The following is a 57,671-nucleotide window of genomic DNA, read 5'->3' as shown; positions in this document are numbered from 1 at the left end:
CGGGGCAGATGCACGGCCCCTCTTTTGACACATTCGATCGATAAAACATCCAGGCGGCTACGCCGCGATAACTTCGCCCCACTCGCCATGAAAAAGAATCTGAAAACCAAACTGCTGCTGTCCAGCGGACCCTTCAGCCTGAGCCTGTTGCTGTCGCTCGGAATCGTGCCGCCGGCGCTTGCCCAGGCGAGCAGCGACGCCACGCCTGCCCCTGCGGCCGGACAAAGCGACGCCCAACCGGCGGCCCCGGCCACCGCCGACAGCGCCGCGGCCAAACCGGACGCGACGCCGCCCGCGCCGACCGGCTTTTGGGAGCGCTCAAACCTGCTCGGCGATATGGGCGGTCTGCGCCCCTGGCTCGGCAACTATGGTGTGACCGTGGGTCTGCAGGAAACCAGCGAGTACCTGAACAACCTGTCGGGCGGCACGCGACGCGGTGGCGCGTACGATGGTCTGACGCAGATCGGTATCGGCGTGGATACGCAGAAGGCCTTCGGTCTGCCAGGCGGCATCTTCAACGTATCCGGTCTGCAGATTCACGGCAGCAATCTGAGTTCGCGCGATCTTCAGACGTTGCAGGCCGCGAGCGGCATCGAGGCGAACGATGCCACGCGGCTGTGGGAGCTGTGGTATCAGCAGTCGTTGCTCGGCGGCAAGGTCGACGTCAAGGTCGGCCAGCAGAGTCTCGACCAGGAATTCATGGTGAGCCAGTACGCCGCCACGTTCATGAATGCGACCTTCGGCTGGTCGGTTCTGCCGTCCGTCGATCTGCCGGCGGGCGGTCCGGCCTATCCGCTGTCCTCGCTCGGCGCGCGTCTGCGGGTTACTCCTTCGGACAACTGGACAGTGCTGGCCGGCGTGTTCGACGGCAATCCCGCGGGCGATGGCGTGGGCGATCCGCAAACGCTAAACGCACACGGCACGAACTTCAATCTGCATGACAGCGCGTTGTTCATCGGCGAAGTGCAATACGCGCTCAACCCGGCGCCGTCCGACCCGGCTGCAGCGAAGCCCACCGGCTTGCCCGGCACCTACAAGCTCGGCTTCTGGTACGACACGCAGCAGTTTCCTGATCAGGGCTTCGACACCACCGGGCTGTCGCTCGCAAACCCGGCTAGCAACGGTATTGCGCAAAACCATCGCGGCGACTACAGCTTCTACGCCGTGGCCGATCAGATGGTCTGGCGTCCGGGCGCCGACAGCCCGCAAGCAGTGGGCGTGTTCGCCCGCATCATGGGCGCGCCCGGCGACCGCAATCTGGTGGACCTCGGCATCAATGCAGGGGTGACGCTGAAAGCGCCGTTCAAGGGCCGCGACAATGACGTCGTCGGACTGGCGGTAGGTTACGCGCAGATTGGTTCGCATGCCCAGGATCTTGCGAGCGACACCGCCGCCTACACGCCGGGCTACCCGTCGCGCAGCGCCGAGACCATCCTCGAAGCGACCTATCAGTATCAGGTCACGCCGTGGTGGCAACTGCAGGCGGATTTCCAGTATGCGTTCCGGCCGGCCGGCGGCATTCCCAATCCGGAGAACCCGTCGCAACGCATCGGCAACGAAGCGATCATGGGCCTGCGGACCAATATCACGTTCTGATGCATTGACTCGCCCGGAGACGGGCGAGTCCCTCGCTCTTTTCGCGACCTGGTTCGGCCTCTATACTCGGGACACAGAACGGCAACCCTGCCGTAGCGGAGTCCCGATGCACTCACCGAAACTCGCCTGCTCCACCGGCGGCATGGTCACCAGTCCACACGGGCTGGCAAGCGTTGCCGGTCTCGACGTATTGCGCGCCGGCGGCAATGCCATTGAAGCGGCCATCGCCATCGGCGCGGCGCTCGCCGTCACGTATCCGCATTTCACTGGTCTCGGCGGCGACGCGTTCTGGGTAATCGGCGACCGCGACGGCCTCTTGCGTACCGTATCGGGCATCGGCCAGGCGGCCGCCAGGCCACCGGCATTCGACACTGCCATCCCGCTGCGTGGAGCCGCTGCGACACTCACGAGCGCGGCGACCGTCGACACGTGGGATCAGGTCTACGCGATCAGCAAAACGTCATGGAAAGGGCAGCAGCCCTGGTCCGCGTTGTTCGACCGGGCGCTCGACTATGCGTCCAACGGTTTTCCCATCACGCCTTCGCAGCACTTCTGGCAGACCCTGCGCGCCGGAGAATTGAACGCTCTGCCCGGCTTCGCAAACACCTTTGCTCCGCAGGGCCGCATTCCTGCCGTCGCGGAACGCTTCGTCCAACCCGCGCTTGCACGCAGCCTCGAACGCATCGCCCGCTTCGGCGCCCGCGAGTTTTATGAGGGAGAACTGGCCGAGCGGATCGCACGAGGTCTGCGGGAAGCCGGTTCGCCGCTGACCCAGGCCGATCTCGCCAAAACCCGCGCACGCGACGAGCCGCCTTTACGTGTCGCCTATCGGGGCGGCGAACTGGTGAGCATGCGGCCGCCCACGCAAGGCGTCACCACCTTGCAGATCATGGGCACGCTCGAGCGCTTCGATTTCGGCTCGATCGTCGAAGGCAGCGCCGACTATTACCACCTGCTGGTCGAAGCGGTGAAATGTGCATTCATGGATCGCGACCGCTTCGTCTGCGACCCGGATTTCAAACCCGTGCCGGTCGACGACATGCTCGCGGCGGCCACCCTCGACGCGCACGCCCGCTCGATCAGCATGCACACGGCGCGTCCGTGGCCCCATCTGTTCCGCCCCGGCGACACGGTGTTCATCGGCGCCACGGATCGGCACGGCCGCAGCGTCAGCGTCCTGCAAACGGTGTATTTCGACTGGGGCAGCGGCGTGGTCGCGGGCGATACCGGCATTCTCTGGCACAACCGCGGCGCGTCGTTCAGTATCGACCCGGCGCATCACAACGCGTTACAACCAGGCAAGCGGCCGTTCCACACGCTCAACCCGGGCATGTATCTGAAAGACGGCCGCCCGCATCTGCTGTTCGGCACGCAGGGCGCGGACGGTCAGCCGCAAACGCTCGCAGCGATTCTCACGCGCCTGATCGACTATGGCATGGACCCGCTCAGCGCTCTCGCCCGTCCGCGCTTTCTGCTCGGCAAGACCTTTTCGGATACGCGCGATGCGCTCAAGCTCGAAGAGGACGCCGGCCCCGACGTGTTCGCCGCGCTGGCGGCGCGCGGTCATGACGTGAGCGCGATCCCGGCGCAGAGTCCGCTCGCGGGTCACCCCGGCGCGCTACGGATCGACGCCGACGGCTCCGCATGCGGCGCGCACGATCCGCGTAGCGATGGCCGGGCGATGGGTGTGGACGAACCAGCGCCTTGAACACAAGGTTGCGCGCGCATCCTTCCTACGCCTCGTTGGGTTGGCTCGCCTGCGCAACCTGCGCAACATGGGTAATGCCAAGCAACTGCCCGAGGCTTTTCTCCCCGGGCATGCGCGACGTTTCTATACGCTCTTCCAGTTCGCGCAGATGCGAGGTCATGCGAGCAACGGCCCCCGCGGCATCGCCCGCCTCGATGCAATCGACGATCGCCGCATGTTCGTCGTGCTCGCACGGCGCGTTGCCCGGCGCCTCGTACACCCCGACGATCAGCGAGGTGCGCGAGATCAGTTCGGTCAGATAGTTTTGCAGGATCGAATTGCCCGCCAGCGCGCCGATGCGCAAATGAAAGCAACTCGTTAGCCGCGCCCACGAGGGCTGGTCGAAGCGGTGCATCGCCTTGTGTTCTTCAGCAAGCTGCTCACGCAAGGCGCGGATATCGTGCGCACTCGCGCGCTGCACGGCAAACTGCACGAGTGCGCTCTCCAGGGCGCGACGCGCTTCGAAAATCTCCCGCGTCTCTTCGGGGGTCGGCGCCGCGATCACCGCGCCTTTGTTCGGCCGCAGCACGACGATGCCGTCGTACGCGAGCTTCTCAAGGACCCGGCGCACCACCGCGCGGCCCACGCCGAACAACTGGCAGAGCTCCGGTTCGGGCAGCTTCGTGCCGGGCGTCAGACGATGGTCCAGCACCCCGTCGAAGATCGATTGATAGATGCGGGCATCCACGTCCGCTTCGTCCTTGGCGTTTTTTCTGGCCGCCGCCGCGCCCGATTTCACGGTCATGGTGTGCCCTGGGAAGTGTCCGCGTTGCGCTCGATTTCATCCATGTGTTGCGCGATGGCGCCAGGCGTCGTCATCCAGATGTCGCCCTTGCGGCATGCCGCTTCAATATGCTGCAGCGCGCGGCGCAAATGGCGCAGCCGGTAAGGCTGCCCCACCAGATAAGGATGCAGCGCAATGCCCATTACCAGCGCCTGCGGCGCGGCGCCGCGATTCGCCTGCTCGAGCATTTCGTCGAACTGATCGACGATCATGTCGGCGAACGCATAGGCGTCCATTTGCCGGCCCACCAGCATCGGCAGGTCGTTGAGTTCCTGTGGATAGGGGATGGCCCATAGCGGCCCATTACGGGTCGCCATCCGCACGGGGCGGTCGTCGTGACACCAGTTCAGCGTGTAGCGATAACCGGTCTGCGCGAGCAGATCCGGCGTCAGGTGCGACTCGGAGATCCACGGCGAAAGCCAGCCTGCAGGCAGCACGCCGCTTTCCGCCGCGATCCGTTCCCGGCAATGCAGCAGCAGTTCGCGCTCGCCCTGTTCGTCGAGCTCGCTCTGCCGGTGCGCATTCGTGTGGCCATGGCCGATCAGCTCGTCGCCGCGCGCCACGCAGGCCGCGATCAGCTCGGGGCAATGATCGTAGAGCGCCGTGTTGATCAGCGTGCCCGCCGGCATGGCGAGATCGTCGAACAGTTCGAGGCAACGCCACGCGCCCACCCGGTTGCCGTATTCGCGCCAACTGTAATTGAGCACGTCCGGCTGCGGCGAGACCGGACCGAGCGCCGCGCCGAGCCCTTCGCCAAACGCAAAGTGTTCGATATTGAAGCCGAGGTACACCGCGAGACCGGTATCGCCAGGCCAGCGGAAACCATCCGTATCGGTAATGGGCCGGTAAGCGAAGCGCCCGTGCGTGGCGATCGGCGCGCGGGCACGGTGTAACGCTTCGGGCATGTTCCGTGAGTCTGTCATTGAAGCCAGCCGTGAGTGACGGTTAGCGCTCCGCATGAACCGGTTTGGCGTCGTCATGCCCCGTGACGGACCGAAGACGCACCGCGATTGCGCAAGAACGCGGCTCAAATCGCTAACGATCCGAGCCTGCGATCGTTTGCAATATGTGAGCCAACTTGCAGACGTTAGGTGTAGCAACCTGTCGGCGATTGCCGGCCCCGATTCATCGCGCATGGCATATGTCTTGCATTTGACGGGCTTCGCACACGCTCCGCCTGTGCCGTTCACGAGGACCTCTTCTTCATGATCCAGCCTGCTTCAACCGTGCTCCACACGGAGGCCGCCGATATCGAGCTGGTCCACGTCTCGAAGCAATATGGCGACGCGCTTGCCGTGAATGCGATCGACCTGCGCATTCCGGGCGGCCAGTATTGCTGTCTGCTCGGACCGTCCGGTTGCGGCAAGACGTCGACGCTGCGCATGATCGCGGGCCATGAATCGGTCACCGAAGGCGACGTCCTGATCGGCGGGCGCAACGTTACGCGCGAAGAACCGGCGGCACGCGGCACGGCGATGGTGTTTCAGAGCTACGCGCTGTTTCCCCATCTGAGCGCGCTCGATAACGTGGCCTTCAGCCTGAAGATGCGCGGGGTCGCGAAAGACGCCCGCCGCAAGCGCGCCGGCGAACTGCTTGAACTCGTCGCCATGTCCGCTTATGCCGAACGCAAGCCCGCGCAGTTGTCGGGCGGCCAGCAGCAGCGTGTGGCGCTGGCGCGTGCCCTCCTGAACCAGCCGCGCTGTCTGCTGCTCGACGAACCGCTCTCCGCACTGGACCCGTTCCTGCGCGTGCAGATGCGCGCCGAACTGAAGCGCTGGCAAAAGGAACTCGGCATCACCTTCGTGCATGTTACGCACTCCCAGGAAGAGGCGATGGCGCTGGCCGATCTCGTCGTCGTCATGAGCCACGGCCATATCGAGCAAAGCGGCACGCCTCACGAGGTCTTCAACCGCCCACGCACCGAATTCGTGGCGCGCTTTCTCGGCGGCCACAACGTCTTCAGCACCAACGGACGCCTCTTCACGGTGCGCGCGGATCATCTGCGCGTGGTGCCGCACGGCGTCACGCCCGTGCAAACCCTCGTGGGCGAAGGCGGTCTCACGCGGATCGGCGGCGTGCCGTGCACCGTGCGCGAAGCCGAGTACCAGGGCACCCATTTGCGTATGACGCTCGTGCCGCTCGACGGCTCGCCCGAACTCGTCTCGCTGGTCAGCGACGGCGACTACGACCCCGCGCGGCTCGGTCCCGAAGCGCGCGTCGTCGTGTGGTGGAACGAGCGGGACGCTCATCCGCTCGCGGCCTAGGCCGCGCTTAACCGGTTTTCTTGCGTATCACCCTACCCAAAGAACGTCACCTGAGGAGATTGCGATGAGTGAGCAGAACGAGAGCCCGGCAGCAGCCGAACCCGAGCTGACGGACAAAGGCCTGAAGCGCCGCACGCTCATCAAGGGCGCGGTTGCGGCGGCGGGCATTGCCGGCTTCCCGTACGTGCATGCGCAGGAGAAAATCGTGCTGCGCTATCTGGGGACCGCGGTCAACCAGAGCGACGACATCGCGAAGAAGTTCAAGGAAGACACCGGCATCGAGATTCAGTACATTCCGGTCACGACCGATGACGTCGCCAAGCGCATCATCACGCAGCCCAACTCGTTCGATATCGTCGACACCGAATATTTCTCGCTCAAGAAGCTGATTCCCGCCGGCACGCTGGCCGGTATGGATGCCAAAAAAATCAAGCTGGCCGACAAGATCACGCCGGTGCTGACCAAGGGCGAAGTGAACGGCAAGAAGATCGGCGATCAGGGTACCGCGCCGAAGAAAGTGATGTTCCTGACGGGTCCGCGCTCCACGGAATTTTCCGCCACTCCGACCGAGTGGATGACGCTGATCCCCACCACCTATAACGCCGACACGCTCGGCATTCGTCCGGACCTGATCAAGCGCCCCATCAATAGCTGGGCCGAGTTGCTGAATCCCGAGTTCAAGGGCAAGGCCGCCCTGCTCAACATTCCCGCAATCGGCATCATGGATTCGGCCATGGCCATCGAAGCCATGGGGCACGTCAAGTACGGCGACAAGGGCAACATGACCAAGGCCGAGATCGATCAGACCATCAAGATCCTGATCGAGGCCAAGCGCTCCGGCCAGTTCCGCGCCTTCTGGAAAGACTTCAACGAGAGCGTCAACCTGATGGCTTCGGGAGAAGTGGTGATCCAGTCGATGTGGTCGCCGGCCGTCACGAAGGTGCGCACCATGGGCATCGCCTGCAAGTTTCAGCCGCTCAAGGAGGGGTATCGCTCGTGGGCCTCGGGCTTCGCTTTCCCGCGCTCGCTGCAGGGCCGCAAGCTCGACGCCGGGTATGAGTTCGTCAACTGGTTCCAGGACGGCTGGGCCGGCGCCTACCTGATGCGCCAGGGCTACTATTCGGGCGTGCTCGAGACCGCGAAGACGCACATGCAACCCTATGAATGGGACTACTGGATCGAAGGCAAGCCGGCCGCGCAGGACATCCATGCGCCGGACGGCCAGTTGCTGGAGAAGGCCGGCACCGTGCGCGACGGCGGCTCGTACAACGAACGGATGGGCGCGATTGCCTGCTGGAACGCGGTGATGGACGAGAACATCTACATGGTCCAGAAGTGGAACGAGTTCATCGCGGCATAGTTCGCATACCTGCATGAATCAGGCGGTGCTTGCCGGCGCATGGCGCACCGGTAAGCACCGCTTTCCCGACGACGGATATCCCGCCATGGCATCGATCGAGCTTTCCAATCGCGCGCAAGCTGCACCGGCACGGCAGCGGCGTGCGCCGGCGTGGCTGCAGGCAACCCCGCTTACGCTCACATTCCTGCTGTTTTTCATCGTGCCGCTCGTCATCACGCTGATCGTCAGCTTCTGGGATTACAACGAGTATCAGATCATCCCCGCCTTCACGCTGAAAAACTACAAGGCGATTTTCGACGGCTGCTCGTCGATGACGGACATGTGCGTCACCTTCAAGACCTACCTGTCCACGCTCAAGTTCTGCGCGATCGTCTGGGCGGTCACGCTCGTGCTCGGCTTTTCGATTGCCTATTTCCTCGCCTTCCACGTACGCACGACGGCGATGCAGACCGTCCTGTTCCTGATCTGCACGATCCCCTTCTGGACCTCGAACGTGATCCGCATGATCTCGTGGATCCCGCTGCTCGGCCGCAACGGCCTCGTCAACCAGGCGCTGCTCGGCGCGCATGTGATCGACCAGCCGCTCGAATGGCTGCTGTATTCGAACTTCTCGGTGGTGCTCGCCTTCGTGCACCTCTACACGTTCTTCATGATCGTGCCGATCTTCAACGCGATGATGCGCATCGACCGGTCGCTACTCGAAGCCGCGCGCGATGCCGGCGCAAGCGGCTGGCAGGTGATCCGCGACGTGGTGCTGCCGCTCTCCAAAACCGGTATCGTAATCGGCTCGATTTTCGTGATCACCATCGTGATGGGCGATTTCCTGACGGTCGGCGTGATGGGCGGCCAGCAGATCGCCTCGGTCGGCAAGATCATCCAGGTGCAGACGGGCTACCTGCAGTTCCCGGCCGCCGCGGCCAACGCGATCATCCTGCTCGCCGTGGTGTTGATGATTGTGTGGGGTTTGACGCGGGTAGTCGACATCCGCAAGGAGCTGTGACATGCAGGCCATCCGCCGCAAGCATCGCGAACGCCGGCCCGCCAGTTTCTACTGGCTGGCTCTCCTGTTCGGGCTGTTCGTGCTGTTCCTGTACGGCCCCGTGATCACCATCTTCATCCTGTCGTTTCAGGGACCGGAAGGCGGCCTCACCTTCCCGATGCGCGGCGTCTCCCTGCACTGGTTCGCGGTACTGCGCCAGGGCGTGGGCGATATCGACATCTGGGGGGCGTTCGCGCGTTCCGTGCGCCTCGCGCTGGCCGTGACGGTGCTGACCGTGCTGTTCTCGGTGGCGGCGGGCCTTGCGTTTCGCAAGCGCTTTCGCGGCGACACCGCCGTATTTTACGTGTCGGTGGCGAGTCTGATCATGCCTTCGATCATCGTGTCGCTCGGCATCGGCCTCACCTTCCGTCTGCTCGATAGCGGCGTCAAATATCTGGCCACTGCGTGGGGCAATCAGTCGTTCGCGGACAACTATTCCACTTCGATGGGGCTGTTCACCTCGGCGCTCGGCGCGCACCTGACGTGGACCCTGCCGTTCGGACTGCTGGTGATGTTCGCGGTGTTCAACCGCTTCAATCCCGCCTACGAAGAAGCGGGACGCGATCTGGGCGCGACGCCGTGGCAAAACTTCCGGCATATCGTGTTGCCGATCATCGGGCCTTCCGTGATCGGCGTGGCGATGTTCGGCTTCACGCTCTCGTGGGACGAGATCGCCCGCACATCACAGGCTATCGGCGATCAGAACACCTTGCCGCTCGAACTGCAGGGGCTCACCACTTCCGTTACGACGCCGGTGATTTACGCGCTCGGCACGATGACTACCGTGTTGTCGCTGACCGTGATGGTGAGCTGTCTGCTCGCCGTGCGCTGGTTGACCCGCAGGCGGCTTGCCGCGGCCATGCGCTAGTGCCAGCGTCTGCCTCCCTAGCCCAGCTTGGCCTGCAACTCAGCCGCCCCACCCCGGCGATACAGCACCAGCGTGGCGAAGAAGCCGCATAAGGCCGCGAAGATCAGCCAGTAAGCCGGCGCCGCTTTATCGCCGGTCATCTCGATCAGGAAGGTCGAGACAGCGGGCGTAAAACCGCCGAACAAGGCCGTGGCGAGACTATAGGCGAGCGAGAAACCGGCGACCCGCACCTCCACCGGCATCACCTCCGTGAGGGCCGCAACCATCGCACCGTTATAGACGCCGAAGAAGAACGAAAAATACAGCAGCACGGTCAGCATGCGCAGGAAGCTAGGCGCATGCGCGAGCCATTCCAGCGCAGGATAGGTGGTGACGATGGCGAGTGCCGAAATGAACAACAGCAAGGGCCGGCGGCCGATGCGATCCGAAATCGCGCCGCCGACCGGCAGCCAGATAAAGTTCGACACCCCCACCAGCAGCGTGACGACCAGCGCATCCGCGGTGCTTAGATGCAGCACCGCGCGGCCGAAGGTCGGTGTATAGACGGTGATCAGGTAGAAAGTGGTGGTTGTCATCGCAACCATCATCATGCCGGCGACCACCGTCTGCCAGTTGGTCAGCATCGAGCGGAACACTTCGGAGGTGGCCGGATGATGGCGGCGCGTCTGGAACTCCGCGGTTTCCTGCAGCGAGCGGCGCAGCACATAGAGAAACGGTACGATCATGCAACCGATCAGGAACGGCAAACGCCAGCCCCAGGCGCCGATTTGCGGCGGCGTGAGCAACAGGTTCAGCGCGTAGCCGAGCGCGGCCGCCACCACGATAGCCACCTGCTGGCTAGCCGACTGCCAGGCGGTGTAAAAGCCCTTCTTGCCCGGCGTGGCCATTTCCGCCAGATACACCGACACGCCGCCGAGTTCGGCCCCCGCCGAAAACCCCTGCAAGAGACGCCCGATCAACACCAGCGCCGGCGCCAGCAAGCCGATCGACGCATAGCCCGGCACGCAGGCAATCAGGATCGTGCCGCTCGCCATGATGGCCAGCGTGACGATCAGGCCGCGGCGCCGCCCCACCTTGTCGATATACGCGCCGAGGATGATGGCGCCCAACGGCCGCATCAGAAAACCGGCGCCGAACACGGCAAAGGTCTGCATCAGCGAGGCGAACTCGCTGGCGGCCGGGAAAAACGTCTTGGCGATGTACGTGGCGTAGAAGCCGAACAGGAAGAAGTCGAACTGTTCGAGGAAGTTGCCGCTCGTCACGCGCAGGACGGCGCCGAACTTCGAGAGATGCGGTGCGGCACCGCCAGGCGGCTGGGTCGGTTGATCGGATTGCATGTCGTCTCCTGGATCGTTTAAATACCGCTTTTTTTCATTATGGCTGATGCGTCGCCCTTAGTCTCACATATTAGTCCTCGACGAGCAGACCGCCAGCGCGCCGCTTTTCGACTGACCATTTGAGCGAGGCCTTTGGCGGCCAGCACACGCAGGATGCGGCGCTACAACGCGAGCTTGTAGCCGACATGGCTCGCGACGAAGCCAAGCTTCTCGTAGAAACGATGCGCGTCGGCGCGGCTCCTGTCGGTGGTGAGCTGGACGAGATTGCAGCCGCGCGAGCGGCACGTCGCGATGGCCCATTCGAACATCTTCTGGCCCAGCCCGGAGTCGCGGCGGTGGGCGGCGATCCGCACCGCTTCGATCTGGCCGCGCCACGCGCCCATCCGGGCAATCCCTGGGATGAACGACAGTTGCAGCGTGCCGATGACCTCGGCGCCGTCCACGACCACCACCAGTTGCTGATTGGCGTCGGCCTCGATGGCGCGAAACGCCGCGACGTAGCGCTCGTCGAGCGGCAAACCGGTGATTTCGCGCTGGCTGCCGAGTTCGTCGTCGGCCAGCATCGCGACGATGGCAGGGATGTCGGCAAGCAGCGCCGAACGGAAGACGATCTGTTCCATGTGAAAACCCAGGATGATTTGGAGTGGAAGAGCCTTGATGCGCCGCAACGCAGCGCAGGCGTCCTGCAGCGAATTATCCATCCTGGAGAGGAAAAGCGTATTGCGGGCCGACACCGGGCGGTGTCGGCGCCAACCTGCTTAGCCGGAGTTACGCTGAACCTTCCATTCAGCGACCGAGCCGCTGCCGGCCAAAGACGGAATGCGCACCAGGCACTCCTGATAGACCGCCTCGGTCCGCTCCACGAATGTCTGCAGCGAAAACTGCGCCACGCTCCGCGCGCGCGCCGCCATGCCTGCCAACGTAATCTCGAGCCGGTTGCCGAGCAGGCGCGCCAGCAGTTGCGCGAGGTGTTCGTGTTCGTGCGGCGCGACAATCCAGCCGTTCACGCCGGCCTCGACGTTCTCCGGCAGGCCACCCGAATCCGACACGATCACCGGCTTGCCCATCGCCATCATCTCGCGGCAGGCAAACGACAGCGTTTCGCGCTGCGACAGCACAAAGCCCACATCCAGCGCCGCCACCAGCGGCCGCACGTCGCTGAGCACGCCGGTAAAGATCACATGATCCGTCATCCCCAATGCGTCGACCCGCGCGCATTGCAGGGCGTCGGGCAAGCGCCCCGCCACCACAATGCGGATCCGCTCGCGTTGTGCAGCGGGCAGCAAGGCCACGGCCGCCACCATGTTCAGCCAGCCCTTGTTGCAGTCCGTGCCGGCGATGCTGCCCAGCACCAGCGCGTCGCGCGGCACCGCCTCGCGCCAGCGGCTGCGCAGCCTTGCGACTACTTCAGACCTGACCGGCGCAAACCGGCCCAGGTCGACACCATGATGCACGACCCACACCACCTTGGTGTCATACACGGTTTTAGCGAGGCGGCGCCGCGTGTAGTCGGATACGCAGATCACCGAATCGGTGCCGAGCTTGCCCTTCAACCAGGTGCTCAGGCCGCTGACCGGCAAATCGTTGTGCTTCGTGAAGACGATGCGCGGCCGGGTTCGCTTCAGGCCTAGCGTCGCCAGCATGACAATGCGGTGATCCGCCGAGCCGTTCACATGAACGATGTCGAAACGCTCGCGGGCGATCAGTTGCCGCAAGCGCCAGCCCGATCCGGTCATCGCGCCCAGCCGGTTGCGAAACTCGAGCGCGATCACCTCGACGCCCGCCAGCAACTGCGCGCTCGCATAAAGGCGGCTCGACTTCGGCGCCGCTACCGTCACGCGATGACGGCCCGCGAGCGCCGCGGCGAGGCTCAGAATATAGGTGGTATGGCCGCCCCCATCGCCCGCGTGGAAGTTCGTGTAGAGGATTTTCATGACCACGCTTCGTCCCGGAAGTGTCTCGCCCGTTTGAACCAGTAGTACGCCCGCCCCCACAGCGGATCCTGATAGCGGTGCAGCTTTTGCGCGAGCCATTCGGCGTCCTTGCCGTTGTCGACGAGGCGATGGATACGGTGAGGGTCGCTGCCCGGCACGTTGCGCCGCAGGTTGCGGGTCGTGTAGAGGTACTCGAATCCGGCGGCTTTGGCGGCGTCGAGATAGTCGGCGTCGAAATAGCCCTCGGGCCAGCACAGATGGCGCGAGCCCGCACCCAGACGGGCCGCCAGGATCGCCTTTGACTTCTCGATGTCCACACCGATGTTCTGGCGCTTGTGAACCGGGTCGGCGCACAACTGGTCCCAGCGGAGGTGGCTGTGCGTATGGCTATGGAATTCGAACGTGCCCGCCGCGCGCATCAAGTCGACCTCGCTCCAGCGCACCGTGACCTCGTCCGCACGACCGTCGTGAACGAGACGCTCGCATGCCTGATGCGAACGCGGCGCTTCGAGGCGCTGCGCCCCGATGGCGCGATACGGACCGTCATGCACGCGGCCGGTCACGAGAAACATGATCGCATTGAGTCCGTAACGTAAAAGAATGGGATGCGCGTGGACGTAATTGTCCAGATAGCCGTCGTCGAAGGTCAGCAAAACCGATTTGCGCGGCATAGGCGCGCCATGCAAAAAGCGCGCAAATTCATCGGCGGTGAGCGTGACATAACCGTTCTTCGCCAGCCAGCCGATCTGCGACTCGAAGTTCTCCGGCGAGATAGTCAGCGAGCCGCCCGACGATGACACGTGGTGATACGTCAGCACCGGTATCGAATTCGCAAACGATTCAGTCGTCTGTAGCATTTACTATGCAGGCCAAAAGGTGTTTTAGCGCCGGCTCATTTAAAGCGCCGATTACTTTTAAACGGAGGGATGATGTCTCTCGGCGACAGAAGGCTTGAGGCGCACTACTCGCCTGGCCGATGCCCGGGTGATGAAATGTGAATTAATATTAGAGTGAACAAACTCTGCAATCTATCGTTCGTTTGTGGAGAATTGTGTCGCATTGTCGGAGGCGCCCATCAATCTCGACAAAGGACTCATGCGTATAGCAGTGGTTTGTTCGCGCGGAGCGCAAGGGCTCGCGTTGAAAACGACGCGCGGTCCGCTGGACCGCGGTACTTGAATGGATAGCGGGCATGCAACCGCAACGATGCGCGGCGATGCGTGATGATGCGATCTGGTGCGGCTCGCCTTAAAACCGGATGGCGAGCCGCTTCAACTGGGCGACCACTTCGGCCACACTGCCGATGACGACCTTGTTGCGAAAGGCGCGCGTCACGACGATGCTCGTCATGGCGTCGTAATACCAGACGCCGACTTTGCGCCCCCCGAGTTCGACGATCCCACCGACGCTGTCAACCGGCCCATCTTCTACTGACACGACCAATCTGATCGAGGGTCCATGGCGCATACGCTGCCATTCACTTCGCGGCCGGAGTCGTGACCGGGCCGGCTGCGGCTGCCACGAGGGGATCGCTCTTCATCTGCCGCACGGCGTCTGCCGCGGACGGAGCCAGCTTCTGCTCCACCAGCGCCGCTTCGAAAGCATCGCGCTGGGCCTGTTTGGCCTGCTCATAGTCGGCATCCAGTTCGGCGATGCGCCGGTCATACCAGCTCTGTACACAAGCCTTGTCGGTACAGTTGTGCTGGCGCCAGAGCCATTGCTCGATGCGCGCGGACTCCACCGAGCGCGGATCGAGACTGGCATCCCGGGCGCGCTGGTAAGCGGTATTGAGGCGATCGTCGAGGCTGGACAGTTGCGGATCCTGGCAGACGATCGTCTCCGATGCCGACGACTTGCTCGTGCAATGGAAGCTCGCCGCCGACGCGTTACCGGCAAGCGTCGCGCACGCCGCCAGAACGCAGAACGAAAAGCTCGCCGATGGTTTGGCAAGCAACCGGGCGACGAAAGGAACAGCAGTTTTCGATTTGGACATGACTAACCCTGTACGAAGAAGTAAGCGGATAGCGGCGCGTGATGAGCGTTCTCATCGAAGATCCGCACACACAACGGGATGAGGTTCGCACGTGGGCAGAATAGTCCGCTTGAGCGGGTTCTAGCCGCGAAAGAAAGGCCGTAGCGACAGAGTGCTTACCAAAGATTTCCGCGCCCGCGCAATTGGGCCGGCTCGCTTACGCAGCATTACCCCAGCACCCAACCGCGAATTGGCGGCATAGGATGTCCTCACACTGCTTCTTACTCGTCGCAGTGGGTTTAACATCTGTTTGAGTCCGCCTTATGACCGTGGGGCGGACTTTTTTTGCATTGTGCGGCGCGAATACGCGCCAGCTTCGCATCGCGAGACAGGATTTCCGCTCTCACTGCCGCGAGGCGCTGCGACTCGGGTCTACTGAAAGGTCAGGCGCCTGGTGGCACGCCCTGGTGGCGAGCCTGCATGGCGACCGGGCCATTCAGGAGAACACAGCATGTCGACGCCCATCGGCGGGTCAAACACGCCTTCCCACCCGCAGGTGCCGGATCCGAACGAGAACGGCAGTTCAACCAGCGGCGCGCCGAGCGTCCCGGCCCAACCGGGCGTGCCAGCCACGACCGCGAGCAGTCACTCGCTGCTGGGAGCGCTGGCGCAACGCGCGACGCGCACCGGCGCGAAGGCTGCGCAGATCGCCAAAGGCGGCCTCGGAAAAGCCGAACCGGTGATGTCGCCCGCCGCGTCGGGCGGCTATGAGCTCTGGGCCGGCAACAACGCGACCTCCGCCGTCAACGGGCTCGTCAGCAATTTCCACGGCACAAGCGAAGTCACGAGCAACGTGTCTCAGGCGACCAACGGCGTGGGCATGCTGCCTGCCGGGCTCGACGTCGCGACGACCGCTGTCAGCTTCGGCAATAAGCTGTTCAAGGTGGCCGAGACCAGCAAGCAGTTGAAAAGCGAAGTGCCGGGCACGCTTGCGGGCAACGACGCGCTGAGCGCACACAAGCAAGCCAGAGGCAATCTCGCGCGCGCCACGCCGGGCGCGATTCGCGACGTCGGCATTGGCGCGCTGGGGGTCGGCGGGCGTATCTATGCGGCGGGACATCAGGGTCATTCGATGTACGGCGGCAAGTCCAGCGCGGTGACGGCCGACGGCGTGCTGGCAATCGCCTCGGGCGCCGCATATACGATTGCCGGGGTGCAGCAAAGCAGGAAAGTGGACCGTGCGGTGGACCGCGTGCAGGCGGTGCGCTCGGCGGTCCGTCAGCCGGCCAGCGGGCGAACCGAATCGCATAGCGAGGCCATGCGGCAGCTCGATGATGCATTCGCGGACGACAAAATCAGTTCGCATACCTATTGGATCCTGCGCCAGCACGACGACGCCGATGTCGAACGGTTTCACAGCCAATTCGCCGCGCTCGGCATCATCGGGCGGCAGCGCTTCAACGAAGTGCTGCAGTTTCCCGGCGAGAAAAACCTCTTCCAGGTCTTCAACCTGGGGCGCAATCGCAATCTGAACACGGCGAGCATGCGCCGTGCGGCCCGCGAAGAAGTAATCGATGCGTTCCTTCGCTCGGACATCCAGCCAGGCCAGCATGCCGAGTTGTTCGACGAACTGAAGTCCGTCCGAAACGAGGCGCTGGGTGCCAAAACGGCCCCGAAGGTCGCGGCGCTTAAGGACTCGCTGCGCGACGCGGAAATCGACCCGGGCCAGTTCAATTCGAACACGCTAAAGGCCATTGCCGCATCCGGCGAAGAGCAGGCGTTCGTCGCGCGTTACAAGACGCTGCCGCAGGACGAGCGCGCGTGTTTGCAATCGACGCTGCACTTCGGCACCTGGCGCTTCTGGAAAAAAGACGCGACGTTGCCGACCACGAAGCTTCAGCGTTCGGACATTCGGGCGGCGCTCGTCAAGCAGTTCGCCAACGGCGCGAGCCTCGATCGACTCGAAGCGATGAAGGTCCGCTACAACCAGAAAGTGCTGCCGCTCCAGAGCGGACGCACCCATCCTCAGAACCCACCGGCCGATCTGCTGCGCACGCACATCCTCGCGTATCAGGACACTACCCTCGATTCTCTCAAGGAGGAAAAGCGCCACGCGAACATTCAGGTGGCCTACGGTGCGGTCAACACGGCGGCAGGCATCGCCGAACTCGCGGTGAATCCGCTTGCAGGCGCGGGCATCAGCGCGACGCGTGCGGTACTCAGCCCCGCCTATCTCGCGTACGCGGGGCGGCTTGGGCTCGTCAGCGAGATCAACCGCAGAAATGCCCGGCCCATCAATGCGGCCATGCAGGAAGAGGCCTTGCTGTATGCGTTGCCGTCGCTGCACCAGCGGATCGCTACGGGTGGCGCCGACCTCGGCCGGCTACGCGATCGCCAGCAATTCCTCCACGATGAACTGAAGCTAAGCATCGCGGATATCAACAAGGTCGAGACGCTCAAACTTTCCGGTAAGGGCGACGAGGTGCGCGCCTTCCTTGCGCGGAAAAATCCCGAGGCCAATGCGCTGGTTGCACTTCGTGTGGTGGCCGAGGAAGCCGCGGGCTACGGGTACCATCAGCAAATAGAGGATGCCAAAAGGTTCATCGGCGAGGCGGCAAGCACAAGCGGCATCATCGCGCTCAACGCGGTCCGGCAGGACAGCCGGGATCCGGACAAGACCTTCGAGACGCTCAAGACTCACTTCATCGACAATGCGTCGTTCCAGCCGGCAAGCGGCATCGATGCGCTGGCGCATGCACTTTCGACCGCGCCAACCGCAGTCAACTACGGCTTCGATACCGCGCGCTACGTCGGACAACCGGCGCAGGACGTGGCGAGCGATCTGCGGCAGCGCTTCGCGCAGGACAACCCTTCGTTTGCGACGCGGCTCTTCGTCGGGGATCTGTTCAGTAGCGGCCGCGAGGCCACCGCCGCGCGCAACATGCTGCGCGATTTCCGTTTCAGCGAAACGGAAATCGGACAGTTACAGGCGATGGGGAAAAAGGACGCGGGCACATGGCTCGAAGGCCATCTGTTCGGCGAAAATCTGCGGCGGCGTTTTTCGACGCAACTGCTCAACCAGCAGGGGCACGAGCAGGCGGCGGCAGTCGCCGAACGGATGCCTGAGCATCAGGCGAGCGCCGAAGAGCCGCTGACCTGGCGGCGCAATCTCGAGGCTGCGCACGTCAACGTGATCGACAACCCCAGCACACCGGGTCTCGACTCGATGCTGCACGCGCTCGGCCAGCAGTTCTCGGGCAAGACCGATTCTGCTTCAAGCGCGATGAACCGCAAGGTGGTGGAAGCAAGGCGCCGCGTGACCGCGGCGGTGACGGATGCGGATCCCGGCAGCCACGTCGACGTGACGCAGCATCGCGACACCATTGTGCAGATCGCGGCGCAGGTGTTCGGTAAGCCCGGGGCCACCGTCACGTTCGTCCAGGCGTCGGGAGAGGAACGGGCGGAGCGCATCGGCGCAGGATATGACGATCCTGATGCGCCGGTCGCCGGCGTGCTGTGCTACGACGCGCAGACGCGGCGCTCGTTCACCTTGCACGGCGGCGACGTGGGCAAACTGCCCACACCGGCGCCGAATCTCACGCTGCCGGGAATCCAGCGCAGTCCGCTCATCGAGCAAAGCGTGCTCAATGCCTTGGGAATGGCGCCGCAAACACCTACCGCGCCACCCTCTCCCTCAACGCCAAGCGCTAACGAATAAATGCCCCGCTTACCGGGCCGGAATCACCAGATGCTGGCCCACGAGGATCAGGTTCGGATTCGGCAGGTTGTTACGTTGCTGGATGTCGCGGTAGCGCGAACCGCTGCCGAGTTGCGATGAGGCAATCAGGTTCAGCGTGTCGCCCTGGCGCACGACGTAGCTGCGCTCGCCCGATGCCGCCGCCGTCGTCTCCACCTGGTCGCTGATGAAATACTTGCGCAGCAGGTCGAGGTAGGCCGGGCTTTGCTTCACACGGCCAATCGCGCTGTTCAGATAGATCAACAGATTCTGGTCCGCTGCGCGGACGCCGATCTTGTACGAGATATCGGAGCCATCGAGTTTCGTGACGGCAAACTTGAGGTCGGTGCCCTTGATCGATTCCACCGCGAACGGATAATCGTAGATGAAGCAATCGACTACGTGATCGTCGACACTCTTGTTGATGAACTGCGGGTCCGAATCGTTGACTTCCACGAGCTTGCTGTTCGGAAACTGGCGGGTCACAAACGCGCGCACGTCCGGATCGCCCTGCAGGATGCCGATGGTTTTGCCGTTCAGATCCGCCGCCGAGCGGATGGAAGAACCATGCTGAACGATCAGCGCGTAGCCGAAGTCGTCCAGATACGGATTCGTGTAGACCACGCCGTTGGGCGTGTTGTCCGGGAAGGTCAGGCCGTCCATCGCGATGTCGGTGACCGGCGCGCCATTGGACGACACCAGCAACTGACGCGGCACGTCCTGATAGGCGTCCACCTCATGATGCGTGTCGATCCTGATCACGCCACCCTTGTTGAATTCGGGCTGGGCAAACAGCAACTTGGCGAACTCGTAATTGAAACCGTGCGGAATGCCGTTGGTCTCGCCGTAGATCGGCTCGGACGGGTTCTCCACGGAAATGCGCACCGTGCGATTCTGCAGGATCGATTGCAGCGTATCGCGGCTCGGTGTCGCCGCGTTGGAGGTGTCCGTCTGCGGCGCCGCCGTGGGCGGTGCCTGCATCGCCTGCATGGGCTGCGAGCTATTGCCGGTGTCGACGGCCGCCACTTGCGACGTGTTGTGCTGACCGAAATAGCCCTGCTTATAAGCGAAGATTGCGCCCGCGACAACGGCCACGGTGGCTACCAAACCCACGAGTTTTTTGAATCCTGAGGTAAATGCCATTTGCTGGCTCCTTATTTTTTCTTGAGGTAATTCGCATAGCTGACCGTCGAGGCATCGTCGGTCGTCAACTTCGGTTGATCGGCTTCGACGATGCCGAGATTGCGGCGGCTCAGCTCTTCGAGCAGCTTCATGCCGTTCTCCGTGTTCACGGCCTTGCGCAGATCCGCGCTGTCGATGAACTTCTTGGAATCCAGCATGAACGATTCGATCTCGCCGACCTTCTGCCCATAGTCTTCCGCCATGTAGGTGAAGGTATCGTTTTGCAATCCTTCGATATCCTCAGAACCGGAAAACGCCGACTTGAACATGCGCCACGCGTTGTGGGTCGAGTTCGCCACGTTGTACTTGGTGGTTTCGAGGTTGATCTTGAAGTCGGTATTGCTGATGATGGTTTCCAGCGTTTCGCTGGCATGGGTCATCTTTTCGTACCAGCTTTGCGTGACCGTATAGAGCGGCTGCAACTCCTTGTAGGCCGTGTTCAGTTCCTGGAGCTTCATGGCGCGGCTTTCGATTTCGGTTTGCGAGCCGTGATGCGACTGCAGGTATTGCGCCTCCTGCAGATAGGTGTCGGCCTCGCGCTTGTAGCCGTCCATGGTGTTCTTGATCAGTTCCACCTGGCCGCGCGCCTTGGTGCGGTACTCGTCCGCTTCGCGCAGGCGCGTGCGAGCGAGTTTCTGCGTCTCGCGCAACACGCCGGCGGGGTCGTACTTGATGACCGAGTAGGTCAATGCGCGCATCAGCAGCTTGTACCGCAGCCACAGCAGCCGGCGCAAAGAGCCGTCGATGACGAGGGCATACACGAGGCCCACGGCAATGGCGCCGAACACGATTGCCAGCACCGTGTTCTCCATCAGGTTGGCCACGTACGGCATGATCTTGTACGCGCCCCAGCCGAGGCCGCCGAGAATGCCGGCGCCCACCACCATACCGGTGGTGCCTTCCTTGGTGTCCCAGAAGGACTTCAGCCGCCGGGTGGTCTCGGTCTTGATGAGATCATTGGCCATGTGCAGCGCCTCCGAGATGTTGCTGCAGCTTGGCGGCGAGGTCGGTGTAGCGCTTGTTGAGCGTCGACGAAACCGAGCCGAAGTCGATCTTCGCCTTGGCCAGATCGCCCGCCTTCGCAATCGACTGCGCGCCGATCTCTTCCTTGCGGGCGCTCAGATTGGACAGCTTGGCCTGCAGGTCGCTGATCTGCTGGCTCAACTGCTTCTCCTGATCGCCGAGCGCGCGAATCTCGCCCTCGGCCTGGGCGACGAAGGTCTGTTCGAACGCCGTGGTTTCATGTTCCAGCACCGACGCATACGACTTGACCGCGCCCAGCAAGGCGTCGGTCGGCGTGTTGGTCGCCGCCTGAGCGGCCTGGAAGCGCTGCTTCTCGTCGCCGATGACGCTCTTCATGCTCTCGGCCATCTTGAGGAAAGCGGCGACGGGCGCGAAGGCCTGGTTGCTCTGGATCTGCTGATCGATGTGGTCCTCGACCGCCGGCACGTCGAGCCCCGTACCCGACTGTTCGATGACCGCAGCGGCCTGCGGCGCCTCGGAGACCGAGGCGTGCGGCGGCGGATCCGACGCCGGGACCTCGCCCGCTGCATCGACTGGCTCTTTGGTTTTGCCGGACTCGTCCTCAAAAACAAATGCTTTGATCCTGTCTTTTATACTCATGAATGGTCTCACTAAGTAATGGCCGCTCAACATGGCGCGGGCTTGGCAGGCTGTGGCCTGTTATCGTCCGGCGCTGACTTACGCTCTTCACTTGCCTCGCATCATGTCCGTGCAGGTGACGCCACGATCCCTCGGCTTTGAGTGGATAAGCCGATACGCCGGACGTGCCCGGACACGAGCTCAGGAATCCTTGGCAAGATTGTTCAACTCTGTTTCGAGTGCTTCGACGGCCCAGTCGTGACAGGTCCTGGCGCGCGTCGTATCGGGATCGCAGGTCCACGACTTCACCGCTTCCACGCTGCAGGGTCGTCGGGTATGGCGGGTGATGAGCCTCGCGGCTTCGCTCTGAGATCCAGCCAATGCGCATAGTTCGCGCATACGCGTTCGGTTATCGATCGATTCGATTGATCTCGGCGTGTTCATGTACATCAATATAACACCGGGCACTGCTTGAAACGTAGTGCTAACTGCTCAGCAATGGTTAAATCCAACGCACGGATTCCATTAGCGGCGTACGCTCCTCAACCGCTAAAACGCATAATTTTTCATTTTAATTTCGCGTTTCTTTTGTTCAGCTTACCGAATATCCGCTTCGCATAATCAGTCATTCTGAATATTGGTTTTACCGGCTTTCGGTCAGGCGAAACACCTGCTCCAAAGGCTGCCATGCGGTTTTCTCCGCATGCGGCAACGGCTGCTGGAAATACGCCATCAGCGTCTCCCACTCTTTGACGCGTGGATGCGTCTGCGGACCGATAACGAGTTGCTCCGGCGTGAAGCCCTCGTCCGCGTCGATCAGCATGACTAGCCGGTTCTCACGCCGCCAGATCGTCATGTCATGGATGCCCGAGGCCCGCAGATGGGCGAGCACTTCGGGCCAGACCTCGCGGTGGTAGCGGTCGTACTCCTCCATCACGGCGGGATCGTCGCGAAGATCGAGGGCGAGGCAATAACGCATGGAACACTCCATAACAAATAAAGTGGCAATTGAGCAGGCGATCGACGCGGGCGTTCACGCGCTCACCGGCGTGTCGATCTCGATCTGCAGACGCTGCTGCGCACGAATCGCGTCCCAGTCCCAATCGATGCCGATGCCCGGCGACGCCGGCGGTGTCGCGTAACCCTGCTCCACCACAATCGACGCACCGGTCAGCGAGTCCAGTTGCGGAATGTACTCGAGCCAGCTCGAGTTGGGTACCGCCGCGCACAGACTCACATGCAACTCCATCAGGAAGTGCGGACAGATTTCGATGTTCATCGCCTCCGCGGAATGCGCAATCTTCAGCCATGGCGTAATGCCGCCCACGCGGGCGACGTCCGCCTGAACGATCGAGCAGGCATCCGCTTTCACATATTCGGCGAACTGCGCCGGATGGTACAGCGATTCGCCCACTGCAACCGGCACCGTCGTCGCCGCACACAGACGCCGGTGCGCGTCGATGCTCTCGGCCGGCATCGGTTCCTCCAGCCATGCGAGGCGTAGCGGCTCGAAGGCATGCGCGCGTCGCAGCGCCTCGGCCAGCGTGAATCCCTGGTTGGCATCGACCATCAGTTCGAAGCCGTCGCCCACGGCAGCGCGCACGGCCGCGAGACGCGCGGCGTCCTCCGAGACATGCGGGCGCCCTACTTTCAGTTTCGCCCCGCGAAAGCCTTCGGCTTGCGCTTGCAGCGTCTGCTCGACGAGTTCGCTCTGCGACAGATGCAGCCAGCCGCCCTCCGTCGTGTAAGTGCGTACGCGTGGTTTTGCGCCGCCGGCCGCGACCCACAGCGGCAGCCCGGCCACGCGCGTGTTGCGGTCCCATAGCGCTGTATCGACGGCGGCCAGCGCGAGACTGGTGATGGCGCCGACGGCTGTCGCATGCGTATGGAAGAACAGATCGCGCCAGATCGCTTCGTACTCGGCCGGGTTGCGGCCAATCAGCCGCGGCGCCAGATGATCGTGCAGCAACGCGACGATCGACGAACCGCCCGTGCCGATCGTGTAGGTGTAGCCTGTGCCGCTGCTGCCGTCGCTACAACGGATCGTCAGCAAAATGGTTTCCTGCACAACGAACGACTGAATGGCGTCCGTGCGCCGCACTTTCGGCTGAAGGTCGACTTGCCGGATTTCGACGTTTTCGATCGTGGTCATGTGAGTTCTATCCTTTGACGCCGCCAAGCGTGAGGCCTGCAATCAGGTGCTTCTGAACAATGAAGGTCAGCACGATGGCGGGAATGATGATGATGACCGCCATCGCGCACATGCCGGCCCAGTCCACTGTGAACTGAGCGGTAAAGTCCATCAGGCCGACCGGCAAAGTTTTAGTGTCGGGACTGCGGCACAACTGGGACGCCAGCGCGAATTCGTTCCAGCTCGTCAGGAAGGCGAAGATCGCCGCCGACGCCACGCCCGAGCGGGCCAGCGGCAGCTCGATATGCCAGAACGCCTGCCAGCGGGTGCAGCCGTCAATCTGTGCGGCCTCGGCGAGTTCCGCAGGCACCTCGCGGAAGAAGCCGTCGATCAGCCATACCGTGAACGGCACGTTCATCGCAAGGTAGACGACGATCACACCGATGCGCGTGTCGAGCAGACCGGTCCACGCCCACAGCATGAAGATCGGCAAAGACAGTGCGATGCCGGGAATCGCGCGGGTCAGCATCAGCACGACGAACAGCGTCTTCTTGTGGCGGAATTCGAAACGGGCAAACGCATAACCGCCCAGCACGCCCACCACGATGGCGGCGAAGGTGCTCGCCAGCGAGATCACCACCGAATTCACGAAGTACTGGCGAATCGGTAACGACTGCATCGCCCCGAAGCCGAACATGTTGCGGAAGTTGTCGAGCGTATAGCTGCCGGCATCGGACAGCGGCTGGTTCGACAGGATCGCCACGTTCGAGCGGAACGCATTCAGCACGACCCACAGGCCAGGCAGACAGATCACCGCCATGACGATAAAGACTCCGAACCATAGCGCAGCTCGCCGCAGCGGTGCCTTGAAGGACGAAAAACCGGGAGTGTGTTCGAGCGTCGTACTCATGATGTCAGGCCGGCCCCATATGTTTGCGCGCCGCATTGAGCTTGCGGAAGAAGTACAGCGTGAACAGCACGGAAACCAGCACCGACACATAGCCGATCGCGTTCGCGTAGCCCATATGCGAATCGTCGTAAGCGATGCGGCCCACCATCGTCCACAGCAATTCGGTGCGCCCGCCGGGACCGCCGTTCGTCATGATGCGCACAATGTCGTAGGCGCGGCCGACGTCCAGCGAGCGGATCGTCATGGCGATGTAGATGAACGGCATCAGGTACGGCAGCGTCACGTAGCGGAAGGTTTGCAGCGGCGTGCAGCCGTCCACCTTGGAGGCTTCGATCGGATCCTTCGGCAACGCCATCAATCCCGCCAGCAGAATCACCGCGAACACCGGCGTCGAGTTCCAGACCTCGGCCACGATCAGCGAAGCGAGCGCCGAGTTCGCATTGACCAGAAACGGAATCGTGCTCTGCAAGCCGAAGAGCGTCTGCAGCAGATGGTTGACCACACCCGTGCTGTCGTTGAGCATGAACTTGAACTGGAAGCCCACCAGCACCGGCGAGAACATCATCGGGAACATCATGATGGTGCGCAGGATTCGCTGGCCTTTAGTGACCTCATTCAGCAGCAATGCGATGCCGAGACCCAGCACCAGTTCCAGATTCAAGGCAATCGTCAGGAACAGCACGGTGCGGCCGAAGGCGGCCCAGAAGTCCTCGTTGGCGAACGCGCGCATGTAGTTGCGCAGGCCGATGAAATGCCAGATCGTGTCGGGCTCGATCAGCCGGTACGACGTAAAGCTCGTGTAGAGCGAGAACAGCAGCGGCAGCACGACGACGATCGCCACCGAGAAGAACGCAGGCAGCAACAGCTTGAACGGCAAACCGACGCCCTCGTGCGAGACCGGCACGAGAGCAGGTACGGCGGACGAATCCTGGAGGTTGGATCGCATGGTGTCGTAGAGCGGAAATAGGATCGGCCCGCGCGGCGTGCGTCGCGTGGGCCGGAGCATGTCGCTAGTCGGAGGCGTCCTGCATGATGTCGGAGACCTTTTTCGCCGCATCGTCGAGCGCCTGCTGGGACGACTTGTCGCCGATCAGCGCCTTCTGCAACTCGGGCCACAGCGCGTTGGAGATCTCGTCCCATTGCTGGATGCGCGGCGGCGTGAAGGCGTCCTGGCGCGCCGCCGTGCTGAACACGTTGATGGCATTCGCCATATAGGCATCGTGCTTTTCCTGGAACTCCTTCACAACCGCCTGCTGCGCATCGATCCGCGAGGGAATCGTGCCGAGGCGCGCCTCCACCATCTGCGAATCGAGACTGGTCAGGAATTCGATGAAGCTCGCGGCGACCTCCGGCCGATCGCAGGTCTTCGTAATCGAGAAGCTATGCGAGCCCGACCAGCCCGGCCGCTTGTTGCCGGCACCGAGCGGCGCCGGCACTACGCCGACATTGCCGGCCAGTTTGGAAGTCTTGGGATCGTTGTAGAACGAAGCGAAGCCAGGCCAGTCGAGATCCAGCGCCACCTTGCCGGCTGCGAAGTTATTGCCCAGATCGTCCCAGACGTAACTCGGCACGCCCTTGGGCACCGCGCCCGCCTTGTAGAGGTCCACGAACCAGTTAAGCGTCTTGACGCCGATCGGCGAGTTGAACGCCGGGCGGTTTTTCGCATCCAGCAACTGGCCGCCATTGGCGATCAGCAGCGAATAGAAGGTCCCCGTGATGGCTTCGTCCTTGCCGGGAAACTGCGTGCCGTAGAAGTTCGGCGCCTTGGTGAAGAACTTGGCCTGCTGGGTGAACTCCGCATAGTTCGTGGGTGGCGCGAGTGTCTTGCCGAACTGCTTGCTATAGGCGGCCTGGTTGGCCGGATCGTCGTAGGCGGTCTTGTCGTAGTAGAGCGCTTCGATATCCACTGAACGCGGAATCTGCACCAGATGCCCGTTGATCTCCGACGCCTTCAGCAGGCTCGGCGAGAACGCGGCCAGATAGCTCGCTGGAAACAGTCCCTTCAGATCGCGAAAAATCGGGTATTGGGCCGAAAAATTCGTGTGATTGGACGACACGCAATAGTCGATGTGACCCGAGGCGATGTCCTGCTTCAACTCGCGATCCAGTTCGAAGTGACTCTTGCGCGACACGATCTCGACTTTCGCGCCGGTCTGCTTTTCCCACAGCGGAATGCGCGTATAGAGCGCTTCGTACTGCACACCGCCGATCAGCTTGACCCGCAGCGTATAGCCTTTGTATTCGTCGTCGGCGTGGGCGAGACCCGACGCGACGAGGCCCGCGAGCGCGAGCATCGAGGCGGCGAGCCGCAACATGGTTGGCAGGGCTTGCATGGTTGGATAGCGCATTACTGTCTCCTCTTGTATGGGTTCCGCCGTGCAGCCGCGCGGCATACCGGCGGTTCATGCGTCATGCGAGCCCCGCGGCGGGACGGCTCGCAGGCCTGTTCAGCGCAGGCGTCGCCCGCTTGCGCGATCGAACACCAGCACCTTGTTGAGATCGGCACGCAATGCGACGGGGTTGCCGGCGCGCAGATCGGTGCGGCCGTTCAGCATCACGCAACAGGGTTGGCCGGCGAGCGTGCCGAACAGTTCGGTTGCCGCACCGGTCGGCTCGACCACATCGAGCGCGAACGGCACGCCGTCCTCGCCGGCAAGCGCCAGATGTTCGGGACGCACGCCGTACACCACCTCTTGCCCGTGCACGGCATTGACGGTCGGCACCGGCAGCGCCAGTTCGCCGACGCGCACCCGCGCGCCACCACCGTGCTGCTCGTACACGCCATTGAAGACATTCATGGCCGGCGAGCCGATGAAACCCGCCACGAAGAGATTGTCCGGATCGTCGTAGAGTGCGAGCGGCGTGCCGATCTGCTCGATCACGCCGCCGTTGAGCACGACGATGCGGTCGGCCATCGTCATCGCCTCGATCTGGTCGTGCGTCACGTAAACCGTGGTGGCGCGCAGACGCTGATGCAGCGCCTTGATCTCCGCGCGCATCTGCACGCGCAGCCGCGCGTCGAGATTCGACAGCGGCTCGTCGAACAGGAACACCTTTGGGTCGCGCACGATAGCGCGGCCCATCGCCACACGCTGCCGCTGACCGCCCGACAGATGCCGGGGATGCCGGCCGAGCAGGTCCTGCAGACCGAGCAATGTGGCCGCCTTTTGCGCACGCGACGCAATCTCCGCGGCGTCGTGATTACGCAGCTTGAGCGCGAAGGTGAGGTTCTCGAGCACGGTCATATGCGGATAGAGCGCGTAGTTCTGGAACACCATTGCGACGTCGCGCTCGCGCGGCGGCAGCGCATTGACGATCTGCCCGTCGATCAGGATGCGCCCGTGCGTGACGCCCTCGAGCCCGGCCAACGCACGCAGCAAGGTGGACTTGCCGCAGCCGCTCGGGCCGACCAGCACCAGAAACTCGCCGTCCGGCACCGCCAGGTCGATCTGCTTGAGGACCTGAACGGCGCCGAACGACTTGCGCACCTGCTCGAATGCAACGGCTGCCATCCACCCTCTCCTCCGCGTTATTCCGCCGCCGGCGGCCTGCTGTTCAGCGTGCCCTGGCGCCTTCGTCCAGCGCTGCTTAAAATTTTAGGTATGAAAACACATTTCATTGATAAAATTTACTAGGTGTTTTCCCCGCCTATGGAATGGGGCATTGGAATGCGCTTTCGGCCTTGGGGGCCCTACAATCGGATTGGGTATCATGTGCGCCGGGTCGATCGGGCGCCCGTCGGCTTTACGGGAGGAGATTTGAACGACAACGCGACGCGCTACTCGGCGCCGGCACTGGAAAAGGGCCTCGACATCATCGAACGGCTGGCGGATCACCCGGAGGGCTTATCGCTCGCGGAGCTTGCCAAGGAGTTGGGGCGCACTACGGCGGAGATCTTCCGCATGGTGGTCACGTTGGAAACGCGCGGCTATCTGTTGGCCGCGGGCGACCGCTATGTGCTTTCGCTGCTGCTGTTTCAGTTGGCGCATCGGCATCAGCCGGTGCGTTCATTGGTGTCGACAGCGCTGCCGTTGATGACGCAACTTGCCAAGCAGGCTGGGCAGTCGTTTCATCTTTGCGTGTATCAGAAGGGGCGCGTGTTGATCGTGGCGGGTGTGGAGAGTCCTGAGCGGTGGGGATTTGCGTTGAAGGTGGGGACGTTGATTGGGATGACCGATACGGCTTCGGGGCAGGTATTGCTTGCGTTTCAGGAGGAACCGCAGCGGGCCGAGATGCTTGAGCTTCATGTGCCTGTGGAGGGTGAGCAGGTGGTGGATAGCGAGCAACTGGCGAAGGATCTGGCGCAGATCCGCAGGCATGGTAATGCGCGTATGTCGAGCCGGCAGGTTAAGGGAGTCAAGAATCTGGCGTATCCAGTGTTTGGGCGGGATGGGCATGCTATTGCGGCGCTGACTACGCCTTATATCGAGCGGATCGATAATGCGCCGGTGCCTTCCATGAGCGAAGTGGGCGAGATGATGAAGCGCGCGGCGCAGACGTTGACTTCGTTGATGGGGTTTAATGTTTATTGGGAGGGGGCTAGTTAATGTGGGTGTTTGTTTGCCTACGGCGTTGGTCTTGGCTGTGCTCTTGCGGTGTTGGCCTTTCCTTGTATTCTTAGTGGTCTATTTGCGATGCCCCTGTGCGGGGCGGCACTTACTTTCTTTGCCGCCGCAAAGAAAGTAAGCAAAGAAAGCGGGCTCACACCGCTAGCGTTTAGTGAGCCATCTCGGTCCGCCACCGGAAACGGCCCAAGACGAGACCTGCCATCGCATTTCCACCGCTCGTGACACAGCACTCATCCACCCCACTCCGCACTCCGTGCGTCGCGGACGGGTCCACCTAGGAATGCCACCTCGATTTCACCGCCAACGGGGAAAAACATTGCCAAACTGCGGCACTCATCATAGATGATATGGTTTCCTAACGAAGTAAAGTAGTGACATTAATTAGCGTTTGCAGAACGTGTTACGCCCAACGGCGGGGCGCGTAGCGCAACGCTGGGGCGGATGACTGCTTTGTCACTAACGTGGGTGGCGCGAGGGCGGGTCTCGTCTTGGGCCGTTTCGGGTGGCAGACCGAGATGGCTCACTAAACGCTAGCGGTTGCAGCCCGCTTTCTTTGCTTACTTTCTTTGCGGCGGCAAAGAAAGTAAGTGCCGCCCCGCACAGGGGCATCGCTAATAGACCACTAAGAATGCAAGGAAAGGCCAACACCATAAAAAAAAACAACCAAAAGTGAAAACCACAGAAAACCTACTTATCAAACCCATTCCCCCGCGCCAGCAACAACCGCATCCCACTATCAAGATGCGCCCGAGCACTCTCCTTATCCCCAACCCGCATCTGCTCATAAGTCCGTTGCGCCACATCATGTGGCACCGCCTTAAGCGCCCGCCCGCTACTCATCGCCTTAACCTGAACCTCCGCAGCGCGCTCCAGATAATAGAGATCATCCCACGCCTCAGCGATGCTAGCCCCCGCCACCATCACCCCATGGTTCTTCAAGAACAGAACATCGGCATCCCCCAGCGCCGCCGCAATACGATCCCCTTCCGACTCATCGAGAGCCAACCCACCGTAATCCTCATCAACCGCAGTACGCCCATAAAACTTCAACGCCGTCTGCCCAAGCCACAACAACGGCGGCCCCTCCAGCAAACAAAGCGCCGTAGCATTCGGCATATGCGTGTGAAACGCCGCCTGCACCCGCGGCATCGCGCGATGCAAGCGCGCATGGATATAAAACGCCGTCGCCTCCGGCTTGCCTTCGCCGTCCACCACGTGCCCCTCAAAATCGCAAACCAGCAGCCGCGACGCCGTGATCTCGGCGAATGCATAACCATAAGGATTCACGAAGAACAAGTCGTCATGCCCCGGAACCACCGCCGAGAAATGATTGCAGACCCCCTCCTCGAAACCGTACTGCGCCGCCAACTGGAAACAGGCCGCCAGTTCGATGCGGGCCTGCATGACCGCGTCGGAATCGAGCCGCAGGCTGCGCGACGGTGCCGTTGATCCGACCGATAACAACGTATGCGCCATGATGTCTTCCCCTGAGAATTACCAGCCGAGCTCGGCGAACAGCGCCGGCACCCGATCGAGTGTCGCTAGCGTAGCATCGGGCGTGTAGTCCGGCAGCACGCCACGCCCCGTCCCGCGATCGATCCACACGCAACGAAATCCCATATCGCGCGCAGCCGCGTGGTCGAGATGCGGGCTCGCACAAATGTGGACCACGTCGTCCTTCGTCACGCCCAGTTGCTCGTGCGCGTAGTCGAACAGGCGCCGCGCCGGCTTGTATGCCCCCGCCTGCTGCGCGGTGATCACCCGGTCGATCTGGCCTCCCAGTTGCGCGACGTTGCCGGCAATGATGTCGTCGTCGGTATTCGACACGATGCACAGCCGATAGCCCCGCGCCTTGAGTTGCCGCAGCGTCCCGACGACTTCGGGAAACGGCGGCATCGCCGAGATGCGGCTGGTCAGCACCCCGGCGTCGCCCTCGTCGCTGCGCAAACCCAGCTCTTCGAGCGCAAGCCGCAGTCCGTCGCCGGCAACCCCGCGGAACGAGCGGTGCGGCGCCGTCTGCTCCAACGCATGTTCGTGCCGGTCGTAAATCTCGAGCAGTTTCGCCGGCTCGACCTCGTTGCCTGGCTTCGTGCGCAGGATGTCACCGACCGCCGCCAGCAGTCCCTCGTCCCATTGGATCAGCGTGCCGTAGCAGTCGAAAGTGAGCCAGACCGGCCGGCGGGTGTTCTCAAGTGACATGGATCGCTCCGGGAAATCGCGGATTGAAGGTTTCGAATGCGGACAGGTTAAGTGCCTCACCCTATATTTGAAAATTAAATTAAAATCTATGTATCAGTTGAATTTCAAATAACGAAGCGAGCCGGTCATGCTTGATCTGGAACTATTGAATACGCTGATTTGCGTCGTCGACGAGGGCAGCTTCACGCGCGCCGGCGAACGCGTGCACCGCACCCAGTCGACGGTCAGCCAGCAGGTGCGCAAACTGGAAGCGCTGGTCGGCCGGCCCCTCTTGCTGCGCGACCGCACCGGCAATCAGGTGAGCGCGACCGAGCACGGCGAGTTGCTCGCGCAATACGCCCGTCGGCTGCTGGCACTCGCGCAGGAAGCCCAGGACGCGCTGGCGAGCAACGTCGAACTGACGCCGGTTCGCATCGGCGTGCCCGAGGATTTCGACGCCCGGCGCATGTCGGCCATGCTGTCGGGCTTTGTGAAGGCCAAACCCGGCGTGCGCCTCGAGACCATCGCCGGCATGAGCACCGACCTGCAGCGCAAGCTGGCTGCGGGCGAGATCGAGCTTGCGCTGGTCAAGCGCGAACCGGGCAGCGGCGAGTGTCTCGCGTCCTGGCCGGAATCGTTGGTGTGGGTCCAGGGCGCGGATGTCGAAGCGTCTGAGGAGCCCGTGGACCAACCCATCCCGCTCGCGCTGTTTCCCCAAGGCTGCGTCTACCGGCAGCGCGCCATCCGCAGCCTCGACAAGGCCCAGCGGCGCTGGCGCATCGCGTTCGGCAGCCACAGTCTCACGGGCATTCAGGCGGCCGTTTCGTCGGGACTGGGGATTTCGGTCCTGCCCACAACCGCGGTGCTTCCCGAGCATCGCCTGTGCCCCGGTTTGCCCGACTTGCCGCCCACGGAACTGGCGCTCGTCACCTCCGGCGGGGTGCTCAATGCGCTGCAGCAAGCGTTGGTGGAATTCTTGCGGGCCGAAGTCAAGGCGTAATCGCCGTGGACCGTCCCGGATTCACCGCGGACTCGCCCCAGCTACGCCGCTACGCCAAACCCCGCGCCCACCGCCGCCGGACCGCCCCGCCCGGCCCGAACACGCGCGGCTCCGACCGGAAAGTCCGGTTTGTGCGATCATTGCGGTATTTTTGAGAATTCGGGGCCCCACAACCCGTCCAGTGCCAGATCGGTTTGCGCCAATCGGGCGGACGTGATCGGCCCTTGTTAGCACACGATCGCGTCCGAAGCGGGCGCGAAACGATCTATTGAACACAGTCGCAGACCCTGTCCGCGGCGCAACACAGTTATTGAGGAGCATTGCCAGCATGGGAGTGCCAATTTCGCAGGCCTGGACGGTCGCCACCTATGTCCTGAAGCAGAAGCTGATGCGGCGTAGCCGCTATCCGCTCGTTCTCATGCTCGAGCCGCTCATGCGCTGCAATCTGGCGTGCGCGGGCTGCGGCAAGATCCAGTACCCGGCTCACGTCCTGAAGTCGCAACTCACGCCCGAGCAATGCTTCAAGGCGGTCGAGGAGTGCGGAACGCCAATGGTCGCGATTCCGGGCGGCGAGCCGCTGCTGCATCCGCAGATGCCTGAGATCGTCGCCGGTCTGGTGGCGCGCAAGAAGTACGTGTACATGTGCACGAATGCGTTGCTGCTCGCCAAGAACCTGCACCTCTTCAAACCGAGCAAGTATCTGTCGTTCTCGGTGCACGTCGACGGCCAGCGCGAGCATCACGATTTCGCGGTGTGCCGTGAAGGCGGCTACGACATCGCCATGGAAGGTGTGCGCGCCGCTGTTGCGGCCGGTTTCCGCGTCACCACCAACACCACCTTGTTCGACGGCGCCGACCCGAACAGCGTGCGCCTGCACTTCGACGAGATGATGGAAGCGGGCGTCGAAAGCATGATGGTCTCGCCCGGCTACACGTACGACAAGGCGCCGGACCAGAAGCACTTTCTCGGCCGTGCACGTTCGAAGAAGCTGTTCCGCGCGATCCTGTCGAACCGGAAGAAGAGCTGGCGCTTCAACGCGTCGCCCATCTTCATGGAATTCCTGATGGGCAAGAAGCAACTCACCTGCACGCCGTGGGGCATGCCCACCTACAGCATCTTCGGTTGGCAAAAGCCGTGCTACCTGCTGCAGGACGGCTATGCAGACAGCTTCGACGAACTGATGGAAAGCGTGAAGTGGTCCGAGTACGGCACCGAAAGCGGCAATCCGAAGTGCGCCAACTGTATGGTGCACTCGGGCTACGAAGCGAGCGGCGTGAACTACACCTTTGGTTCGTTCAAGGGTATGTTCCAGACCGTCAAGGCCATGCTGTTCGACAGCTATAAGGACCAGGGCGCCACCGACCTGCTCGCCGGCTGGAAGAAGACCTCGCACGAAGTGCCGATGGTGTTCGTCCCCACGCCGCCGCGTGCGGATGCGGCCAAGGGCCAGCAAGCGGCCGAGGCCGTAGCAGCCGCGCCGGTCGCACCGGCGGCTGACGTGGTCAACCCGGATCAGATGGAAACCGCCGCGGGCACGGTGCACGAGCAGCTCGAAGGCTGGACGCCGCAACTGACCACCGAAGCCGAAGTGCGCGAAGCGATGGAAAAGGCCTTCGATTATCGTGGCGACGTCACGATCACCCGCAAGGACGGCTCGAGCGTGGCAGGCTATCTGTACGACCGTCAATACGGCGCGGCCTTCAAGGACTGCTTCGTGCGGATCATCCCCACCGGCAAGCAGACGAAGGACGTGATTCCGTACGCGGACATCGGCGCCATCGCCTTCACCGGCAAGGATACGGCCGCGGGCAAGACCTTCGAAAACTGGGTCAAGCGATACTGGGAAAAGAAGGCTGCCGGCGAGCAGAACATCCAGATCGAACCGGAATATCTCGGCGATTAATCCCGGCGCCTGGTCTTGACGGCCAGGCGTCGCGCAATGCCGGCTGGGGCTCGCAAGGAGCCCCGGAACCCCTCCCGGGGTCGACCGTGCGAATTCGAAATAAACGCCATTGCTCCCGCGTCAGACTGCAAGTGCTGATTGATCAGCACTTACTCACAAGTCGATATACGGAGCAAAGAGATGGCCAAAGTTCTATGTGTTCTTTATCCCGATCCCGTCACCGGCTATCCGCCGAAATACGCGCGCAATGAGATTCCCGTCATCACGGCCTATCCGAATGGACAGACCGTGCCCTCGCCGAAGGGACCGCTCGGCTTCAAGCCGGGCGAACTGGTCGGCTGCGTCTCGGGAGAACTGGGTCTGCGCCGCTACCTGGAAAGCCATGGTCACGAACTGGTCGTGACGAGCGACAAGGACGGCGCCGATTCGACCTTCGACCGCCACCTCCCCGACGCCGACGTGGTGATTTCCCAGCCGTTCTGGCCGGCCTATCTCACCGCCGAACGCATTGCTAAAGCGAAGAAACTCAAGCTCGCTCTCACGGCCGGCATCGGCTCGGACCACGTCGACCTCAAGGCGGCCGCCGCACACGGTATCACCGTCGCCGAGGAAACCTTTTCTAACAGCATCAGCGTGGCCGAGCATGTCGTGATGATGGTGCTCTCGTTGGTGCGCAACTACCTGCCCTCGCATCAATATGCCGTGAACGGCGGCTGGAACATCGCCGATTGCGTCAGCCGCAGCTACGATCTCGAAGGCATGCACTTCGGCACCATCGCCGCCGGCCGGATCGGTCTCGCGGTGCTGCGCCGGCTCAAGCCGTTCGACGTTCATCTGCACTACTACGATCCGCATCGTCTCTCGGCGGAAATCGAACGCGAACTGAACCTGACCTATCATCCGACGCCGGAATCGCTGGTGAAGGTGTGCGACGTCATCAACCTGCAAAGCCCGCTCTATCCGGCGACTGAGCACATGTTCGACGACAGGATGTTCGAACTCGTCAAGCACGGCACGTACCTCATCAATACCGCGCGCGGCAAGCTGTGCGACCGGGATGCCGTGGTGCGCGCGCTCGAGTCGGGAAAACTCGCGGGCTATGCGGGCGACGTCTGGTATCCGCAACCCGCACCGGTCGATCATCCGTGGCGGCGCATGCCGAACCAGGGGATGACGCCGCATATTTCGGGCAGCTCGTTGGCGGGGCAAGCGCGCTACGCGGCCGGCACGCTAGAAATCCTCGAATGCTTCTTTGAGGGCAGGCCGATCCGTCCAGAGTACCTGATCGTCGACGGCGGCAACCTCGCCGGCACCGGCGCAGGTTCGTACAAGCTGGGCTGATCCCTGTAGAGGCGCGGCGACACGATCGCCGCGTTTCTGCCGTAGTTGGACTAGCGCTGCGCCTGCCGCTGTTGGGAACGCCAGCGCGCGGGCGTCGTGCCGCTCACGCTGCGAAACGCCGTGGTGAAATGCGCCTGAGCCTGAAAGCCGACGGCAAGCGCGACCTGCACGATCGGCATGTCCCTCTCCAGCAGAGTCTTGGCTCGCTCGATGCGCCGGTTCAACAGGAATGCATGTGGTGTCGTGCCGGTGGCGAGCCGGAACTGCGCGGCGAAATGCATGCGGCTCAGGCCGGCCTGTTGGGCGATGTCCTGCAAAGTAATCGGTTCTGCCAGGTAAGCTTCCATGTAGTCGAGCGTGCGGCGCAAACGCGCTGACGATAGCCCCCCGCCAACCGGCATGTCCGTCTTGCTTTCGCGTCCGTACCGCGAGAGCACGTGCCCCAGGATCGCGTAGACCTGCCCTTCGACGTAAGCCACGTCGATGCGTCCCTCTTCGCCGTGCGCGGCGGCCAGTGGCTGCGCCAACGGACCCAGCACCGGATCGACGCGAAACGCGGGATCGTCGAAGAGCGGCGCGGCGACGCTGTGGCGCTCTTCGCCACATTCCAGCTCGATCAGATCGCTCGGAAAGAAGATGTGGATCGACTCGTTGGCACCACGAAAACCGCACTGGATCCGCTCGCCGGGCGCGGTGAGTTGCAGACCGCCTACCCCACCCGTGCCTCGGCCGGACAGCTTGCCGTTCTTGTAGCAATCGACCGTCGCTTTGCCGAGCAAAATGCTGACGGTGAAGTAGCGGTCGAACACGGGCGCAACGAGTTCCCGGTGTTCGACACGGCTGTCGGTCCAGTGACCGATCACCACCTGAGAGCCGCCTGTGCCGCTTTCGCGCCGCGGAATCTCCCGCCAGATACGCTCGTTCGCAGGCAGTCCTTGCAACTGGACCGGTGTGCTCCAGGATACGGCACCTGTTGAAACGCTCTGTGACATGTCTCTCTCACCGATCGATTGCGGTGGTCTCGATACAGAATCGCAAACATCATACACCGCTAGTTATCTACGGATATAACGCTAACGCGTGCGAACCCTGGCGCTTTAACTGTACTCCTCTCGAAACCCGACGACTGTACAGTTCCCCGTGCCCATCGTGCCGCTAAGATTGCGCCTCGACAGAAAGCGCGTTGCGATCCGCCATACCTTGTTTTTCGCTTCGTTATATCTGACGGTATATCCCGATCTGCGCAGACAGAGCGGCTGTCACTTTCCCCACACGCATGCAAGACCACTACGACGTCATCACCATGAGAAAAACCCTACTGGCTGCAGCCGTTTCGCTTTGCTGGGCCGCAAGCAGTCACGCACAAAGCAGCGTCACGCTGTACGGCATCGTCGATACCGCGGTGATCTACGCGAACAACCAGACCACGGGCAAAGCAGGCGCGCCTGGGCACAGCGGCGTCGAAATGGACAGCGGCGGCATCAGCGGCACCCGCTGGGGGGTGCGAGGCTCGGAAGAGCTGGGCGGCGGCCTTTCAGCCGTGTTCATGCTGGAGGACGGCTTTTCGAGTGCCACCGGCAAACTCAGCAACTCGGGCGATCTGTTCGGACGCCAGGCATTCGTCGGCCTGAGCTCAAAGATGTATGGCACGATCACGGCGGGTCGACAGTACAGCTTCATGTCGCAGTATCTGTCCGCGCTGAGCGCCGAAGGTCTGGGCTGGGCCGGCAACCTGGCAGACCATCCGTTCGACAACGACGACATGATCCGGCATCAGAGTATCCAGAACTCTGTGCGATACGAAAGCCCAACCTATCGCGGCCTGACGGTGGGGACGATGTACGGCTTCTCGAACGAGGCGGGCGAATTCTCGAACGACCGTGCCTATAGCATGGGGGCGAAGTACGAGAACGGGCCGGTCTCGCTGGTCGCCAGTTATCTGCAGATCAACCGCTCGGTCGGCACCGCCAACGTCAACCCGAACGGCGCGGTCACCAACGGCGATAGCGACGCGGTCATCACCGGCGGCAGCCAGCAGATCTGGGGCCTGGGCGGCAAATACGCGTTTGGCCCTGCGTCGATCGGGCTAGTCTGGACGCATTCGTCGACCAACGACGTCACCAGCGTCTATCAGGGCGGCAATCTCGCCCCGCTCGTGGGCAGCCTGCTGCGCTTTAACAACTTCGAGATCAACGGTCAGTATTTCGTGACCCGCGCCCTCAGTCTCGCTGCGTCGTATACGTACACCGACGGGCGTTTCGACTCGTCGTCCGGCAGTCTCTCGCCCAAGTGGCACGAGGCCATCGTGCAGGCGGACTACCAGTTCAGCCACCGCACGGACGTTTATCTGGAGAGCCTGTATCAGACGGTCAGCGGCGGTGGGAACAATCCGGCGTTCAACGCGTCTATGTTCAACGTCACGCCTTCGGCCAATAATCGGCAGTTGCTGTTCGTCGCCGGATTCCGTCATCGCTTCTGAAGCAACGCACACGTTCTAGCGATGTAACCGGCCAACGTGCTCACGCGTTGGCCGCGCGTGACCCGCAGCGGAAATTAAAAGAAAATTAATCCGCCGTTTTCAGAGTTTCACCCTCCGCAGCTTGCAAAATCCCCCCAGCTTTAAACACCGGAACGTTAACGTTCGGCTTATCGTTTCGTTCCAAAACTTTGACTGTCATAAGCTCACGTACCTCACTAATATCGTCTCCAAGGATGCTGTTCGACGCGCTTTTTCCTCCAGTCAGCAGCACCCGGATAACACCCGGTTAATCCGTTTCCGACACGATCGAACCAGACCGATGTCAATTCCTGTTTATATAGGAATACGAATTTTATAACGGTTTATTTTCAGACTTGAAACTTGGAAGGTAATGAACATGACTGACCTGTCGCGACGCAAAGTGTTGGTGGGTGCAGCCGCTTCGGCTGCGGCGCTCGGGGTGGCCGCCACGGCCAAGGCCGCTTCGTTCGGCAATCCGGACCGGCCGCCCGAAGGCATAATCAACGCCCTGAGCCCGACGAGCCGGAATGACCCGGGCCCTCAGAACCCCGCCATTGCCAATCAGTTCCCGTCGTTCCAGAACCCGCCGGCAACCGACATCAACGGCATGCCGCTGTTCTGGGCGTCGTTCAACAACGCGCACAAGCGCTATCAGAACGGCGGCTGGGCTCGCGAAGTAACGCAGGACGACTTCGCAATCTCGGAAGATATCTCGGGCGTCAACATGCGCCTGGGTACCAACGGCACCCGCGAAATGCACTGGCACCAGCAGGCCGAGTGGGCCATCATGCTGGACGGCAAGTGCCGCATTACCATCCTCGACGAGCAAGGCCGCCCGCAGGTCGCCGACGTCAAAACCGGCGACCTCTGGTATTTCCCTCCGGGCCTGCCGCACTCGCTGCAAGGTCTCGGACCGACAGGCGCCGAATTCCTGCTCGCCTTCGACAACGGCCATGCATCGGAATTCAACACGCTTCTGCTGACGGACTGGATCGCCCACACGCCGCCGGATGTCCTGGCCGCCAACTTCAACGTGCCGGCCGACGCCTTCAAGAACATTCCGGTCGACAACCTGTGGATTTTCCAGGGTACCGATCCCGGTCCGCTGGAAGCCGCGCAACGTTCCGTGGCGTCACCGCTCGGCCTGCCTGAACATCCGTTCATTTTCTCGCTGGGCGATATGGCGCCGACGAAGGAGACCAAGGGTGGGTCGGTGCGGATCGCCGACAGTCGCAACTTCAAGGCATCGGCAAACGTCGCGGCCGCCCTGGTGACGGTCAAGCCGGGTGGCATGCGCGAGCTGCACTGGCACCCGAACGCGGACGAATGGCAGTACTACATCAAGGGCGAGGCCCGGATGACCGTGTTCGATACAGGTCCGAAGGCGGCAACCGCAGACTTCCGCGCGGGCGATATCGGCTACGTCAAGAAGAGTCTCGGTCACTACGTGCAGAACACGGGCGACACCGACCTCGTATTCCTGGAAATCTTCAAGGCGGACCACTTCGCCGAGGTATCGCTGTCCGACTGGCTGACGCACACGCCGAAGCAGATGATCATGGATCACCTGCACGTGACTGAGGAGATGATTGCCCGGTTCCCGAACAACCGTCCCGACGTCATGCCGATCTAAATGCTGATCTAAATCGCACTGCGGTTCTTCTGCTCAGCCGCCGCCCGGGCATCAAGGTATAGATCCCGGGCGCACCAAGGTTCGTCTGCACAAGGGCGAACCTTGGTGTCCAATCAGGCAGTAAGTAGAACGATTCAAAGAGAAAACATCATGGGCTCAATAAGTATCTGGCACTGGTTGATTGTCGCGCTGATCGTGTCGCTGGTCTTCGGCACCAAAAAATTGCGCACGGTGGGTGGCGATCTCGGCTCGGCGATTCGCGGCTTCAAGGACGCGGTGAATACGGAAACGGCCGGCGGGAACCCCGAGCCGGCCGTCACGCCTCAACCGAAGGCTGCAACGCAGGAAATCAGTGGCTGACCGTGCGCACTCCACTAGCGTGCGTCTTGCCCTCTTCGAGCAAGAACGTTTTGAAGGCTTGAGCGGCAGGCACCAGTTGCTTGTCCGCCCGATGCACGACATGCCATTTCTGAATCACCGGAAAGCCCGTGACATCGAGCACCGCAAGCATCCCGGCCTGCAATTCCAGCGTGACCGTATGTGCGGACAGAAAACTGATACCCATGCCGGACATCACCGCTTGCTTGATGGCCTCGGTATTGCGGATTTCCAGCGGATCGTCCAAAGCCAGCCGGCCGTCGAAGCACTGCTGCATGGCATTCCATGTGTCCGAACCCTTCTCCCGCACGATGAACCGTTCACTTCCGAGTTCGGCAACGTCAATACTCGTCCTGCCAACCAGTGGATGCAGCGGCGAGGCGACGAGAACAAACGCGTGCGGCGCGAACGCTGTACTGGTAAATCTCGGCTCCACCGGCGCGCCCACCATGATGGCGAGATCAAGCCGGTTTTCTTCCAGACGAACCAGCAGCTCGTCGTGATTTTCTACCGTCAGATCCAGGTCGACCGCCGCATTCCGGTTCGAAAACCCAGCCAGCAACCGAGGCAGGAAGTAGCCCCCGGCATTGATGACACCGACACTCAGGCTGCCTCCCGCAAGGCTTTTCATCTTCGCCAAGGTTTCCTCGGCTTCGCGGAAGCAGTGGATGATGGCGCGACTATGGTGGAGCATCTCCTGCCCGGCGGGCGTGAGGTAGATCTTCTTCCCAAGCTGCTCGAACAGCGCAATGCCCGCGTGCTCTTCGAGATGCTTGATCTGCGTCGAGACCGCAGGTGGCGACAGGTTCAACTCGTTCGCCGCCCGGGAAAAACTCAGGCGACGCGCGACGGTTTCAAAGGTCTTGAGTTGACGCAAAGTGGCATTCTTCACAGTGATCTGCAAAAGGTTGAGGGTTTTACCGGACATCCGGCGAGGCGGACCAACGCCTGCCAACAGCGCAAACGAAGGCGCGCAAGTCGAATCGAGCGCACCGCCGCTGCTGGCCGCGCGTCCACGAGCCACGGTCGCGTTGAAGCGGTTTCAGAATAAACCGCACCCGGCGTCCGGCGATATGACTTGAACATTGCAAAATTTTCATCTTGCGTGCGACGGCTCCGTAGCGCCCCGCGGGTTACATCTGTAACGGAGCCGGCCGTTCGTGCAATAGACCCGCAACCGTCGGAGACCACACTCCTCATCTACTCCACCTGCCGGTCTCGCCCATGCGCGCCTGAGTCAAACACGCTCATGGCTGGCGACTCAAACTATGCGCATTCTTTTCGTGTCTCCACGACACCCTGAGGCCAGTTGGCTGTACAAAGCGCTGCACGAAAGCACTCACAGCCTGTGCCGTTCGCACGATCTGGCCCACGGTGTGTGGCAAGCCACGCGAGAGCCGTTCGACGCGGCGATCCTGATGGCGCACGACCCGGACCTGTACCCTGAGCTCACCGCCACGCTGCCGCAGTTCTCCGCGATTGCGGGGGGCGCCATCCTGATCGCGATTCTGGCGACCGCTACGGCTCAGGAGCGCACCGCAGCGCTACGTGCGGGCGCCGACGCCTGCTTTGCCCGGCCGCTTTCGTTTATTGAAATGCATGAACGCCTGCAGGCGCTGCGTCGAGCCACGCTGGCACGCCGCGTTACCGGACAACCGGCCGCCGCGCGGCTCCAGCTTGATTCGCTGACACGGGAACTGGTGAGCGGGGAGCAGCGTTTGTCCCTGACCAAGACCGAGTATCTGCTTGTCGAGTGCCTGATGCGCGATCCGAACGTGCCCGTCGCCCATGAGCAACTCATTCGCTATGCGTGGCCAGGGCGAGACGTCATCAATTGCACAAGCGTGACTCCGCTGATCTGGCGGCTGAGATCAAAACTGAAGACGCACCTGCCGACGGTTCACATCAATACGGTAAATTGCTATGGCTACCAGCTGAGTCTTTTGCCGCCCTGAACGCCGGGTCGTTTGCCCGCGTTTTCTCAACAGGCTACGGAGTTGGGCAGCTTAAACAACATTTCATTCTAATGCTAAGCATACCGTACTGATTGTCCAGTAACCTCGATGACTGGAGCCACGCGCTGAACGTCTGGCGCTCCGATCATCTCATCTGGACTCAATCATGAACCTGTTATCGAAAACCGCGGTGGTTACCCTCTTCGCCCTTGGCAGTGCTTCCGCTTTTGCCGCCAAAGGCCTCACGCCACAACAGTGCAACGACTATCCCTTCACGCCATTGAAGGCCGAGGTCACGCATGCGCAACTGATGCAGGAGCTGGCTGAACTGGAAGCGGTAGGCTACGACCCGTCCGAAAACGACGAAGACTATCCATCCGATCTCGAACTCGCTGAAAAGAAGCTGCAAGCCGAGTACCACGCCGACTGCGTGCCCGCCGGCGCGCAGAATTCGCTCGGAGCGGGCGCGGACACGACACAAGGCACGCCGGCCAGCTAAGGCTGAGGCCGCGCCAGGATTCGATGCAACGCGAGCGCCAGTTCTCCCGAGCGCAACGGCTTGCGCAGCAACGTGGCAGCCCCGGCGTTGCGCGCGTCCCTTTCGAGAGCCGGATTGCCATAGCCGCTACAGAGGATCACCGGCAACGAGCCGCGAATCGCGCGGATATGACTTGCGAGTTCCAGGCCCGTCAGCTCCGGCATCGTCTGGTCGGTGATGACGGCGTCGAAGCGGTCGGGATCGTCTCTGAAGGCCCGCAACGCTGCGGCGCTCGATCGAAAGCCCACCGGCTCGTAACCGAGTTCGGCCAGCACCTCTTCGGCGAGCGTCACCAGCGCATCTTCGTCGTCGACGACCAGCACAACCTGACCGTCCCCGCGAGGCAATGCTTCGGAGACGGCTTCGTCGGCCGGCAGCGGCGCTTCAGTGACCGGAAGGTAGATATCGAAGCGGGTACCCTGCCCGACCCCGCTGCGGACGTCGATGCCACCGCCATACTCTCGCACGATCCCGTCGACGAGCGACAGACCGAGGCCGGTCCCCTCGCCCGTGCTCCGGGTCGTAAAGAACGGGTTGAAGATGCGCTCCAGCACCTCGGGAGCGATTCCGGTTCCCGTATCCGCGACGCTCAGCCTGACGAAGTCGCCTGGTCCGATCCGGCCTTCCGATAACGTCGTCGCGGCCGGAACATGCTCGTTTTCGAGCGCCACAGTCAGCGTGCCACCCGAGGGCATCGCCAGAACCGCGTTGCTGCAGAGATTCATGACGACCTGGTGCAGGTGTGTCGCATCGCCGGCCACATAGGTGTCGTTCGCATCGAGCTTGACGTCGAGTTCAATGCTGGCCGGCAACCGCCCCTTCAGCAACTCGACGGTCTCCGACACGACCGGCGACACGCGCACCGGCACACGCGCCCCCATACCGCTGCGGCTGAAAGTCAGGATGCGCTCGACCAGCGTGCGTGCCCGGTTACCGGCGTGGAGAACCTGCTCCACATAGCGACGCTCATCGCTCGTTGCAGCTAGTGAATGGAAGGCACGTTCGCCATAGCCTAGAATGGCCCCGAGAATATTGTTGAAGTCGTGGGCGATCCCGCCGGCGAAGGTACCGAGCGCTTCGAGCTTTTGCGATTGCCTCAGTTGTCCTTCAAGCTGACGGCGTGCCTCTTCGGCCTCGCGACGCGACGTGATGTCTTCCACCGTCGCAACCAGCATCTCCCCGGCGTGCCGCGCGTAATTCGACGCGTGTTGATGATGCGCCGAGACTCTCGCCATGCTCATGTCCGCCCAGACGACATGGCCGTCGCGGTGCGTGTAGCGCATCTGGAAACGGATCGTGTCGGGTGTGCCGGAGAGCAGTCTGAGCACATGTTCGCGCGTCGCAGGCACGTCTTCGCGATACGTAACGTCGAAGGCGCCAAGCTGTTCCAGCTCGTGCGACGAGTAGCCGATCATCCGCTGAAAAGCCGGGTTGGTCGCCGCGTAGTCGCCATCCGTCGTGAGGACGGCGATACCGAGCGGCGCATTCTCGAACACCGCCCGCCAGCGCCGCTCGCTCGAGCGAAGCCGCTCGTTGACTTCGCCGAGCCGGCGCATCTGCCGGATCAACGCAAACGCAAGCAAGGCGACGAACGCGGAGATCGAACCGGTCCGTACGAGCGCGTTGATCGAACTGGTGCGCCAGTCTGCGAGCGCAACCGATTCGTCGCGCGAAACCATCACTAACAGCGGGAAGCCGGGCACCTGGCGTAGCGCCGAGCGCACCCGCGCGACCTTGTTGCCCTGCGGCGCGGCCGCAAACTCGACGATCGGCGTGCCGCCCTCGCGCAGAAGACGAATGGCCGCGCCGGGCCCCAGGTCAATGCGCCTGAAGAAATCGCGGAAGTAGTCTTCTTCGACCAGCGCCCGCGCCACCCCTGCAAATCTTCCTTCGGAGTCCTGCAGGCGAATCGCCACCGCGAAGGTCGGCTTGCCGTCCGTGAGACTCTGCAACGGTTCGCTCACCACCACCGCCTCGCCGGCGGCCCGCTTCAAATCCTGGAAGTACTGGCGATTGCCGATACTCGGACTCGAGCTGCCCGCGGGGGTCGACGTGGCGATGCGGGCGCCGTTCTCGTCGGCAATGGTCACCTCGCGAATCTGCGGCAGTCCGTCTATCTGATGCCGCAGGAAGGCCTCTTTCTCGGCGGGCGTCGCCAGCCGGTTGCGCGGATCTCGCTCCCAGACCGACGTACGCCGCAGAATCAGTTCCACCCCCTGCAACGAGCGCGCCGTCTGTTCGGCGATGGCACTGGCCAGGCTGGACATTTCCCGGTCGTTGTCCGCAAGCGTCAAGCGACGGGCGCGCCAGCTATCCCAGCCCGATGCCACGCAAACCAGCACCACAATCACGCTAGCGCCGATGGCAATGACCCAGGGCAGATAGGGTGCGCCTGCAGCGCCTTGTTCGTTACGCATCGACCAGGGTTCTCGCGATAAAGTGCGCCGTCGCCGCGCGGCATCGAATTGCACCGGGCGAGGCTACACGGGTCGTCAGCACCAGCTTATAGCGCGACGGAACTCAATTTTTCCACGGCCGCAGCAAAGGTGTAGCCCGCGCCTCGCTCGGTTTTGATAAATTGCGGCGTCGACGGATTTTCCTCGATCTTTCGACGCAGGCGCAGGATCTGCACATCAATGGAGCGGTCGAACACGTCGTCGTATAAACGGCTCGCCTCCAGTAACTGCTCGCGCGACAGAATGCGCCCCGGTGCGGCCAGAAAAGCGCTCAACAGCGAGAACTCGCTGTTCGTGAGATCGATCCGTACGCCGGTGGGCGAGATCAGCTTTCGCGTGCCGATATTCAACTCCCAACCGGCAAAGCGATAGGCGCGGACGTCGAGCTGACGTCCGGTCAACACCTGGGTCGCGGCCGAGCGGCGCAACACGGTGCGGATGCGCGCCAGCAACTCGCGCGGGCTGAAGGGCTTGGTGACGTAGTCGTCGGCGCCCAGTTCGAGCGCCATGACGCGGTCGGCCTCGTCGAGCCTGCCTGATACCACGATGATGGGAAGCGACGAATGGTCGCGTATGCGCCGGGCAATCTGCATGCCGTCCTCGCCGGGCATCCGCAGGTCGAGGATGATCAGATCGATCGCATGCTCCGTCAGCGCCGCGGTCATCTCCTTGCCGTTCGACGCAGCCGTGACTCGCAGATCGTTGTCGCGAAGATACTCTTCGATGAGAGTCCGGATGGCGGGGTCGTCATCCACCACGAGAACATGCGGAGGATTGTCGTTGCTCATGCCTGGTGCTCCTGTGGCGTCCGGAACACGCGGTCTGACGCCACCTGCCTGAGGGGATAGGGGTTCATGCGCGCGGCTGATTTCCGGCGTGCGCGAAGCATCGCCAGAAGCGCCGTCGCAAGGTTTGGGGGCTTTGCGTGTGTGCGCAACCAATGGGGTCGATTATAGCGTCCACGCCTTGAGCGGACGCTGCAAGAGACTGTTTCAGCCAGGCAGTGGACTATGCGGCGGCGACAGCCATAAAAAAGCCGGTCTTGCGCGTTCCCTGTTGACTGGGTGCGCAAGACCGGCTCGGTTTGAGGCTTAAGCCGTGAGGTTCAAGCCTCGCGTTCAAGCCTCGTGTTCAAGGCGCAGCCTGCGCCCCGGCATAACCGGGGCGTCAGACGAAGCGCTTAGAACTTGTGCGTCATACCGACAATGGCTGCCAACTGGTGGTTGTTCGACGAGTAGGACGAGGTGCTGAAGTCAGCCACTGCCTTCTTGCCCGTCGAATCGACACCCGAAGCGGTTTCGAAGAAACCAATGGCGTAGAGCGACGTACGCTTGGACAGCTGATAGATCGTGCCCAGGTTGAACTGGTTGTAGCTCGCGCTGCCGACGTCATCCGCGCCGCTGTTATGCGTGTAGATGTAAGCGCCGGCCAGCGTCAGTGCCGGCGTCAGTGCGTACTTGACGTTCAGTTCGCCTGAATTGAACGTAGCGGTGCCGCCGTTGTACTTGGTGCCGTAGCTGCCCACAGCGTTGACCGTGCCGAGGTTCTGGAACTGCGTGTTCGAGTACAGCACGGCGAGCGTTGCCGCACCCAGCGCGTACGAACCGCCGGCCGTGATGATCTGTTGCGAACCGGCCGAAGCGTAGCCGCCGTAAATACGGCTTGCCATGTTGTTGGTGCCGCCCGTAGCCGACGTCGGCGACGACGAATTGCCCTGGTCGCCGAACGTTGCGTAGTACGGATCCTTGGTGAACATGTAGCTCGCGCCGAGCTTGACCGGGCCGTTCACGTACGACACGGCTGCGTCGGTGACTTCGTTCCTCGAGAAGTCGCCGGCCTGGCCGCCGAGGCTGTACAGCACGCCGACCGTCAGACCACGGTAGCTCGGGCTCGTGTACTTGATCGCGTTCTGAACGCGGTTCGACGTATCGACGTTGTCGACGTCGCCGGCACGCGTGCCGTAACCGAGACCGGAGGCGGCCCAGTCCGCTCCCGATGCAAAGTTCGACGTCGCATCATTGCTGGCCGAATATTGACGACCGAGGGTCACCGTACCGTACGTGGCGCTCTGCAGGCCGACATACGCGCGACGACCGAACTCCAGGCCGCCCTGACTCAACGCGCCCGTGCCGAGCGTAAAGCCGTTTTCCAGGTCGAAAATGGCTTTCAGGCCACCGCCGAGATCTTCGCTGCCCAGCAGGCCCCAACGCGACGACGTGGCGCTCGACAGGCCATAGAGCTTTTCGCCCTTGACGTTGTTGTTGAACAGGAAGCCGCCGTCGGCAATGCCGTACAGCGTGACGCTTTGAGCGTGAGCAGCACCCGCAAAGGCGCCCAGCACCAGGATGGCCGCCGTAGTCTTTTGGATTTTCATCTTTACCTGATTGAATATTTGATTTATTTAATACTACTTAATATATATGTGAAATCAGCCTCGTTATTTATCCATTCAATGACGGACAGATAAAACTCAAACCTTGAAATCACATACCCCAAACCTTCAGTAGCGCAACATCGGTTGAGACGGCGGGCGCCGTGGATGATGAAATGACCAGATTCCCCAAACCGCTATTCGCCCGCTCAATCGACGGGTCACAGTGTATCGACCCACCAATACTTTTCTAAATTACCCGTTGGAATATGCAAATTGCAAACCCCTGACGCGCACCAAATCAGGGCGCATAAGCACAGAAATCGGGCAAAAAGCACGAAAAGCCATGCAAACGCGTCACGATCGTTAGCTTAAATGGTATTTATGACCGGATTGCGTCGAAAACTATGTGGATAATTTGCAACAATTCCCGGAAGACGGCGTGGCCGCTCCGGGAATGGGCGTTCGGTTAACGCGGGGATGGGTGCAGCGGACGCGCGTACCGTCAGACCGGCACGTCGCCTTCGATGGTGGTGCGGTACAGCTTGCGGCGCAGGTGGTCGGGCGTGCCGGCGGCGAGGTGCATCAGCGAACGGTTGTCCCAGAACACCATGTCGTGTTCTGCCCACACATGCCGGTACAGATGCTCAGGGCGCACGCTGTGCGCGAAAATTTCTTCGAGCAACTGCTTGCTCTCGTCTTCGGGCAGCCCGATCACGCGGGTCGTGAAATGCTCGCTGACGAAAAGTGCCTTACGGCCCGTTTCCGGATGCGTGCGCACGATGGGCTGCACAACCGGCTTCACCTGGGCAATCTGCTCGGCGGACAGATTCGGCCGCCAGGGGCTGCGTTTTTGCAGTTCGGCGTACTTCGCGAGATACGTGTGCTCCGCGAAGCGCCCTTCTACGGCCTCGCGCAAATGGGCCGGCAACGTGTCCCACGCGAGGTGCATGTTGGCGAACAGCGTATCGCCGCCTTCGGCCGGCAACTCCTGCGCATGCAGCAGCGAGCCGAGGCTCGGCTTCTCCTTGTACGAGAGGTCCGAATGCCAGAAGTGACCGGCGTCGCCCAGACCGATCGGCTTGCCGTTCTCGACGATGTTCGATACGACCAGCACTTCCGGATATCCCGGCAACTGGAACTGGTGCAGCACGTGGATCTGCAGCGGCCCGAAGCGGCGGCTAAAGGCGATCTGTTGATCGGGCGTGATGCGCTGGTCGCGAAACACCAGTACGTGGTGATCGAGGTGAGCGCGGTGAATGCGCGCGAAGTCCTCGGCGGCGAGCGGTTGATTCAGGTCGAGACCCAGCACTTCGGCGCCCACCGGGCCGTCGAAAGCACGAATTTCAACGCGTTGCGGGGCAGCCGGGCCGGCATGCGCGGCCGGGGTGGAAACAGCGGAGTCGGAAGTAATGGTCACTCAAAGCTCTTCGTCTGGTCGGAGCGAAAACGCCGATGATGGCGCGACACGGCCAATCTACCGGCCCGCACGCGCGAGGGCAACGAAGCAAATTCGATACACTTATCCGCTGCAATGATAAACCCGATGCTGGACCGGATGCGGCGCAAGCCGTGCCGCGGCAGACCGCCGAACACTTTCAGGTATATTACAGACCGCGCCTGAAACGCCCATATGTGCGCGGTTTTACGCCCCAATCGGGCCGCGCGGGCGCCCGGAGTGCGCGCCAGACTTGCCTTGTCGGCAGGCACAGCCGATACTTGCTAGTTGCGCGAAATCCCTTCACCCCTCGATTTAACGGCTTTTCTCATGAGCACAATCCTTGAAAGTCTTCCGTCCGGCCAGAAAGTTGGCATCGCCTTCTCCGGCGGACTCGACACGAGTGCCGCTCTGCACTGGATGCGGATCAAAGGCGCCGTCCCGTACGCCTACACGGCTAACCTCGGCCAGCCCGACGAAGACGACTACGATTCGATTCCGCGTCGTGCGATCCAGTACGGCGCAGAAGGCGCGCGACTCATAGACTGCCGGGCTCAACTGGTCGCCGAGGGCATCGCCGCCCTGCAAGCGGGCGCGTTCCACATCTCCACCGCCGGCGTCACCTACTTCAATACGACGCCGATCGGCCGCGCCGTCACCGGCACGATGCTGGTCGCCGCCATGAAGGAAGACGGCGTCAACATCTGGGGCGACGGCAGCACGTACAAGGGCAATGACATCGAGCGTTTCTATCGCTACGGCCTGCTCGTCAATCCGGATCTGAAGATCTACAAGCCGTGGCTCGACCAGGCGTTCATCGACGAGCTGGGCGGCCGCGCGGAAATGTCGGAGTTCATGCGCCAGTCGGGCTTCGAGTACAAGATGTCGGCGGAGAAAGCGTATTCCACCGACTCGAACCTGCTCGGCGCCACGCACGAAGCGAAAGATCTCGAGAGCCTCGAAAGCGGCATCAAGATCGTGAACCCCATCATGGGCGTCGCATTCTGGCGCGACGACGTGCAGATCGCGAAGGAAGAAGTCACGATCCGCTTCGAGGAAGGCCAGCCGGTCGCGTTGAATGGCGTCCAGTTCACGGATGCCGTGGAACTGCTGCTGGAAGCGAACCGCATTGGCGGCCGTCATGGTCTCGGCATGAGCGACCAGATCGAGAACCGCATCATCGAAGCGAAGAGCCGCGGGATCTACGAAGCGCCTGGACTCGCGCTGCTGTACATCGCGTACGAGCGCCTCGTGACGGGCATCCACAACGAAGACACCATCGAGCAGTACCGCGAAAACGGCAAGCGCCTCGGCCGCCTGCTGTATCAGGGCCGCTGGTTCGATCCGCAGGCCATCATGCTGCGTGAAACGGCACAGCGCTGGGTGGCGCGCGCCATCACCGGCGAAGTCACCATCGAACTGCGCCGCGGCAACGACTACTCGATCCTGAGCACGAAGTCGCCGAACCTCACGTACCAGCCGGAGCGGCTTTCAATGGAAAAGGTCGAGTCGACCTTCTCGCCGCGCGACCGGATCGGCCAGTTGACGATGCGCAATCTGGACATCACCGATACGCGCGCCAAACTGCTGATCTATTCGGAAGTCGGTTTGCTCGCGCCAGGCGAAGCGCTGGCGCTGCCGCAGTTGAAGGACGATAGCAAGTAAGCAAGCCGCAGTCCCTCGCGACCGGATGAAGGCGGTTCTTCATCCGGTCGGTGGCCGAGCGCCACGTCCATCACCGCCGTCCTCCCCTCCTGCTTCACCTCCGCTTCAATCCCGCGTCTGCGTCGCTCACGCGGCACGCTCCGCACATCTGCTGCAATCCATATCACGATTGATCGTTTTGGCGGCGCAATGCCCGTTGCTACCATGGTCAGTTGGCTCGTGACATGCACAGACACTGATGACGAACGCTCGCAACACCTCGCAAGACCGGCCCACCTCACGCGCTCGCCGCCGCTTGCTGGGCGGCTTCGCCGCGGGCAGTCTGGTGGCGTCCCAGCGTGCCGGCGCTGCCAACGCTCTGCTCAAGCCGCTCGAGATCGCGCCGTGGAGCCGCACGCCAGGCGCGCCGATACTCGAGCATCCTTATGGGTTGCCGTCGCCGCATGAGGCCGATGTGATTCGGCGCAGCGCCCGCGCGTGGCCACTGCCGGGTACCGCCTCGTCGATGACGCCGCTTGCCGATCTGTTCGGCACGATCACGCCGAACGGGCTCGTCTACGAACGTCATCACGGCGGGGTGCCGGACATCGATCCCGATCAGCACCGTCTGGTGCTTAACGGTCTGGTCCGGCAGCCGAAGCTGTTCACCATGGACGACCTGCTGCGTCTGCCCTCCGAATCGCGCATTCACTTCATCGAATGCTCCGGGAATACTGGTGGCGAATGGAATGGGCCGAGCGGGCAACCGGTTCAGTTGACGCACGGCTTGCTGTCGTGTTGCGAATGGACCGGCGTGCGGCTGTCCACGCTGCTCGAAGAGGTCGGCGGCTTGTCGGCCTCCTCCGACGGACGAACCGGCGGATGGATGCTAGCGGAAGGCGCCGATGCCGCGGCCATGACGCGCAGCCTGCCGCTCGAGCGCATCCTCGAGCGGGCGCTGGTGGTCTACGCGCAAAACGGCGAACGTCTGCGCCCGGAGAACGGCTATCCGCTGCGCCTGATCGTGCCGGGCTTCGAAGGCAACACTCACGTTAAATGGCTGCGCCGCCTGAAGTTCGTCGACGCGCCCTTGCAGACTCGTGAGGAGACCTCAAAATACACCAGCCTGCTGGCGAACGGCACGGCCAGACAGTTTGCATTCGAGATGGACGCCAAGTCGGTGATCACGCAACCTTCGCCCGGCCATCGTCTGACCACCCAGGGCTATTACCCGATCAGCGGCTTCGCGTGGTCCGGCCGGGGCTCGATTCGCAAGGTCGAGGTATCGAGCGACGGCGGGGCAAGCTGGCAACTGGCGCGTCTGGATGGACCGGTGCGCGATCGCGCGTTGACGCGTTTTCAGGCGGACTGGCACTGGCAAGGCGCGCCCGCGGCGATCCTGTCGCGCGCCACGGATTCGACCGGTTATGTGCAGCCGACACGCGAGGCGCTGGTCGCCGCACGTGGGCTGAATTCGCAGTATCACTACAACGCCATTCAGCAATGGCGCGTCGAAGCGAGCGGCGAGGTGCGCAATGCCTAGTTTATTCGGGCGCAGAGGTGCGGCGGGTGTCGCGGGCGTTGCCGTTGCCGCTGTTGCTGTCGTCACAGCCTTGCTTGCGCCGAATGCACAGGCGGCGTACGGCATCGGTACGCCCTTGTCCGAGCAGGACGTCGCCGCGTGGAATATCGACGTAGCGCCGGACGGCCGCGGCCTGCCCGCAGGTAGCGGCGACGTGCTCACCGGCGCGCATATCTTCGCGGCCCAGTGTGCCGCTTGCCATGGCGCGCAAGGACAAGGCCTGATCGGCGATGCGCTGGTCGGTGGACAAGGCACGCTCGCTACGGCGAAACCGAAGCGCACAATCGGCAGTTACTGGCCGTACGCGACGACGTTGTTCGACTACATCCACCGCGCCATGCCGTATAACGCGCCCGAGTCGCTCTCGGCGGACGAGGTGTACGCCGTGTGCGCTTTCCTGCTGAATCAGAACGGTATCGTGCCGCCGGATACGCGCCTCGATGCGGTGTCGCTGCCGCGCGTGAAAATGCCCAATCGCGATGGCTTCGTGGTCGATCCACGGCCCGGCAAGCTCTGATATCAGCGGTTGAAGATGACCTTCGCTGTCTCAACGTCGAGCGGCGACGAGGTGTGTTCGTGGACGACCTTCCACCCGCCCCCGCGCTGCCTGAGCGTCATGGTCAGCCGGTTATCCAGCGAGCGCAGCGCCACGCCGTCCGCTGTCACCGCCTGGTATGTCACGAAGGCGTGAACGACGGCAAGGTCCTGCGCGACAATCGTTTGCGGATTGCTGAAATCCACGACCACGCGCTCGGTGCCCAACGAGCCGAACCAGCGGGCCACCATGTCCCGCCATGACGCAATGCCGTTGTACGACCACGCCCCCCACATGTCGAAGACCCGCACGTCCTCGTCGTACAGCGCGATGAAAGCGTCGAGGTCTATTGCGAGTACCGCCGCCTTGTAGTCGTCCAGGACCTGCAGGATCGGGTTGTCGGGTTGGTCCACTGTGTTCCTCCTGAAGCGGATGGCGATGGCGGCCGGAACCCCTCTAGAACGGCACATCCGAGGCGCCTGACCGGTTGTGTTTCAACACTATGACGTTCGACGAGTCGCAGGATCGACATCCGATACGGGGAAATTCGCAGGTATCCACGCGGATGGCGCCCTTGAATGCCCTTGAATAAAGGCCGGCAACTGTACGTTGTCGTACCGCATTCTTGCGCGCGTGCGCGTAGCGTGCAAAGAAGACTATGCGGCCGCACGCGCGTTCGCCCCAAAAGCAAGTGTGGTTTTCGTCCGATAAGACAGGTGGCGCCATGGCAGACAGAATCATCTCGAGCAGTACGCATGACGCTCATATGACCGTCGAGAATCACATTGCCGACGGTTGGGTGGCAAGCGTGTGCATTGTTCCGAAAGGCGCGGCAAAGAGCAACGAACTCATCAAGCTCGATACGCTATTCGAACGCGAAGAGGTTGCATGGGAAACAGTCGAGACGTTTGCACGTGCCGAGCTCAGCAATCTGACATAGCAGACGCCCGTGTAGCCTGCCGCCAGGAGCGTGCCCTTCATGAATACGCTTACCGACGATCCGGTCAAGCAACCGCCCCGGCCAAAACTGCTGCAAGTGATGGGCCCCGGCCTCATCACCGGCGCATCGGACGACGATCCCAGCGGGATCGCCACGTATTCGCAGGTCGGCGCGCAATTTGGCTATGGCCTCGCCTGGACACTCCTGTTCAGCTATCCGTTGATGGCCGCGATCCAGGAGATCAGCGCACGCATTGGGCGCGTCACCGGCAGTGGTATTGCGGGCAATCTGCGTGAGCACTATCCGCGCTGGTTGTCGACCAGCATAGTCGGGTTACTGCTGCTCGCGAACATCATCAATCTGGGGGCGGACCTGGGCGCCATGGGTGCGGCGCTCAAGCTGCTGATCTCAGGTCCCGCCCTACTCTATGTGTGCGGTTTCGGGTTGCTCTCAGTGGTCCTGGAGGTGTTCATCCGCTATGCACGCTATGTGTCGGTTCTGAAATGGCTGTGCCTGTCGCTGTTCAGCTACGTGATCTGCGCATTCGTCGTGCAAGTGCCGTGGGCTCAGGTCGGCTGGGCCGTGCTGTTACCGGCGCTGTCCATCAAGGCGGATTACCTCGTCGCCATCGTCGCGGTCATGGGCACGACAATCAGCCCTTACCTGTTCTTCTGGCAGGCCGAGCAGGAAGTCGAGGACGAAATGGAACGGCCAGGTGCGCATCCGTTGACCCACGCACCGTGGGAAGCGCCCGCGGAGTTCACGCGGATCCGCATCGATACTTACCTCGGCATGGCGCTCTCGAATGTGATCGCGTTCTTCATCGTCGTGACGACCGCAACCACGCTGCACGCGCACGGGCTGACCGATATTCAGACTTCGGCTCAGGCCGCGGAAGCGCTGCGCGACATCGCGGGCCCGTTCACGTTCCTTGTGTTCGCGGCCGGCATCATAGGCACCGGCTTGTTGACCGTGCCCGTGCTAGCCGGATCGGGGGCGTACGCGCTGGGCGAACTATTCGCATGGCGGGTGGGCCTCGCACGTCTGCCGTCGCAGGCGAAGCCGTTCTACGCCGTGATCGCCGCGGCAACGCTGATCGGCGTGGGCCTGAACTTCACGTCGATCGATCCGGTCAAGGCGTTGTATTGGAGCGCGGTTCTCAACGGTGTCGTCGCGGTCCCGGTGATGATCGTCATGATGCATCTCTCGATGCGCACCCGCATCATGACCGGTTTCACGCTGCCGCCGACACTGCGCGTCCTCGGCTGGGTTGCCACCGGTGTGATGGCGGCAACGGTCGTGGCGATGGCTGTCAGCTGGTTCACGTAAAACGGCCGTTCTCATGACGGATGGCGAATGGCGAATGGCCGTTCACCGACGCCACCCATGTGCCTACTTCACCGGTATCGCTGCGGGCCGCACAACCGGCGCATCCTGCGCCGTCGCCCAGTCGCCGCGGCGGACGTGGTGGATGATCAGCGGAATGCCTGCGAACACCACAATGCCGAAGACAACCAGTCCCGTGTAAAGCAAAGGTGAGCCGACCGGCAACTGGTCCGGCGGGAAGAACGACACGACGAAGCTGAACAGCACGCCGACAAAGCCGATTCCGGCAGTCAGCCACATGCCGGCCAGACCGCCCGGCACCGTGAAGGGGCGCGGCAAAGCCGCTGCGGAGTAGCGCAAGCGGATCGCCGCCGCATACATGAACATGTAGGCGATCAGGTAAAGCGCGATCGTCATGGCGGAGATCAGAAAGAACGCCACCGATACATCCTGGATCACAAAGTAGAAGCACGAAATGACGGTCACGATCAAACCTTGCACCAGCAGGATATGCGTGGGCATACCCTTGCGATTCTTCGCCTGAAGCAGCGGCGGCAACTCACCCTCATGCGCGGTTTCGAGCAGGCCGCGCGACGGACTGCCGAGCCAGGCCAGCACGCCACTGATTGCCCCGACGCCAACCAGGAGCGACAGCGCCGACACCGCCCAGCCCATATGCCAGATATCCACCAGCACCGCACCGAACGCGTCGAATACGCCGGATTGCAGCGAAATCTTTTCGTAGGGCAAGATCGCAGCGATCGGCAGTGCGCCGAGTGCGAAGATCAGCACCGAAATCAGCGCGCCCAGTCCGATGGCCGCCGGAAACCCCCGGCTCGGGCTGCGCATGTCGATCACATGAACCGCTTGCACTTCGACACCGGCAAACAGCAGCACGATCCCGGCCAGAAACGAGATCGTGCCGAAACCATGAATCGCCGGCCAGAAGCGGGCATGGCCATCCTGGGACAGCGCGGCATCGTTCAGGTGTTGCCAGCCGAGCGGATGGCCGCTGCTGATCCAGTAGCCAAGCAGCACGAGCAGCACCATGCCCGGCACGATAGTGCCGATCACGAAGGTCCAGTTGGCGATCTTCGCGAAGACTTCGACGCCTTGCAGCACGACCCACGTCGCAAGCCAGTACGCGACGATGCAGAAGATCCCCACATAGACACCGTTCTTCGCCAGTTCCGGACGGCCGATCGTGTAGGCGAGCGCCGCCGCGCCGAAGGTCAAGGCAACCGGAAACCAGACGACGTTCTGAATCCACTGCAACCAGATCGCGAGAAAACCCCAGCGTGTGCCGAACGCTTCCGCGACCCACGTGTAGATACCGCCGCGCCGGTCGGCAAAAGCCCCGCCCAGTTCAGCTGAAATCAGCGATGCGGGGATCAGATAGAAAACGACGGTAAACGCGAGATAGACGAACATCGTCATCTCTTCCTTCGCGAGCAATGGAAGGCCGCGCAGGCTTGTGACGACGGCGGCGGCGGTCATCAGACCGATTGAGGTGACGCTCAGATACTTGCCGCGCGTTGCGACATTCGCGGTGTTGGCGGGCGGCAAACCCGCCGCGGTAGTAACACGGTCATTCATTTCGTGCGCTCCTGTAGAGAGGCGTCATCAATCGTGGTGGAAGGTCGGGCCGGCGGTCGAATGCGGCACCGGATTCTTCGTCAGATGTGCGATGGCATGCCTGATGTCCTCGAGCAGCATCGCCGCCATGTCGCGCGTCACACCGCGCCGGATCAACACGCGCTGCACGATGGTGTCCTCGCGGCCCGCCGGCAGTTCGTACGAGGCAATCTGCCAACCGCGCATCCGCACCCGGTCGGACAGGTCGAATAACGTGAAGCCCGCTGCCTGCGGATGCCTCAGCTTGTAGCAGACAGCGGGCAACGCGCCACGCCCGTCGTAGATCATCTCCAGCGCATCGATCTTTGCCAGACCGTCGGCCAGCGCCTGCGCGGTATCTGCGCACTCCTGCTGGATGTGTCGATAGCCTTCACGGCCCAAACGCAGCAGCATGTAGTACTGCGCAATGATCTGCCCGGCCGGTCGCGAGAAATTCAGCGCAAAGGTCGGCATGTCGCCGCCCAGATAATCGACGCGGAAAATCAGTTCGTCCGGCAAGTCCTGCGTGCTGCGCCACACTACCCAACCCACGCCAAGCGGTGCGAGCCCGTATTTGTGGCCCGACGCATTGATCGATTTGACGCGCGGCACGCTGAAGTCCCATTCGAGCTCCGGCTGGATAAACGGTGCGACGAAGCCGCCGCTGGCCGCATCGACGTGAATCGGAATATCGAGTCCAACATCGGCCTGCAAGGCGTCCAGCGCACCCGCCAGCGCCTTCACCGGTTCGTAGACGCAGGTGAACGTGATGCCGAGTGTCGCCACGACGCCGATCGTGTTCTCGTCGCAATACTGCGCCAGATCTTCCGGTCGCAATCCGGTGGCGTCGCCGCTGAGCGGCACCTGACGCATCTCGACATCGAAGTAGCGCGCGAACTTCGCCCAGCACACCTGCACCGGACCGCAGACGAAGTTCGGCTTATCGGTCGGCTTGCCTTGCGCCTCCCTGCGCTTTTTCCACTGCCACTTGAGGGCAAGACCGCCGAGCATGCAGGCCTCGCTCGAGCCTGTCGTCGAGCATCCAGTGGTCTTCCATGACTTCGGGGCATGCCATAGATCCGCGAGCATGTGCACGCAACGCATTTCGATCTCCGCGGTTTGCGGATACTCGTCCTTGTCGATCATGTTCTTGTCGATCGACAGATCCATCAGGCTGCGCACTTCGTCGTCGGCATAGGTGGTGCAGAACGTCGCAACGTTCTGCCGCGAGTTGCCGTCCATCAGCAGTTCGTCGCGCACCAGATCGAATACGGCACGGCGATCCGACGAGGCCTCCGGAATCCGGTAC

49 protein-coding genes (1 of these 49 only partly in view) are annotated in these 57,671 nt (G+C 62.4%); 21 read left to right on the top strand and 28 right to left on the bottom strand.

What is annotated here, in order from left to right:
- Window positions 1–87 precede the first annotated feature (87 nt).
- A complete protein-coding gene (locus P3T42_RS28175) occupies window positions 88–1,596 on the top strand; it encodes a carbohydrate porin (protein ID WP_429307891.1) in 1,509 nt (502 codons plus the stop codon).
- Window positions 1,597–1,702: 106 nt separating this feature from the next.
- The gene (locus tag P3T42_RS28170) at window positions 1,703–3,304 is read left to right on the top strand and encodes a gamma-glutamyltransferase family protein (protein WP_429307890.1); all 1,602 of its coding nucleotides are present in this window, start codon (window positions 1,703–1,705) and stop codon (window positions 3,302–3,304) included.
- A 25-nt stretch (window positions 3,305–3,329) separates the two neighbouring features.
- Here the strand turns inward: P3T42_RS28170 and P3T42_RS28165 are convergent, their stop codons facing one another.
- On the bottom strand, window positions 3,330–4,088 hold the full coding sequence (locus tag P3T42_RS28165; RefSeq protein WP_429307889.1) for a GntR family transcriptional regulator: 759 nt from the start codon (window positions 4,086–4,088) through the stop codon (window positions 3,330–3,332).
- A complete protein-coding gene (locus P3T42_RS28160) occupies window positions 4,085–5,050 on the bottom strand; it encodes a polysaccharide deacetylase family protein (RefSeq protein WP_074295949.1) in 966 nt (321 codons plus the stop codon). The genes P3T42_RS28165 and P3T42_RS28160 overlap by 4 nt, the downstream gene beginning before the upstream one ends.
- 282 nt (window positions 5,051–5,332) lie before the next feature.
- Here P3T42_RS28160 and P3T42_RS28155 point away from each other — a divergent pair, with 282 nt between their 5' ends.
- From P3T42_RS28155 to P3T42_RS28140, 4 genes are all read left to right on the top strand, one after another.
- A complete protein-coding gene (locus tag P3T42_RS28155) occupies window positions 5,333–6,391 on the top strand; it encodes an ABC transporter ATP-binding protein (RefSeq protein ID WP_429307888.1) in 1,059 nt (352 codons plus the stop codon).
- Window positions 6,392–6,455: 64 nt separating this feature from the next.
- Window positions 6,456–7,751 (top strand): ABC transporter substrate-binding protein, encoded by a 1,296-nt coding sequence (locus tag P3T42_RS28150; protein WP_074295951.1) that lies wholly within the window; start codon window positions 6,456–6,458, stop codon window positions 7,749–7,751.
- Window positions 7,752–7,836: 85 nt separating this feature from the next.
- Window positions 7,837–8,751 carry an ABC transporter permease gene (locus P3T42_RS28145; protein ID WP_429307979.1) on the top strand — a complete coding sequence of 305 codons (915 nt, stop codon included), beginning with the start codon at window positions 7,837–7,839 and terminating at the stop codon, window positions 8,749–8,751.
- 1 nt (window position 8,752) lies between these two features.
- A complete protein-coding gene (locus P3T42_RS28140; RefSeq protein WP_074295952.1) occupies window positions 8,753–9,658 on the top strand; it encodes an ABC transporter permease in 906 nt (301 codons plus the stop codon).
- A 17-nt stretch (window positions 9,659–9,675) separates the two neighbouring features.
- Here the strand turns inward: P3T42_RS28140 and P3T42_RS28135 are convergent, their stop codons facing one another.
- From P3T42_RS28135 to P3T42_RS28110, 6 genes are all read right to left on the bottom strand, one after another.
- Window positions 9,676–10,995 (bottom strand): MFS transporter, encoded by a 1,320-nt coding sequence (locus tag P3T42_RS28135; protein ID WP_429307887.1) that lies wholly within the window; start codon window positions 10,993–10,995, stop codon window positions 9,676–9,678.
- A 161-nt stretch (window positions 10,996–11,156) separates the two neighbouring features.
- The gene (locus tag P3T42_RS28130; RefSeq protein ID WP_074297418.1) at window positions 11,157–11,615 is read right to left on the bottom strand and encodes a GNAT family N-acetyltransferase; all 459 of its coding nucleotides are present in this window, start codon (window positions 11,613–11,615) and stop codon (window positions 11,157–11,159) included.
- A gap of 138 nt (window positions 11,616–11,753) precedes the next feature.
- Window positions 11,754–12,929: a glycosyltransferase gene (locus tag P3T42_RS28125; protein ID WP_074295954.1), complete on the bottom strand. Its 1,176-nt coding sequence runs from the start codon at window positions 12,927–12,929 to the stop codon at window positions 11,754–11,756.
- Window positions 12,926–13,786, bottom strand: a complete 861-nt coding sequence (locus P3T42_RS28120) for a polysaccharide deacetylase family protein (protein WP_429307886.1) — start codon at window positions 13,784–13,786, stop codon at window positions 12,926–12,928. Before P3T42_RS28120 ends, P3T42_RS28125 begins: the two co-directional genes overlap by 4 nt.
- Window positions 13,787–14,177: 391 nt before the next feature.
- Window positions 14,178–14,366 carry a hypothetical protein gene (locus tag P3T42_RS28115; RefSeq protein WP_143788309.1) on the bottom strand — a complete coding sequence of 63 codons (189 nt, stop codon included), beginning with the start codon at window positions 14,364–14,366 and terminating at the stop codon, window positions 14,178–14,180.
- Between the two features lie 40 nt (window positions 14,367–14,406).
- Window positions 14,407–14,922, bottom strand: a complete 516-nt coding sequence (locus tag P3T42_RS28110) for a lysozyme inhibitor LprI family protein (RefSeq protein ID WP_429307885.1) — start codon at window positions 14,920–14,922, stop codon at window positions 14,407–14,409.
- Window positions 14,923–15,412: 490 nt separating this feature from the next.
- On the opposite strand from P3T42_RS28110, the gene P3T42_RS28105 reads away from it, so the two are divergent.
- Window positions 15,413–18,619, top strand: coding sequence for a hypothetical protein (locus tag P3T42_RS28105; protein ID WP_429307884.1), 3,207 nt, complete (start codon window positions 15,413–15,415; stop codon window positions 18,617–18,619).
- Between the two features lie 9 nt (window positions 18,620–18,628).
- On the opposite strand, the gene P3T42_RS28100 is transcribed toward P3T42_RS28105, so the two are convergent.
- The 9 genes from P3T42_RS28100 to P3T42_RS28060 all read right to left on the bottom strand — a co-directional run bounded on the left by P3T42_RS28100 (window position 18,629) and on the right by P3T42_RS28060 (window position 27,974).
- Complete coding sequence (locus P3T42_RS28100) at window positions 18,629–19,780, bottom strand: transporter substrate-binding and LysM peptidoglycan-binding domain-containing protein (RefSeq protein ID WP_074295959.1); 1,152 nt, start codon at window positions 19,778–19,780, stop codon at window positions 18,629–18,631.
- Window positions 19,781–19,791: 11 nt separating this feature from the next.
- The gene (locus tag P3T42_RS28095) at window positions 19,792–20,784 is read right to left on the bottom strand and encodes a hypothetical protein (RefSeq protein ID WP_074295960.1); all 993 of its coding nucleotides are present in this window, start codon (window positions 20,782–20,784) and stop codon (window positions 19,792–19,794) included.
- Window positions 20,774–21,442 carry a hypothetical protein gene (locus P3T42_RS28090; RefSeq protein WP_074295961.1) on the bottom strand — a complete coding sequence of 223 codons (669 nt, stop codon included), beginning with the start codon at window positions 21,440–21,442 and terminating at the stop codon, window positions 20,774–20,776. The genes P3T42_RS28095 and P3T42_RS28090 overlap by 11 nt, the downstream gene beginning before the upstream one ends.
- A gap of 622 nt (window positions 21,443–22,064) precedes the next feature.
- On the bottom strand, window positions 22,065–22,400 hold the full coding sequence (locus P3T42_RS28085; RefSeq protein WP_074295962.1) for an L-rhamnose mutarotase: 336 nt from the start codon (window positions 22,398–22,400) through the stop codon (window positions 22,065–22,067).
- Between the two features lie 54 nt (window positions 22,401–22,454).
- Window positions 22,455–23,573 carry a mandelate racemase/muconate lactonizing enzyme family protein gene (locus P3T42_RS28080; protein WP_429307883.1) on the bottom strand — a complete coding sequence of 373 codons (1,119 nt, stop codon included), beginning with the start codon at window positions 23,571–23,573 and terminating at the stop codon, window positions 22,455–22,457.
- A 7-nt stretch (window positions 23,574–23,580) separates the two neighbouring features.
- Window positions 23,581–24,462 (bottom strand): carbohydrate ABC transporter permease, encoded by an 882-nt coding sequence (locus P3T42_RS28075; protein ID WP_429307882.1) that lies wholly within the window; start codon window positions 24,460–24,462, stop codon window positions 23,581–23,583.
- Window positions 24,463–24,466: 4 nt separating this feature from the next.
- Window positions 24,467–25,408, bottom strand: coding sequence for a carbohydrate ABC transporter permease (locus tag P3T42_RS28070; RefSeq protein ID WP_083640464.1), 942 nt, complete (start codon window positions 25,406–25,408; stop codon window positions 24,467–24,469).
- 64 nt (window positions 25,409–25,472) lie between these two features.
- On the bottom strand, window positions 25,473–26,810 hold the full coding sequence (locus P3T42_RS28065) for an ABC transporter substrate-binding protein (RefSeq protein WP_216352707.1): 1,338 nt from the start codon (window positions 26,808–26,810) through the stop codon (window positions 25,473–25,475).
- A 99-nt stretch (window positions 26,811–26,909) separates the two neighbouring features.
- Complete coding sequence (locus tag P3T42_RS28060) at window positions 26,910–27,974, bottom strand: ABC transporter ATP-binding protein (protein ID WP_429307881.1); 1,065 nt, start codon at window positions 27,972–27,974, stop codon at window positions 26,910–26,912.
- A gap of 246 nt (window positions 27,975–28,220) precedes the next feature.
- On the opposite strand from P3T42_RS28060, the gene P3T42_RS28055 reads away from it, so the two are divergent.
- On the top strand, window positions 28,221–29,009 hold the full coding sequence (locus P3T42_RS28055) for an IclR family transcriptional regulator (RefSeq protein WP_074295966.1): 789 nt from the start codon (window positions 28,221–28,223) through the stop codon (window positions 29,007–29,009).
- 708 nt (window positions 29,010–29,717) lie between these two features.
- On the opposite strand, the gene P3T42_RS28050 is transcribed toward P3T42_RS28055, so the two are convergent.
- Together P3T42_RS28050 and P3T42_RS28045 are read right to left on the bottom strand one after the other, a co-directional pair.
- Window positions 29,718–30,506, bottom strand: a complete 789-nt coding sequence (locus P3T42_RS28050) for an aldolase (RefSeq protein ID WP_074295967.1) — start codon at window positions 30,504–30,506, stop codon at window positions 29,718–29,720.
- Window positions 30,507–30,524: 18 nt separating this feature from the next.
- On the bottom strand, window positions 30,525–31,229 hold the full coding sequence (locus tag P3T42_RS28045) for a haloacid dehalogenase type II (RefSeq protein WP_429307880.1): 705 nt from the start codon (window positions 31,227–31,229) through the stop codon (window positions 30,525–30,527).
- Between the two features lie 127 nt (window positions 31,230–31,356).
- Between P3T42_RS28045 and P3T42_RS28040 the strand changes: the two genes are divergently transcribed.
- From P3T42_RS28040 to P3T42_RS28030, 3 genes are all read left to right on the top strand, one after another.
- Window positions 31,357–32,208: a LysR substrate-binding domain-containing protein gene (locus tag P3T42_RS28040; protein ID WP_429307879.1), complete on the top strand. Its 852-nt coding sequence runs from the start codon at window positions 31,357–31,359 to the stop codon at window positions 32,206–32,208.
- A 328-nt stretch (window positions 32,209–32,536) separates the two neighbouring features.
- A complete protein-coding gene (gene hpnH / locus P3T42_RS28035) occupies window positions 32,537–34,111 on the top strand; it encodes an adenosyl-hopene transferase HpnH (protein ID WP_216352708.1) in 1,575 nt (524 codons plus the stop codon).
- 180 nt (window positions 34,112–34,291) lie between these two features.
- Complete coding sequence (locus tag P3T42_RS28030; RefSeq protein WP_074295970.1) at window positions 34,292–35,452, top strand: NAD-dependent formate dehydrogenase; 1,161 nt, start codon at window positions 34,292–34,294, stop codon at window positions 35,450–35,452.
- 50 nt (window positions 35,453–35,502) lie between these two features.
- Here P3T42_RS28030 and P3T42_RS28025 read toward each other — a convergent pair whose 3' ends face one another.
- The gene (locus P3T42_RS28025; RefSeq protein ID WP_429307878.1) at window positions 35,503–36,444 is read right to left on the bottom strand and encodes a helix-turn-helix domain-containing protein; all 942 of its coding nucleotides are present in this window, start codon (window positions 36,442–36,444) and stop codon (window positions 35,503–35,505) included.
- 311 nt (window positions 36,445–36,755) lie between these two features.
- Here P3T42_RS28025 and P3T42_RS28020 point away from each other — a divergent pair, with 311 nt between their 5' ends.
- The 3 genes from P3T42_RS28020 (at window position 36,756) to tatA (ending at window position 39,945) form a co-directional block, all read left to right on the top strand.
- Window positions 36,756–37,931, top strand: a complete 1,176-nt coding sequence (locus P3T42_RS28020; protein WP_429307877.1) for a porin — start codon at window positions 36,756–36,758, stop codon at window positions 37,929–37,931.
- Between the two features lie 397 nt (window positions 37,932–38,328).
- Entirely contained in the window at window positions 38,329–39,585 is a 1,257-nt protein-coding gene (locus P3T42_RS28015) for an oxalate decarboxylase family bicupin (protein WP_074297429.1), read from the top strand.
- Window positions 39,586–39,735: 150 nt separating this feature from the next.
- Complete coding sequence (gene tatA, locus P3T42_RS28010) at window positions 39,736–39,945, top strand: Sec-independent protein translocase subunit TatA (protein WP_074295972.1); 210 nt, start codon at window positions 39,736–39,738, stop codon at window positions 39,943–39,945.
- Here tatA and P3T42_RS28005 read toward each other — a convergent pair.
- The gene (locus tag P3T42_RS28005) at window positions 39,935–40,861 is read right to left on the bottom strand and encodes a LysR substrate-binding domain-containing protein (protein WP_074297431.1); all 927 of its coding nucleotides are present in this window, start codon (window positions 40,859–40,861) and stop codon (window positions 39,935–39,937) included. The two genes, tatA and P3T42_RS28005, sit on opposite strands and share 11 nt — an antisense overlap.
- A 520-nt stretch (window positions 40,862–41,381) precedes the next feature.
- Here P3T42_RS28005 and P3T42_RS28000 point away from each other — a divergent pair.
- Window positions 41,382–41,918, top strand: a complete 537-nt coding sequence (locus P3T42_RS28000; RefSeq protein ID WP_429307876.1) for a response regulator transcription factor — start codon at window positions 41,382–41,384, stop codon at window positions 41,916–41,918.
- Window positions 41,919–42,084: 166 nt separating this feature from the next.
- The gene (locus P3T42_RS27995) at window positions 42,085–42,417 is read left to right on the top strand and encodes a DUF4148 domain-containing protein (RefSeq protein WP_429307875.1); all 333 of its coding nucleotides are present in this window, start codon (window positions 42,085–42,087) and stop codon (window positions 42,415–42,417) included.
- Here P3T42_RS27995 and P3T42_RS27990 read toward each other — a convergent pair.
- From P3T42_RS27990 to P3T42_RS27975, 4 genes are all read right to left on the bottom strand, one after another.
- Window positions 42,414–44,873: an ATP-binding protein gene (locus tag P3T42_RS27990; RefSeq protein WP_429307874.1), complete on the bottom strand. Its 2,460-nt coding sequence runs from the start codon at window positions 44,871–44,873 to the stop codon at window positions 42,414–42,416. The two genes, P3T42_RS27995 and P3T42_RS27990, sit on opposite strands and share 4 nt — an antisense overlap.
- Window positions 44,874–44,959: 86 nt before the next feature.
- Window positions 44,960–45,700, bottom strand: coding sequence for a response regulator (locus tag P3T42_RS27985; protein ID WP_429307873.1), 741 nt, complete (start codon window positions 45,698–45,700; stop codon window positions 44,960–44,962).
- Window positions 45,701–46,092: 392 nt separating this feature from the next.
- Window positions 46,093–47,286, bottom strand: coding sequence for a porin (locus P3T42_RS27980; RefSeq protein WP_367117606.1), 1,194 nt, complete (start codon window positions 47,284–47,286; stop codon window positions 46,093–46,095).
- 502 nt (window positions 47,287–47,788) lie between these two features.
- A complete protein-coding gene (locus P3T42_RS27975; RefSeq protein WP_074297435.1) occupies window positions 47,789–48,628 on the bottom strand; it encodes a TauD/TfdA dioxygenase family protein in 840 nt (279 codons plus the stop codon).
- A 423-nt stretch (window positions 48,629–49,051) separates the two neighbouring features.
- Between P3T42_RS27975 and argG the strand changes: the two genes are divergently transcribed.
- The 3 genes from argG to P3T42_RS27960 all read left to right on the top strand — a co-directional run bounded on the left by argG (window position 49,052) and on the right by P3T42_RS27960 (window position 52,464).
- The gene (gene argG, locus P3T42_RS27970; RefSeq protein ID WP_074295978.1) at window positions 49,052–50,386 is read left to right on the top strand and encodes an argininosuccinate synthase; all 1,335 of its coding nucleotides are present in this window, start codon (window positions 49,052–49,054) and stop codon (window positions 50,384–50,386) included.
- Window positions 50,387–50,624: 238 nt separating this feature from the next.
- On the top strand, window positions 50,625–51,908 hold the full coding sequence (gene soxC / locus P3T42_RS27965) for a sulfite dehydrogenase (RefSeq protein ID WP_429307872.1): 1,284 nt from the start codon (window positions 50,625–50,627) through the stop codon (window positions 51,906–51,908).
- Complete coding sequence (locus tag P3T42_RS27960) at window positions 51,901–52,464, top strand: c-type cytochrome (protein ID WP_429307871.1); 564 nt, start codon at window positions 51,901–51,903, stop codon at window positions 52,462–52,464. The genes soxC and P3T42_RS27960 overlap by 8 nt, the downstream gene beginning before the upstream one ends.
- Window positions 52,465–52,466: 2 nt before the next feature.
- On the opposite strand, the gene P3T42_RS27955 is transcribed toward P3T42_RS27960, so the two are convergent.
- Window positions 52,467–52,895, bottom strand: a complete 429-nt coding sequence (locus P3T42_RS27955) for a YybH family protein (protein ID WP_429307870.1) — start codon at window positions 52,893–52,895, stop codon at window positions 52,467–52,469.
- A 311-nt stretch (window positions 52,896–53,206) separates the two neighbouring features.
- Between P3T42_RS27955 and P3T42_RS27950 the strand changes: the two genes are divergently transcribed.
- Together P3T42_RS27950 and P3T42_RS27945 are read left to right on the top strand one after the other, a co-directional pair.
- A complete protein-coding gene (locus P3T42_RS27950; RefSeq protein WP_429307869.1) occupies window positions 53,207–53,422 on the top strand; it encodes a hypothetical protein in 216 nt (71 codons plus the stop codon).
- A gap of 39 nt (window positions 53,423–53,461) precedes the next feature.
- Complete coding sequence (locus P3T42_RS27945; RefSeq protein ID WP_429307868.1) at window positions 53,462–54,751, top strand: NRAMP family divalent metal transporter; 1,290 nt, start codon at window positions 53,462–53,464, stop codon at window positions 54,749–54,751.
- A gap of 63 nt (window positions 54,752–54,814) precedes the next feature.
- Here the strand turns inward: P3T42_RS27945 and P3T42_RS27940 are convergent, their stop codons facing one another.
- Both P3T42_RS27940 and P3T42_RS27935 read right to left on the bottom strand, forming a co-directional pair.
- Window positions 54,815–56,344: an amino acid permease gene (locus P3T42_RS27940; RefSeq protein ID WP_074295983.1), complete on the bottom strand. Its 1,530-nt coding sequence runs from the start codon at window positions 56,342–56,344 to the stop codon at window positions 54,815–54,817.
- A 27-nt stretch (window positions 56,345–56,371) separates the two neighbouring features.
- A protein-coding gene (locus tag P3T42_RS27935; RefSeq protein ID WP_429307867.1) for a glutamate decarboxylase crosses the window boundary here: on the bottom strand, window positions 56,372–57,671 show its 3' portion. It continues 86 nt past the right edge of the window; only the last 1,300 of its 1,386 coding nucleotides appear in the window; the start codon falls outside the window, past its right edge — the gene reads right to left on this strand; its stop codon occupies window positions 56,372–56,374.

Source organism: Paraburkholderia sp. GAS38 (genome assembly GCF_050434965.1).
GTDB classification, from domain to species: domain Bacteria; phylum Pseudomonadota; class Gammaproteobacteria; order Burkholderiales; family Burkholderiaceae; genus Paraburkholderia; species Paraburkholderia phenazinium_A.
This window is presented reverse-complemented; position numbering and strand designations above follow the sequence as displayed.

Coding starts and splice junctions, on each gene's coding strand:
- P3T42_RS28120 (WP_429307886.1), bottom strand. CDS start 13,786: ATGCTACAGACGACTGAATCGTTTGCGAATTCGATACCGGTGCTGACG.
- P3T42_RS28135 (WP_429307887.1), bottom strand. CDS start 10,995: ATGCAATCCGATCAACCGACCCAGCCGCCTGGCGGTGCCGCACCGCAT.
- P3T42_RS28100 (WP_074295959.1), bottom strand. CDS start 19,780: ATGGCATTTACCTCAGGATTCAAAAAACTCGTGGGTTTGGTAGCCACC.
- P3T42_RS27945 (WP_429307868.1), top strand. CDS start 53,462: ATGAATACGCTTACCGACGATCCGGTCAAGCAACCGCCCCGGCCAAAA.
- P3T42_RS28090 (WP_074295961.1), bottom strand. CDS start 21,442: ATGAGTATAAAAGACAGGATCAAAGCATTTGTTTTTGAGGACGAGTCC.
- P3T42_RS27940 (WP_074295983.1), bottom strand. CDS start 56,344: ATGAATGACCGTGTTACTACCGCGGCGGGTTTGCCGCCCGCCAACACC.
- P3T42_RS28155 (WP_429307888.1), top strand. CDS start 5,333: ATGATCCAGCCTGCTTCAACCGTGCTCCACACGGAGGCCGCCGATATC.
- P3T42_RS27985 (WP_429307873.1), bottom strand. CDS start 45,700: ATGAGCAACGACAATCCTCCGCATGTTCTCGTGGTGGATGACGACCCC.
- P3T42_RS28060 (WP_429307881.1), bottom strand. CDS start 27,974: ATGGCAGCCGTTGCATTCGAGCAGGTGCGCAAGTCGTTCGGCGCCGTT.
- hpnH (WP_216352708.1), top strand. CDS start 32,537: ATGGGAGTGCCAATTTCGCAGGCCTGGACGGTCGCCACCTATGTCCTG.
- P3T42_RS28070 (WP_083640464.1), bottom strand. CDS start 25,408: ATGCGATCCAACCTCCAGGATTCGTCCGCCGTACCTGCTCTCGTGCCG.
- P3T42_RS28140 (WP_074295952.1), top strand. CDS start 8,753: ATGCAGGCCATCCGCCGCAAGCATCGCGAACGCCGGCCCGCCAGTTTC.
- P3T42_RS28025 (WP_429307878.1), bottom strand. CDS start 36,444: ATGTCACAGAGCGTTTCAACAGGTGCCGTATCCTGGAGCACACCGGTC.
- P3T42_RS28020 (WP_429307877.1), top strand. CDS start 36,756: ATGAGAAAAACCCTACTGGCTGCAGCCGTTTCGCTTTGCTGGGCCGCA.
- P3T42_RS27990 (WP_429307874.1), bottom strand. CDS start 44,873: ATGCGTAACGAACAAGGCGCTGCAGGCGCACCCTATCTGCCCTGGGTC.
- P3T42_RS28105 (WP_429307884.1), top strand. CDS start 15,413: ATGTCGACGCCCATCGGCGGGTCAAACACGCCTTCCCACCCGCAGGTG.
- P3T42_RS28150 (WP_074295951.1), top strand. CDS start 6,456: ATGAGTGAGCAGAACGAGAGCCCGGCAGCAGCCGAACCCGAGCTGACG.
- P3T42_RS27980 (WP_367117606.1), bottom strand. CDS start 47,286: ATGAAAATCCAAAAGACTACGGCGGCCATCCTGGTGCTGGGCGCCTTT.
- P3T42_RS28000 (WP_429307876.1), top strand. CDS start 41,382: ATGGCGCACGACCCGGACCTGTACCCTGAGCTCACCGCCACGCTGCCG.
- P3T42_RS28050 (WP_074295967.1), bottom strand. CDS start 30,506: ATGGCGCATACGTTGTTATCGGTCGGATCAACGGCACCGTCGCGCAGC.
- P3T42_RS28110 (WP_429307885.1), bottom strand. CDS start 14,922: ATGTCCAAATCGAAAACTGCTGTTCCTTTCGTCGCCCGGTTGCTTGCC.
- P3T42_RS28045 (WP_429307880.1), bottom strand. CDS start 31,229: ATGTCACTTGAGAACACCCGCCGGCCGGTCTGGCTCACTTTCGACTGC.
- P3T42_RS28075 (WP_429307882.1), bottom strand. CDS start 24,462: ATGAGTACGACGCTCGAACACACTCCCGGTTTTTCGTCCTTCAAGGCA.
- P3T42_RS27995 (WP_429307875.1), top strand. CDS start 42,085: ATGAACCTGTTATCGAAAACCGCGGTGGTTACCCTCTTCGCCCTTGGC.
- soxC (WP_429307872.1), top strand. CDS start 50,625: ATGACGAACGCTCGCAACACCTCGCAAGACCGGCCCACCTCACGCGCT.
- P3T42_RS28165 (WP_429307889.1), bottom strand. CDS start 4,088: ATGACCGTGAAATCGGGCGCGGCGGCGGCCAGAAAAAACGCCAAGGAC.
- tatA (WP_074295972.1), top strand. CDS start 39,736: ATGGGCTCAATAAGTATCTGGCACTGGTTGATTGTCGCGCTGATCGTG.
- P3T42_RS27950 (WP_429307869.1), top strand. CDS start 53,207: ATGGCAGACAGAATCATCTCGAGCAGTACGCATGACGCTCATATGACC.
- P3T42_RS28175 (WP_429307891.1), top strand. CDS start 88: ATGAAAAAGAATCTGAAAACCAAACTGCTGCTGTCCAGCGGACCCTTC.
- P3T42_RS28040 (WP_429307879.1), top strand. CDS start 31,357: ATGCTTGATCTGGAACTATTGAATACGCTGATTTGCGTCGTCGACGAG.
- P3T42_RS28170 (WP_429307890.1), top strand. CDS start 1,703: ATGCACTCACCGAAACTCGCCTGCTCCACCGGCGGCATGGTCACCAGT.
- P3T42_RS28085 (WP_074295962.1), bottom strand. CDS start 22,400: ATGCGTTATTGCCTCGCCCTCGATCTTCGCGACGATCCCGCCGTGATG.
- argG (WP_074295978.1), top strand. CDS start 49,052: ATGAGCACAATCCTTGAAAGTCTTCCGTCCGGCCAGAAAGTTGGCATC.
- P3T42_RS28130 (WP_074297418.1), bottom strand. CDS start 11,615: ATGGAACAGATCGTCTTCCGTTCGGCGCTGCTTGCCGACATCCCTGCC.
- P3T42_RS27960 (WP_429307871.1), top strand. CDS start 51,901: ATGCCTAGTTTATTCGGGCGCAGAGGTGCGGCGGGTGTCGCGGGCGTT.
- P3T42_RS28065 (WP_216352707.1), bottom strand. CDS start 26,810: ATGCGCTATCCAACCATGCAAGCCCTGCCAACCATGTTGCGGCTCGCC.
- P3T42_RS28125 (WP_074295954.1), bottom strand. CDS start 12,929: ATGAAAATCCTCTACACGAACTTCCACGCGGGCGATGGGGGCGGCCAT.
- P3T42_RS28095 (WP_074295960.1), bottom strand. CDS start 20,784: ATGGCCAATGATCTCATCAAGACCGAGACCACCCGGCGGCTGAAGTCC.
- P3T42_RS28015 (WP_074297429.1), top strand. CDS start 38,329: ATGACTGACCTGTCGCGACGCAAAGTGTTGGTGGGTGCAGCCGCTTCG.
- P3T42_RS28030 (WP_074295970.1), top strand. CDS start 34,292: ATGGCCAAAGTTCTATGTGTTCTTTATCCCGATCCCGTCACCGGCTAT.
- P3T42_RS28145 (WP_429307979.1), top strand. CDS start 7,837: ATGGCATCGATCGAGCTTTCCAATCGCGCGCAAGCTGCACCGGCACGG.
- P3T42_RS28080 (WP_429307883.1), bottom strand. CDS start 23,573: ATGACCACGATCGAAAACGTCGAAATCCGGCAAGTCGACCTTCAGCCG.
- P3T42_RS28160 (WP_074295949.1), bottom strand. CDS start 5,050: ATGACAGACTCACGGAACATGCCCGAAGCGTTACACCGTGCCCGCGCG.